Genomic DNA, 57,341 nt, shown 5'->3' with positions numbered 1-57,341 from the left:
GCGCGTGTGCTCGTGGCCGACGGCCGCAGCGTCGTCCTGGGCGCGGCCGACACCTTCCGCGCCGCCGCCGCCGACCAGCTTCAGACCTGGGGCGAGCGGGTCGGCGCGCACACCGTGCGCGGGCCCGAGGCCGGCGACCCCGCCTCCGTCGCGTTCGACGCGGTCAAGGAGGGCAAGGAGATCGGCGCCGACGTCGTCCTCATCGACACGGCGGGCCGTCTGCACACCAAGACCGGCCTCATGGACGAGCTGGGCAAGGTCAAGCGCGTCGTCGAGAAGCACGCCCCGCTGGACGAGGTGCTGCTCGTCCTCGACGCCACGACCGGGCAGAACGGCCTCATCCAGGCCCGTGTCTTCGCCGAGGTCGTCGACATCACCGGCATCGTCCTCACCAAGCTCGACGGCACGGCCAAGGGCGGCATCGTGATCGCGGTCCAGCGTGAGCTGGGCGTGCCGGTGAAGCTGGTCGGCCTCGGCGAGGGCGCCGACGACCTGGCCCCCTTCGAGCCGGAAGCGTTCGTGGATGCGCTTATCGGCGACTGACGACACCCCTGGCGTACGTACGGCGTACGCGACGAAGGGCCCCGCACCGCTCGGTGCAGGGGCCCTTCGCTTGTGCGGCGCGGTTACGCGCGTGAGCGGTGGGCGACGTACGCCAGCGTGCCGATCAGCAGGCGTGCCGCCGGGGGTCTCGCCGCCGAGTCGGGGGCGGGGGCGCGCAGCCAGCGGACCGGGCCGCGGCCCGCGCGGTCGGACGGCGGGGCCGTGAGATAGCAGCCCGGCCCGAGGGCGTGCAGATCGAGGCGGGTGTCGTCCCAGGCCATCCGGTACAGCAGGTCAGGCAGCTCGGCGGCGGAGCCCGGGGCGACGAAGAACTGCGCACGGCCCTGCGGAGTGACCGTCACCGGACCGAGGGGCAGCCCCAGGCGTTCCAGCCGGACCAGGGCCTGCCGCCCGGCCTCCTCGGCGACCTCGATCACGTCGAACGCACGGCCGACCGGCAGCATCACCGCCGCACCCGGGACCTTGGCCCAGGCCCCGGTCGCCTCCTCGAGCGTGGCGCCCGCGTGCACGACGGGCGTGGAGTCCAGCGGATGCGCTCCGGGCGCCGCGCAGTTCGTCGCGCCGCATGAGCACGCGCCCGCGTACGCCCTCGCGCCGGGGACCACGTCCCAGCCCCACAGACCGCTGTACTCGGCCACGGCGATGCCCTCCGCCGCGCGGCCCCGGCGCCGCGTACTCTGCCGGATCTCGCGGATCCCCCGTGTGCCGCCGATGGTGAAACCCATGCCCCCTCCAACGGGCCCGCCGCGCGCGGGTTACGTAACGGAAGCGCGACGTGGCCCTGTGGTCCCGTCCCGTGAAGGCCGCCGCGCTGTGCGCGCGGGCGCCTGTGGCAATTCCCGGTGGTGCGTGCGGTGACGCGCGCTGACGAATGCACCGCCCCATCCACTTTGGTTGTCGTGTGTCAAGTGAATCGTGCTGAGGTCACTGTGGGTTCATTCGAAGGGGTGGCGAATGGTGGCGTTTCTGGAATCCCCATGGCTCAGCGCGTGATCTTAGGATTACGGTGAGTGCACGAGTCCTGGGGACGCGTGCATTCGTGGGTATGCCGGAGGCATGTCGGGGTCCCGTTCGACGGGTGAGAAGGGCCGGATCCGGGCCGTACTCACCGGCATGCTGGTAGGGCTTGGCGCACACGGCGCACAAGCGGTTTCAGGGATGGGGGCGTTCCAGTGAGCGGCAACGGCGGAAGCGGGACGAATGCTGACAGGCGCCCCAATGAGCTGCTCGGCTCGTGGTTCGTGCGCAGCGGCTGGTCCAAGGGCGAGCTGGCGCGCCAAGTGAACCGCAGGGCGCGGCAGTTAGGCGCCAGTCATATCTCCACGGACACCTCGCGGGTGCGTCGTTGGTTGGACGGCGAGAGCCCGCGCGAGCCGATCCCGAGGATCCTCTCGGAGCTGTTCTCGGAGCGATTCGGCTGTGTGGTCGCCATCGAGGACCTCGGCCTGCGCACGGCCCATCAGTCACCCTCCGTGTCCGGAGTCGACCTCCCCTGGACGGGCCCCCAGACGGTCGCGCTGCTCAGTGAGTACTCCCGCAGCGATCTGATGCTGGCGCGCCGCGGCTTCCTCGGGGCCTCGCTGGCCCTGTCCGCGGGCCCGTCCCTCATCGAGCCCATGCAGCGCTGGCTCGTGCCCGGCCCCACCGCTCAGCGCAAGGAGGCCGAGTCCTCGTCCGCCTCGCGCCGCCCCGGCCGGCTCTCCAGGCCCGAGATGGATCTCCTGGAGACCACCATCGTGATGTTCCGGCAGTGGGACGCGCAGTGCGGCGGCGGTCTGCGCCGCAAGGCGGTCGTCGGCCAGCTCCACGAGGTGACCGACCTGCTCCAGGAGCCCCAGCCCGAGGACACCACCAGGCGCCTGTTCAAGGTCGCCGCCGAACTGGCCGCGCTGGCCGGGTGGATGAGCTACGACGTCGGACTGCAGCCCACCGCGCAGAAGTACTTCGTCCTCGCCCTCCATGCCGCCAAGGAAGCGGGCGACAAGCCGCTCGGCTCGTACATCCTCTCCAGCATGAGCCGCCAGATGATCCACCTCGGCCGCCCCGACGACGCCCTGGAACTCATCCATCTCGCCCAGTACGGCAGCCGGGACTGCGCGAGCCCGCGCACCCAGTCGATGCTGTACTCGCTGGAGGCGCGCGCGTTCGCGAACATGGGCCAGCCCAGCCGGTGCAAGCGCGCCGTACGCATGGCCGAGGACACGTTCGCCGACGCCCTCGAGTTCGACGAGCCCGAGCCCGACTGGATCCGCTTCTTCTCCGAGGCCGAGCTGTACGCGGAGAACTCCCACTCCTTCCGCGACCTCGCCTATGTCGCGGGCCGCAGCCCCGCCTACGCCTCCCTCGCCGAGCCCCTGATGCGCAGGGCCGTCGACCTCTTCGCGAAGGACGGGGTGCACCAGCGGTCGTACGCGCTCAATCTCATCGGCATGTCCACCGTGCATCTGCTGCAACGCGAGCCGGAACAGAGCGTGGAGCCTGCCAAGAAGGCCATGGAGATCGCCAAGAAGGTGCGGTCCGAACGGGTGAACACACGGATTCGAAAGACCGTCGACACAGCGGTGCGCGATTTCGGTGATCTCACCGAGGTCGCCGAACTGACCGACCATCTCGCCACACATCTCCCCGAGACCGCCGAGGCGGTCTGACCCGCTCGGGCCCCGGAATCCAGGGCCCCCTGAACTCCGGCCGCGGCTGCCATCCCGAACTGTCCGACTCGGCTCCCCCACGCCAGGTCATCGGATGGCCGCCGCGGCCGGACCCCGTTCGGCGGACACGTCTGTCCGGCGGATACAGCGGATACATCCGGCCCCGCGGATACAGCGGATGCATCCGGCAATTCATCCCCGCGTAACACGTCCGGCGTCTTCGTCACCGCGGCGAAACACCGAGGGGCGTCCACCGAAACCGGGCTGCGTCACTCTCGTGGCACATGACCGGCCCGCAGCAGCTCGGCCGGACCTCCATCGACGAGGAGACGCCGATGGCACCAGCCGTCACGCTCGCGGCGGACACCGCCAAGCTGTCGTCCGCCAACACGGGCTTCATGCTCATCTGCTCCGCCCTGGTGATGCTCATGACCCCGGGCCTGGCCTTCTTCTACGGAGGCATGGTCCGGGTCAAGAGCACCCTGAACATGCTGATGATGAGCTTCATCAGCCTCGGGATCGTCACGCTGCTGTGGGTGCTGTACGGCTTCTCCCTGGCCTTCGGCGGCGACAAGGGCTCGCTCATCGGCTGGAGCACGGACTTCGTCGGCTTCCAGGGCATCGGCAAGACGGACCTGTGGCCCGGCTACACCGTCCCGGTCCTCGTCTTCGCCGTCTTCCAGCTGATGTTCGCGATCATCACACCGGCCCTGATCAGCGGCGCGCTGGCGGACCGCGTGAAGTTCGGCGCCTGGTCGCTCTTCATCGTGCTGTGGGCCACGATCGTGTACTTCCCGGTCGCCCACTGGGTCTGGGGCACCGGCGGCTGGGCCTACGACCTGGGCGTGATCGACTTCGCCGGTGGCACGGCGGTCCACATCAACGCGGGCGCCGCGGCGCTCGGCGTGATCCTCGTCATCGGCAGGCGCGTCGGCTTCCGGCGGGACCCGATGCGTCCGCACAGCCTTCCGCTGGTCATGCTCGGCGCCGGGCTGCTGTGGTTCGGCTGGTTCGGCTTCAACGCCGGATCCTGGCTCGGCAACGACGACGGCGTGGGCCCGCTGATGTTCGTCAACACACAGGTCGCCACCGCCGCCGCCATGCTGGCCTGGCTCGCCTACGAGAAGATCCGCCATGGCGCGTTCACCACGCTCGGCGCCGCCTCGGGCGCCGTCGCCGGGCTGGTCGCCATCACCCCGTCGGGCGGCGCGGTCTCCCCGCTCGGCGCGCTCGCGGTCGGGGCCATCGCCGGGGTGCTGTGTGCCATGGCGGTCGGTCTGAAGTACCGCCTCGGCTACGACGACTCCCTCGACGTCGTCGGCGTCCATATGGTCGGCGGAGTCGTCGGATCCCTGCTCGTCGGCCTGTTCGCCAGCGGCACCGGCCAGTCCGATGTCAGGGGCCTCTTCTACGGCGGCGGCCTCGACCAGTTCTGGAAGCAGTGCGCCGGTGTCCTCGGGGTCCTCGCCTACTCTGTCGTCGTCTCCGCGCTCCTCGCCCTCCTCCTCGACAGGACGGTCGGTCTGCGGGTCGGCGAGGACGAGGAGATCTCCGGCATCGACCGGGCGGAACACGCCGAGACCGCGTACGACTTCAGCGGCGCGGGCGGCGGCGTCGTCACGACCGCCGCGTCGGCCCCCGCCACGGCGCGGCAGCACAAGAAGGTGGACGCATGAAGCTCATCACCGCGGTCGTGAAGCCGCACCGGCTCGACGAGGTCAAGGAGGCGCTCCAGTCCTTCGGGGTGCACGGTCTGACGGTCACCGAGGCGAGCGGCTACGGGCGACAGCGGGGCCACACCGAGGTCTACCGCGGCGCCGAGTACACGGTCGACCTCGTACCCAAGATCCGTATCGAGGTGCTGACCGAGGACGACGACGCGGAACAGCTCATCGACGTCATCGTCAGGGCGGCCCGCACCGGCAAGATCGGGGACGGCAAGGTCTGGTCCCTCCCGGTCGAGACGGCCGTCCGGGTCCGCACCGGCGAGCGCGGCCCCGACGCGCTGTGAGGAGGGCCGCCGGGTGACGAGCACGGACGCGCGGACAGCGGACGGCACGCCGGGAACCGGCGGCTACGCGGCGGCCCGCTCGCGGCTCCTCACCCAGGGCGCGCCGCCGGGGCCGCCGCGCCGCGCGGCCCTCGCCGCACTGACGGACCAGTGGCTGGCCGAGCTGTTCGCCGCGGGCACCGCGGGCACCGCGGGCACCACGGACGCTGGGGGAGCGCACGGCGTCAGCCTCGTCGCGGTCGGCGGCTACGGCGACGGCGCACTGTCCCCGCACAGCGACCTCGACCTGCTCCTGCTGCACGACGGCCACGACAGCACGGCGGTCGCCGCCCTCGCCGACCGCCTCTGGTACCCCGTCTGGGACCTCGGCCTCGCCCTCGACCACTCCGTCCGTACGCCCGCGCAGGCCCGCAGGACCGCCGGGGAGGACCTCAAGGCGCAGCTCGGTCTGCTGCACGCCCGGCACCTCAGCGGTGATCCCGGACTGACCTCCGCTCTGCGAGCGGCCGTCCTCGCCGACTGGCGCGAGCAGGCCCCCGCGCGCCTGCCGGAACTCCAGGAACTGTGCGCCGCGCGGGCCGAGCGCCACGGCGAGCTGCGGTACCTGCTGGAGCCGGACCTCAAGGAGGCCCGCGGCGGTCTGCGGGACATCACGGCCCTGCGCGCGGTCGCCGCCTCCTGGCTCGCCGACGCCCCGCGCGAGGGGCTCGCGGACGCCCGGCGCACGCTCCTGGACGTACGCGACGCGCTGCATCTGGCCACCGGGCGCGCCGGTGACCGGCTCACCCTTCAGGAGCAGGACCAGGTCGCCGCCGACCTCGGCCTGCCGGACGCCGACACCCTGCTGCGCCAGGTGTACGGCGCGGCACGCGTGATCTCGTACGCGGGCGAGGTGACCTGGCGCGAAGTGGGGCGCGTGCTGCGATCGCGCGCCGTGCGGCCACGGCTGCGCGCCCTGGCGAGGGGCGCGTTCGGCAGGACGACGGCGGGCGCGCCGGTCGCCGAGCGGTCGCCGCTGGCGGAGGGGGTGGTGGAGCAGGACGGCGAGGTGGGGCTCTCCCGCACCGCGCGCCCGGAACGCGACCCCGTGCTGGTGCTGCGTGCCGCCGCCGCTGCCGCCCAGGCCGGTCTCCCGCTGTCCCCGCACGCGGCCCGGCGCCTGGCCGCATCCGTACGCCCCCTGCCCACGCCCTGGCCCGCCGAGGCGCGCGATCGGCTCGTGAGCCTGCTGGGCGCCGGTCGCCCGAGCGTCCAGGTCTGGGAGGCGCTCGACGCCGAAGGGCTGATCACGCGCCTGCTGCCCGACTGGGAGCGCGTGCGCTGCCGCCCGCAGCGCACCGCCGTCCACCGCTGGACCGTCGACCGCCATCTGATCGAGACGGCCGTACGCGCCGCCGGGATGACCCGCCGGGTCGACCGCCCCGACCTCCTCCTGGTCGCCGCGCTCCTGCACGACATCGGCAAGGGCGAGCCAGGCGACCACGGCGTCGCGGGCGAGCGCATCGCCCGCGACATGGCCGGCCGCATCGGCTTCGACCGTGCCGACACCACCGTCCTAGCCACCCTCGTACGCCACCATCTGCTGCTCGTCGACACGGCGACCCGGCGCGACCTGGCGGACCCGGCGACCGTGCGCGTGGTCGCCGAGACGGTCGGCGCGCAGAGCACGCTGGACCTGCTGCACGCGCTGACCGAGGCGGACGCGCTGGCCACCGGGCCCGCCGCCTGGTCCGCCTGGCGCGGTGCGCTGGTGGGCGACCTGGTCGAGCGGGTGTCGGCCCTGCTCGCGGGCGACGAACCCGCCGCGCCCCGCGCCCCCGTACCCACCGCCGAGCAGGAGCGGCTCGCCGTCGAGGCCTTCCGCACGGGCGGCCCCGTCCTCGCCCTGCGTGCCCGGACCGAGCCGCCGGCCGAGGAACCGTCCGGCGAACCCCTCGGCGCCGAGCTGACCCTCGCCCTGCCGGACCGGCCCGGCGTCCTCCCCGCGACGGCGGGCGTCCTGGCCCTGCACCGCCTCACCGTCCGCACCGCGGAGCTACGGACCCTGGACCTCCCGGACGCCGTCCACGACGCCCCGGTCCTGCTGCTCGCCTGGCGGATCGCGGCGGAGTACGGCTCCCTGCCGGACGGGACGAGGCTGCGCGCCGACCTCGTACGCGCCCTGGACGGCTCCCTCGACATCGCGGCGCGCCTCGCGGAACGGGACGCGGCCTACCCCCGCCGCCGGGGCGGGACGGCACCCCCGCCACGGGTCACGGTCGCCCCGGCGGCCTCCCGGCACGCCACCGTCATCGAGGTACGCGCGCAGGACGCACCGGGGCTGCTCTTCCGCATCGGGCGGGCGCTGGAGCGGGCGGGCGTACGCGTGCGCAGCGCGCATGTCGGCACGCTGGGCGCGAACGCGGTGGACGCCTTCTATGTGACGACGAGCGGGGGCGCGCCGCTGCCCGCGCGGGAGGCGGCGTCGCTCGCGCGGGCGCTGGAACAGGCGCTGTGACATCGACCTCGTCTCGCGCGTGCTGTCACGCGAGGCGGCCCCGTCCGCCGGACCGAGCAGGCGGGGACGAATCGCTTGCGCGGCCGGATACCCTTGGAGGCAACCCAAACCGACCCCGACTCCGAGGACCGACGCCGCCGTGTTCGACACCCTCTCCGACCGCCTCAGCGCGACTTTCAAAAACCTCCGCGGGAAAGGCCGGCTGAGCGAAGCGGACATCGACGCCACGGCGCGTGAGATCCGCATCGCGCTGCTCGAAGCCGACGTCGCCCTCCCTGTCGTCCGTACGTTCATCAAGAGCGTCAAGGAACGCGCCCTCGGTGCCGAGGTCTCCAAGGCGCTGAACCCCGCCCAGCAGGTCCTCAAGATCGTCAACGAGGAACTGGTCACGATCCTCGGCGGCGAGACCCGCCGTCTGCGCTTCGCCAAGCAGCCGCCGACCGTGATCATGCTGGCCGGTCTCCAGGGTGCCGGTAAGACCACCCTCGCGGGCAAGCTCGCCAAGTGGCTCAAGGAGCAGGGCCACTCGCCGCTGCTGGTCGCCGCCGACCTCCAGCGCCCGAACGCGGTCAACCAGCTCAGCGTCGTCGCCGACCGCGCGGGTGTGGCCGTCTACGCGCCGGAGCCGGGCAACGGCGTGGGCGACCCGGTCAAGGTCGCCAAGGACTCCATCGAGCACGCGCGGACCAAGGTCCACGACATCGTGATCGTGGACACCGCCGGCCGCCTCGGCATCGACCAGGAGATGATGCAGCAGGCCGCGGACATCCGGGACGCGGTCAGCCCCGACGAGATCCTGTTCGTCGTCGACGCGATGATCGGTCAGGACGCCGTCAACACCGCGGAGGCCTTCCGCGACGGCGTCGGCTTCGACGGCGTGGTGCTCTCCAAGCTCGACGGTGACGCCCGCGGTGGTGCGGCGCTGTCCATCGCCTCGATGACCGGCAAGCCGATCATGTTCGCGTCGAACGGCGAGAAGCTGGACGACTTCGACGCCTTCCACCCGGACCGGATGGCCTCCCGCATCCTCGACATGGGTGACCTGCTCACCCTGATCGAGCAGGCGGAGAAGACCTTCAGCCAGGCCGAGGCCGAGAAGATGGCCTCCAAGCTGGCGTCCAAGAAGGGCCAGGACTTCACGCTCGACGACTTCCTGTCCCAGATGGAGCAGGTCAGGAAGATGGGCAGCATCAGCAAGCTGCTCGGCATGCTCCCGGGCATGGGCCAGATGAAGGAGCAGCTCAACAACTTCGACGAGCGGGACGTCGACCGCATGGCCGCGATCATCAAGTCGATGACCCCGGCCGAGCGCCAGGACCCGGCGATCATCAACGGCTCGCGCCGCGCCCGTGTCGCCAAGGGTTCCGGTGTCGAGGTCAGCGCGGTGAAGAACCTGGTCGAGCGGTTCTTCGAGGCGCGCAAGATGATGGCCCGCATGGCCCAGGGCGGCGGTATGCCGGGCATGCCGGGTATCCCGGGCATGGGCGGCGGCCCCGGCCGGACGAAGAAGCAGCCGAAGAAGGCCAAGGGCAAGCAGCGCTCCGGCAACCCGATGAAGCGCAAGCAGCAGGAGCTGGAGGAGGCGCAGCGCCGCGAGGCGGCGGCCCAGGGCTCCGGCGCCTTCAACCTGCCGCAGCAGGGCGGCCAGGACTTCGAGCTGCCGGACGAGTTCAAGAAGTTCATGGGCTGAGGCCTCATGGGCCGACGCTCGGCATACGAGTGTTCGGTCCCGTACGACGCTGGGGGCGCCCTTGTCCACAAGGGCGCCCCCAGCGCGTGCCGGGCCCTGCCGGGTGCCGTACCGTCCACGTATGAGCAACCCCGCTCCGTCGCGCCAGAACCCCGAGCAGCCGTGGCGCACCGAGGGCACCCCCGAGGACGGGGCCCGGCGGCCCGGCGGCGGCCGGAAGATGCGCCGGAGCTGGTGGGCTCTGATCGCTGCCGCTGTGCTCGTCTTCGTCCTCGCCAACCTCGCCCTGTCCCACTTCACCGAGGGCAACGAGCCGACGATCTCGTACACGGAGTTCAGTCGGCAGGTCAACGACGGCAACGTCACCAAGATCTACTCCAAGGGCGACGCGATCCAGGGCCAGCTCCGCAACGCGCAGCCCAAGCCGGGCGGGGGGACGTACACCAAGTTCCAGACGCAGCGCCCGTCCTTCGCCGAGGACCAGCTCTGGCAGAACCTGAGCAGACACCACGTCACGGTGACGGCGAAGCCGGTGGTGCAGGAGCGCAGCCTGCTGTCCAATCTGCTGCTCTCGCTGCTGCCCATGCTGATCCTGGTCGGACTGTGGCTCTTCATCGCGCGGCGGGTGAGCTCCGGGCTGCACGGCGGGGGCATGCTCGGCCGCAAGGCGCCGCCCAGGCCGGTCGAACTGCAGCCGGGCACCCGGCGCACCACCTTCCAGGACGTGGCCGGGATCGACGAGGTCAAGGGCGAACTGGACGATGTCGTCGACTTCCTGAAGCATCCGGACGCGTACCGCAGGATGGGCGCGAAGATGCCCCGGGGTGTGCTGCTCAGCGGCCCGCCGGGGACGGGCAAGACGCTGCTCGCGCGGGCGGTCGCGGGCGAGGCGGGCGTGCCGTTCTTCTCCGCCTCCGCCTCCGAGTTCATCGAGATGATCGTCGGTGTCGGCGCCTCGCGCGTGCGCGAGCTGTTCGCCGAGGCCCGCAAGGTGGCCCCGTCGATCATCTTCATCGACGAGATCGACACGATCGGGCGGGCCCGCGGCGGCGGTGCCTCCATGGGCGGCCACGACGAGCGCGAACAGACCCTGAACCAGATCCTCACCGAGATGGACGGCTTCTCCGGCGCGGAGGGCGTGGTCGTCATCGCGGCGACGAACCGCGCCGACATCCTGGACCCCGCGCTGACCCGGCCGGGCCGCTTCGACCGGGTCGTCCAGGTCGCGCCGCCCGACCGCGACGGCCGTGAGGCGATCCTGCGGATCCACACGCGGGAGATCCCGCTCGCCCCGGACGTGGACCTGGCGCAGGTGGCCCGTACGACACCGGGCATGACCGGCGCGGACCTCGCCAACCTCGCCAACGAGGCGGCGCTGCTCGCGGTCCGACGCCGACAGGACCGCGTGACCCGGACCGATCTGTCCGAGGCGCTGGAGAAGGTCCAGTTGGGGGCCGAGCGTCCGCTGGTGATGCCGGAGGAGGAGCGCCGGCGCACCGCGTACCACGAGAGCGGTCACGCGCTCCTTGGCATGCTGCAGCCGGGCGCCGACCCGGTCCGCAAGGTCACGATCGTGCCGCGCGGCCGGGCCCTCGGCGTGACCCTGTCCACCCCCGAGGCCGACCGGTACGCCTACACGGAGGAGTACTTGCGCGGTCGCATCATCGGCGCCCTCGGCGGCATGGCCGCGGAACACGTCGTCTACGACGTCATCACCACGGGCTCGGAGAGCGACCTCGAACAAGTCACCAACCTCGCCCGCGGCATGGTCGCCCGCTGGGGCATGAGCGAACGCGTGGGCCGGCTGTCGGCCCTGCCCAACGACACCCAGCAGACGTACGGTCTGGCGGCGGCCCCGCAGACCCTCGACGTGATCGAGGACGAGATGCGCCGCATCGTGGACGACTGCTACGAGGAGGCCTGCCGCAAACTCCGCGAGCACAGAGACCAGTTGGACGCGCTCGCCGAGGCGCTCCTGGTCAACGAGACGCTGGAGGAGGCGGAGGCGTACCGGATCGCCGGGGTGCTGCGCATACGCAAGGACGACTGAAGAGGCGGGGCGTGTGCGGACGGTGTGCCCCGACGCACCCGGAGTGGCAAATGAGGCGCGGCACGCGGACGTGTCCCCGTACGATCGCGCCATGGCAAAGGCACCCGTTCTCACCCCCCGTGCGGATGACTTCCCGCGCTGGTACCAGGACCTGATCAACAAGGCCGAACTGGCCGACAACGGGCCGGTGCGCGGCACCATGGTCATCCGACCGTACGGGTACGGACTGTGGGAGCGGATGCAGGCGGAGATGGACGCCCGCATCAAGGAGACGGGCACCCAGAACGCGTACTTCCCGCTGCTGATCCCGCAGTCGTACCTCACGCGGGAGGCCGACCACGTCGAGGGCTTCGCACCGGAGCTCGCCGTGGTCACCCATGGCGGCGGCAAGGAGTTGGAGGAGGTCGCGGTCGTCCGCCCCACCTCCGAGACCATCATCAACGAGTACTTCTCGAAGTGGGTGCAGAGCTACCGCGACCTGCCCCTGCTGATCAATCAGTGGGCCAACGTGGTCCGTTGGGAACTCCGGCCGCGGCTCTTCCTGCGCACCTCCGAGTTCCTGTGGCAGGAGGGCCACACCGCGCACGCCACGTACGAGGAGGCCCGCGACTTCGCCGCCCACATCCAGCGCCATGTCTACGGGGACTTCCTGGAGAACGTCCTCGCGGTGGACTTCGTCTCCGGCCGCAAGACGGCCAAGGAACGCTTCGCGGGCGCCATCAACACCCTCACGCTCGAAAGCATGATGGGCGACGGCAAGGCCCTCCAGATGGTCACCAGCCATGAACTGGGCCAGAACTTCGCGAAGGTCTTCGACACCCGGTATCTGTCGAAGGAGGGCGTCCAGGAGCATGTCTGGCAGACCTCCTGGGGCTCCACCACCCGCATGATCGGCGCCCTGGTGATGATGCACGGAGACGACAACGGCCTGCGCGTCCCGCCGCGGCTGGCGCACATCCAGGCCGTCGTGCTCGCGGTCAAGGACGACGAGGCGGTTCTGGCCAAGGTCCGCGAACTCGGCGATCAACTCAAGGCGGCCGGTCTCCGCGTCCATGTCGACGACCGCACCGACACCCCCTTCGGCCGCCGCGCCGTCGACTGGGAGCTGAAGGGCGTGCCGGTGCGCATCGAGATCGGCCCCCGTGACCTGGCGGGCGACACGGCGATGCTGGCCCGCCGGATCCCGGGCGGCAAGGAGCCGGTCGCGATCGACTCGCTCGTCCAGGTGCTCCCCGGGATCCTGGAGGAGGACCAGGCGCTCCTGCTGAAGCAGTCGCGCGAGCGCCGCGTCTCCCGTACGACGGACGTGTCGACGATCGAGGAGGCCGTCGAGGCGACGTCCGCGGGCGGCTGGGCGCGCATCCCGTGGGCCGTTCTCGGCACGGACGGCGAGGCCAGGCTGGCCCAGCACGCGATGACCGTACGGTGTCTGCTCGCCGAGGACGGGTCGGTTCCCGACGCCGACGACGCACCCGGTACGGTCGCTGTGGTCGCGCGCGCCTACTGAGACAACCCTTGGGGGCGGGGCCCGCGGCAAGGCGGCCGAAACGCCTCTTGCGCATCGGTGGACGGCTGAGGTCCCGGTGTGCTGATCTGAGAGCCTTCCGCTGACGGAGCGGGCCGGAGACGGGTGGCGTACGCCTCCGTACGCACCACATTGGGCGGAGCTGCGAGCCTTCTCCGCAGATCAGCGCACCCGCCCTCGTCAGGACGCATCAGCGGCAACTGACGGGTACGTGCAAAATTATTTGGGATGCCCCGGAATAGGAACACCGGGGCACTCCGGCTCGTTGTCATTACGTGAGCACGACACCACCTGTTCTCGCCGCAGAGCTGGCACAGGCGTGGGCCGACATTCAACGGCACCACTCCGAGCTGCCGGATCTAGCCGCGCCCGAGTCCCTGATCGGAGAGTCCTCGTCCGCCTGTGGGCACGAACTCTCCTTCGAGCGACTGCTCCATGAGGCAGTCCATGGCATCGCCGCCGCCCGGGGGGTCCGCGACACCTCCCGCGCCGGCCGCTATCACAACCGCAGATTCCTCGCGATCGCCGAGGAGTTGGGCCTGGACCACCCCGAGGAACCGCACCCCAGCAGCGGCTTCTCCCTGGTCACGCTCAACCCCGAGGCGAAGCGGCGCTACCGCCCGACGATCGAGCGGCTCCAGCGCGCCCTGAAGGCCCACTCCGTGGCCACGGCCGAGGACACGGCCCGCAGCTTCCGGGGCCCGGCCGCGCGCCACGGCTCCTCCGGCGGCGGTGTCCGCGTCAAGGCGGTCTGCGACTGCGGACGCAACGTCCGCGTGGTCCCGTCGGTGCTGGCCCAGGCCCCGATCATGTGCGGCGGCTGCGGCAAGCCGTTCCGTATCCCGGAGGCGGTGGGTGCGGCGGCGAGCTGAGCTACGGCTGTTCGTGGCAGCCGTACCTCTTCTCGTCGTCTCCCCGTCGTCGTCGAGACGGCGCCCTGTGTGCGCCGGGTGAGTGATCCCGCTTCGGGAGTGCCCGGCGCCGGGCGTCGCTCAGGTGTGCCCGGAGGTACCCTCCCGGTCTTCGGCCCAGGCCGTGTATGGCACAATGGCTAGCTGTACTCGACAGCCGCACAGGACCCCTCTCTCCTCCGGCTGACGCGTCCATCGGGCCCTCGGGCACCGCAACCCCACGCGGCCGACCCGCCGTGCCCACCCACGTCAGATCCAGGAGAACCCACTCCCGTGGCAGTCAAGATCAAGCTGAAGCGTCTGGGCAAGATCCGTTCGCCTCACTACCGCATCGTCGTCGCCGACTCCCGCACCCGCCGTGACGGCCGTGCGATCGAGGAGATCGGCAAGTACCACCCGACGTACAACCCGTCGGTCATCGAGGTCGACGCCGACCGCGTGGCGTACTGGCTCTCCGTCGGCGCTCAGCCGACCGAGCCCGTGCTCGCCATCCTGAAGAAGACCGGCGACTGGCAGAAGTTCAAGGGCGAGCCCGCCCCGGCGCCGCTGCTGGTGGCCGAGCCCAAGGCCGCGCGTCCGTCCTTCGAGGCGCTCGCCGGTGAGGACGAGGGCAAGGGCGAGGCGATCACCCAGAAGAAGAAGGCGGAGAAGAAGGACGAGGCCGCCGCCGAGTCCGCCGCTGAGTCGACCGAGGCCTGATCATGCTCGAGGAGGCGCTCGAGCACCTCGTGAAGGGCATCGTCGACAACCCCGACGATGTGCAGGTGGCCTCGCGCGACCTGCGCCGCGGGCGTGTACTGGAGGTCCGGGTCCACCCCGACGACCTCGGCAAGGTGATCGGCCGCAACGGCCGCACCGCACGCGCTCTGCGCACCGTCGTGGGCGCCATCGGCGGCCGTGGTGTCCGTGTCGACCTCGTCGACGTCGACCACATCCGCTGAACGCATCGCAGCACCGGCGCGGGCCGGGGAGGGCCACTGGGCCGTCCCCGGCCCGTAGTCGTACGACAGGAGATCTTCACAAGTGCAGCTTGTAGTCGCACGGATCGGCCGTGCCCATGGCATCAAGGGCGAGGTCACCGTCGAGGTACGGACCGACGAACCGGAACTCAGACTCGCCCCCGGCGCCGTACTGACCACCGATCCCGCAGCCACCGGTCCGCTCACCATCGAGACCGGCCGGGTGCACAGTGGGCGTCTGCTCCTGCGCTTCGAAGGCGTGCGGGACCGCACCGCCGCCGAGGCCCTGCGCAACACCCTCCTGATCGCCGAGGTCGACCCGGAGGAACTCCCCGAGGGCGAGGACGAGTACTACGACCATCAGTTGATGGACCTCGACGTCGTGACCCAGGACGGCACGGAGGTCGGCCGGATCACCGAGATCTCGCACCTGCCCTCCCAGGACCTGTTCGTGGTGGAGCGCCCGGACGGGACCGAGGTCATGATCCCGTTCGTCCAGGAGATCGTCACCGAGATCGACCTGGAGGAGCAGCGGGCGGTCATCGACCCGCCGCCGGGCCTGATCGACGACCGAGTAGCCCGCGACGAAGTCGCTGATGGGCACAGCGCTTCCTCCCGGGACGAGGCGTAATGCGCCTCGACGTCGTCACGATCTTCCCCGAGTACCTGGAACCGCTGAACGTCTCGCTGGTCGGCAAGGCCCGCGCGCGCGGTCAACTCGACGTCCACATCCACGATCTGCGGTCCTGGACGCACGACCGCCACCACACCGTGGACGACACCCCGTACGGCGGCGGCCCCGGCATGGTCATGAAGACCGAGCCCTGGGGCGAGGCCCTGGACGACCTGCTGGCCCACGGGTACGAGAACGGCGCCGGCGCGCCCGCCCTGATCGTCCCCACCCCCAGCGGACGCCCCTTCACCCAGCAGCTCGCCGTCGAACTCTCCGAGCGCCCGTGGCTGATCTTCACCCCGGCCCGCTACGAGGGCATCGACCGCCGGGTCATCGACGAGTACGCGACCCGGATGCCCGTGTACGAGGTGTCCATCGGCGACTACGTCCTGGCCGGGGGCGAGGCCGCCGTCCTCGTCGTCACGGAGGCCGTGGCCCGGCTGCTGCCGGGCGTCCTCGGCAACGCCGAGTCCCACCAGGACGACTCCTTCGCGCCCGGCGCGATGGCGAACCTCCTCGAAGGGCCCGTCTACACCAAGCCGCCCGCGTGGCGCGACCGGGAGGTCCCCGAGGTGCTGCTCAGCGGCCACCACGGCAGGATCGCCCGCTGGCGCCGGGACGAGGCGCTGCGGCGTACGACGGCCAACCGGCCGGACCTCATCGAGCGCTGCGAGCCCTCCGCCTTCGACAAGAAGGACCGAGAGATGCTCTCCATCCTCGGCTGGGCACCGGATCCCGACGGCGAGCCGTACGGCCGATTTTGGCGCAGGCCAGAGGGCATGGAAGAATAGCGAGCTGTTGTCCGCCGTCCGGCGTGCGCCCCTGCCACAGGGGGACACGACGCCCGCACCGACGCGGCCAGCGACTCCTACCGAGAACTATCTCCCGTCGATGACCTGTGGCATCGGCGAAGAAAGCAGACGAAATGTCTCACCTGCTCGACTCCGTCGACGCCGCGTCGCTGCGCAGCGACATCCCGTCCTTCCGTCCGGGCGACACCGTCAACGTGCACGTCCGCGTCATCGAGGGCAACCGCTCCCGTGTCCAGCAGTTCAAGGGCGTGGTGATCCGTCGCCAGGGCGCCGGCGTGCGCGAGACCTTCACGGTCCGCAAGGTCTCCTTCTCCGTCGGCGTCGAGCGCACCTTCCCGGTGCACACCCCGATCGTCGAGAAGATCGAGCTGGTCACCAAGGGTGACGTGCGTCGCGCCAAGCTGTACTACCTGCGCGAGCTGCGCGGCAAGGCCGCGAAGATCAAGGAGAAGCGCGAGAACTGAGTTCTCGTCCGGGCGGACCGCCCGGCGCACGGTGCGCCTCTCGGGGCCGGATAGCATCTGGCCCCGATGGACACCGCAGCAGAGCACACGGAGCGCGACCGCTCTTCCGTACCCGACGACCCCGAGGACCCCTCGGAGTCGGCAGGGTCGGAGGAACGGTCGCGTTTCGCGTTGCTGTCCCGCCTCGTCGAGTGGCTCCCCGGCGGACGGTTCACCCTGACCGCGCTGGTCGGCCTGCTGTTCGTCCTGCTGCTCGGCACGTTCGTGATGCAGCCCTTCGGTATCCCCAGCGGCTCGATGGAACGCGGACTGCGGGTCGGGGACCGGGTCCTCGTCAACAAGGTGGCGTACCGTTTCGGGTCGAAGCCGCAGCGGGGAGACGTCGTCGTCTTTGACGGCACCGGCTATTTCGGGAACGGCGACTACATCAAGCGCGTGGTCGGTGTGGGCGGAGACCATGTGGTCTGCTGCGACGCGAAGGGGAGGCTCGACGTGAACGGCCGACCGGTCGACGAGTCGTCGATCCTGTATCCCGGGGACAGCCCCTCCGACGTCCCCTTCGACGTGGTCGTGCCCGACGACACCCTCTTCGTCCTCGGTGACCACCGCCGTCGCTCCAGCGACTCCCGCGACCACCTGGGCTCGCCGGGCGGCGGCATGATCCCCGTCGACGCCGTGATCGGCCGGGCCGACTGGATCGCCTGGCCCCTCGCGCACGGCAAGCACCTCACCCGCCCGGATGCCTACGCGCGCGTGCCCGCCGCGGACGGCGCCCATGGGTAACCGCGGCAAGCCGCGCGGGGAGCGGCCGACCACGAGCGGCGCTCGCACCGGGCGCGGCCGGGCGGGGGAGCGGCCGACCACGGGCAGCGCTCGCACCGGGCGCGGCCGGGCCGAGCGGCGCAAGCTCCAGCGCAAGGTCAAGCGGAAGAGAAGGCGGTCCGCGGTCAAGGAGATACCGCTCCTGGCCGGTGTCGCCGTCCTCATCGCCCTGGTCCTGAAGACCTTCCTGGTGCAGGCCTTCGTGATCCCGTCGGGCTCCATGGAGAACACGATCCGGATCGGCGACCGTGTCCTGGTCGACAAGCTGAGCCCCTGGTTCGGCTCCACGCCGCAGCGCGGTGACGTCGTCGTCTTCAAGGACCCCGGGCACTGGCTCGAGGGCGAGCAGACGCCCGCGAAGGACGATCCCGTCGTCGTCAAGCAGCTCAAGGAGGGGCTCACCTGGATCGGCCTGCTGCCCTCCGCCGACGACCGGGATCTCATCAAGCGGGTCGTGGGGGTCGGCGGTGACAAGGTCGCGTGCTGTGACGCCCAGGAACGCGTCACCGTCAACGGTGTGCCCCTGAACGAGCCCTATCTTCACCCCGGGAACAAACCTTCCGGGACCCGGTTCTCGGTGAAGGTGCCGCCCGGCCGGCTGTGGGTGATGGGCGACCACCGCGACGATTCGGCCGACTCTCGCTATCACCGCACCGAGGCGTTCGGCGGTACCGTCTCGGAAGACTCGGTGGTGGGCCGCGCCATGGTCATCGCCTGGCCCGTCGGGCACTGGTCGCGCCTGGCCGAGCCGGACACGTATGCGTCGGTACCGAGCGGGTCGACCGCCGCGCTCGGACCGTCGCATAGGGTGGCCTCCGCGGATCGATACGGATTGATCCCCCTCCCGAGCCCTGCGGAACTCCCGCTCGTTATGGGAGTGGTGGGCCTGCGCCGAGTATGCGGCAGGCGGTGGCACGGAGTGAGGAGTTGGCGTGGGGGATGTGGCGGTTGGCGTACAGTCCGGAAACGACGGCGAGGAGGACCACGAGCGCCCTACGGAAGCCAGTGCCCCCGCCGCGGACGGCGCTGTGAGCCCCGGGGACAAGCCCGGCGCGGGCCGTATGTCCGCGGGTGGACAGCGGGCCGAGGACGACGGGCCGCAGAAGCCGCGCTCCTTCTGGAAGGAGCTGCCCATCCTGGTCGGTATCGCGCTGGTGCTGGCGCTGCTGATCAAGACGTTCCTGGTGCAGGCGTTCTCCATCCCGTCCGACTCGATGCAGAACACCCTCCAGCGGGGTGACCGCGTCCTGGTGGACAAGCTCACCCCGTGGTTCGGCTCCAAGCCCGAGCGCGGCGAGGTGGTGGTCTTCCACGACCCCGGTACGTGGCTGATCGGCGAGCCGACGCCCGAACCGAACGCCATGCGCAAGGTCCTGAGCTGGATCGGCCTGATGCCGTCGGCGGAGGAGAAGGACCTGATCAAGCGCGTGATCGGGGTCGGCGGCGACACGGTCGAGTGCAAGGGCACCGGCCCGCTGCGGGTCAACGGCAAGGCGCTGGACGAGCCGTATGTGTACCCGGGCAACACGCCGTGCAGCAACGACGACCAGGGCGGCCAGTTCAAGGTCAAGGTGCCCGAGGGCTACATCTGGGTCATGGGCGACCACCGCCAGAACTCGCGCGACTCGCGCTACAACCAGACCGACATGTACCACGGCATGGTTCCGGTGGACAACGTCGTCGGGCGCGCCATCGTGAAGGCCTGGCCGATCAACCGCTGGGGCACCCTGCCGGTTCCGGACACCTTCGACCAGAACGGGCTCGACGACCAGACGTCCGCCGCCGCGGTCCTGCCCTACGCGCCGCAGACGATTGCTTTCGCAAGCGTCGTACCGGTGGTGATCTGGCGCCGCCGCAAGCTCGCCGGCACGCGGGCGGCCGAGGCGGCCACCGACTCCCGCGGCACGTCCTGACCGGACACGCGAGGCCCGCTGGGGCGGTCTCCCAGGGATCGAGAATCCCGGGGAGACCGCCCCTTCGTTTCGGGCGCGATAGGGTGCCCTGCGCGAACCGCGGGATCGGGAGGGGACGTGGGAACTGCTGGGCGTGGCAAGGGGAACTCGGGCGGCGACCTGGGCGGAAGGCTGTCGGGGCTGGCCGTCGCGGTGGGCCTCGTGCTGTTCCTCGGAGGCTTCGTATGGGGAGCGGTGGTCTACCGGCCGTACACCGTGCCCACCAACTCGATGGCCCCGACGATCGACGCGGGCGACCGGGTACTGGCACAGCGCGTCGACGGCGATGACGTCCGCCGTGGCGATGTCATCGTCTTCCGCGACAAGAGCTGGGTCACCAACGCGAACGTGGTCAAGCGTGTGGTCGCGGTCGGCGGCGACACGGTGGCCTGCTGCACGAACGGCAAGCTGACGGTCAACGGCAAGCAGATCGACGAGCCGTACCTCCCCGAGGGCGACCCGGCCGAGAGCAAGGACATCCCCACGATCAAGGTCCCCGAGGGACGGCTCTTCCTCCTGGGCGACGAACGCCATGGCTCGCTGGACTCCACCGCCCATCTCACGGACGCGGCCAAGGGCACCGTCGCGCGCGACGCGGTGAGCGCGCGGGTGGACGCCGTCGTCTGGCCCGCCGACGGCATGCTGAAGCGCCCCACCGGCTTCGAGACCCTCGGCGCCCTCTCCCAGCCCGGCCCACTGCGCACGATCGGCATCCTGATCGTCGTCGGCGCCGTCCTCGTCCTCGGCGGCGGGGCGTACGGGCCGCTCGCCAAGCTGGTGGGCCGCGCCCGCGCCCGTACCCGGACGGAGCCCGCCCATGCCGACTGAGCCCGCGAACGACGCGCGCGCGTACGCGGCCGACTCGCCCGCGCGAGGTGCGCAGGAGGACTCGTACCAGGGCGGGCTGCGCAGGGTCGCGCGGGTGGTGCTGCTCGACCCGCGCGACCGCATCCTGCTGCTGCACGGCCATGAGCCGGACGACCCGGCGGACGACTGGTGGTTCACCCCCGGCGGCGGCCTGGAGGGTGCCGAGACGCACGAGCAGGCCGCGCTGCGCGAGCTGGCCGAGGAGACCGGCATCACGGACGTCGACCTGGGCCCGGCGCTGTGGCGGCGCAGATGCTCCTTCCCGTTCGCGGGCCGCCGCTGGGACCAGGACGAGTGGTACTACCTGGCCCGTACGACGGAGACGGCCACGGCCGCGCGGAGCCTGACGGAGCTGGAACGGCGCAGCGTCGTCGGAGCGCGGTGGTGGACGTGCCGGGAACTGGCCGAGGCGCATGAGACGGTGTATCCGACGAGACTCGCCGAGCTGCTGCGGAGGCTGCTCGACGAAGGTCCCCCGGTCAGGCCAGAGGTCCTTGACACGGAAATCGTCTAGGGGCGCGCGGGACTGGCGCACAATGGTGGGATCGCACGGCTGAAGGGGAACATGCCATGAGCGCCGAGGACCTCGAGAAGTACGAGACCGAGATGGAGCTGAAGCTCTACCGGGAGTACCGCGATGTCGTCGGTCTGTTCAAATACGTGATCGAGACCGAGCGGCGCTTCTACCTCACCAACGACTACGAGATGCAGGTGCACTCCGTCCAGGGCGAGGTGTTCTTCGAGGTGTCCATGGCGGACGCCTGGGTCTGGGACATGTACCGGCCCGCCCGCTTCGTGAAGCAGGTACGGGTACTGACCTTCAAGGACGTGAACATCGAAGAGCTGAACAAGAGCGATCTGGAGCTGCCGAGCGGGTGAGCGGTGGCGGTCGGCTCTGAAGGCTTCACTCGTGTGGGTTGCGGAGTTGTCCACAATCGCCGCGTCGTCCACCAAGATCCACTTCATGGAGCCGGATGCGTGACTGTTGGCGCCGGAGGTGGTGCCGACATGAACACACAGCGGGCACGCAGCGCGCTCGGCAGGTACGGCGAGGAACTGGCCGCCCGGCGGCTGACCGGGTCCGGGATGACGGTCTTGGAGCGCAACTGGCGCTGCGGCAGGAGCGGCGAGATCGACATCGTGGCCAGGGACGGCGACGTCCTGGTGGTCTGCGAGGTGAAGACCCGCAGCCGCGGCCGGTTCGAGCATCCGATGGCCGCCGTGACACCCGTGAAGGCCGAGCGCCTGCGCGCGCTCGCCGAGCGCTGGATCCAGGCCCACGGCGGGGCGCCACCGGGCGGCGTCCGGGTCGACGTGGTCGGCGTCGTCCTACCCGAGCGGGGCGCCCCGCTGGTCGAGCATGCGCGGGGGGTGGCGTGATGGGCTTCGCGCGTACGTGCTCCGTGGCCCTGCTCGGCGTCGAGGGCGTCGTGGTCGAGGTCCAGGCCGACCTCGAACCGGGCGTGGCCGCCTTCACGCTGGTCGGGCTGCCCGACAAGAGCCTGACGGAGAGCCGCGACCGGGTGCGCGCGGCGGTGGTGAACTCGGGCGGCGAGTGGCCCCAGAAGAAGCTCACGGTCGGGCTGAGCCCCGCCTCCGTGCCCAAGGCCGGCAGCGGATTCGATCTCGCCGTCGCCTGTGCCGTGCTCGGCGCCGCGGAGCGGATCGATCCGCGGGTGCTCTCCGACCTCGTGATGATCGGCGAGCTGGGCCTGGACGGACGGGTGCGCCCCGTCCGCGGCATCCTGCCGGCGGTACTGGCCGCGGCGGGCGCGGGCTATGAGCAGGTGGTCGTGCCGGAGTGCGCCGCCGCCGAGGCGTCGCTGGTGCCCGGTGTGTCCGTGCTCGGCGTGCGCAGTCTGCGCCAGTTGATCGCCGTCCTCGCGGACGAGCCCGTGCCCGACGAGGAGCCCGACGACCAGAGCCGCCCCAACCCGCTCCTCGCCGGGCTGCGCGTGCCCGGCGCGGACAGCGTGGGCCTGTCCCACCACGACCAGGGGCATGACCTGGCCGATGTCGTGGGCCAGACCTCGGCGCGTACGGCGGTGGAGGTGGCCGCGGCGGGCGGACACCACCTCTTCCTCGAAGGACCACCGGGAGCAGGCAAGACGATGCTCGCGGAGCGGCTGCCCGCCCTCCTGCCGCGGCTCAGCCAGGAGGAGTCGCTGGAGGTCACCGCGGTGCACTCGGTCGCGGGCCTGCTGCCCCCGGGCAAGCCCCTGATCGACGTGGCCCCGTACTGGGCGCCGCACCACTCGGCCACGATGCAGGCGCTGGTCGGCGGCGGCCCCGGTATCGCCCGGCCCGGCGCCGTCTCGCTCTCCCACCGCGGGATCCTCTTCCTCGACGAAGCCGCGGAGTTCCGCAGCCAGGCGCTCGACGCGCTGCGCCAGCCCCTGGAGTCCGGGCATGTCGTGATCGCGCGCAGCGCCGGGGTCGTGCGGTTCCCCGCGCGGTTCCTGATGGTGCTCGCGGCCAACCCCTGCCCCTGTGGCCGCTTCTCGCAGGGCGACAGCATGTGCGAATGCCCGCCCTCGGTCATCCGCCGCTATCAGGCCAGGCTCTCCGGCCCGCTCCTGGACCGGGTGGACCTGCGCGTCGGGGTCGACCGCGTCGACCGTGCCGCCCTCACCGGGCGCGGCGCTCGGGGCGAGTCCACCGCGACGGTCGCCGACCGCGTGCGCGAGGCCAGACAGCGGACGGCGGCCCGCCTGGTGGGCACCCCGTGGCGGACCAACAGCGAGGTGCCGGGACGGGAACTGCGCGGCCACTGGTATGCCGCGAGCGGCGCCATGGACGAGGCCGAGCGCAGTCTGGAGCGGGGCGTGCTGACGGCCCGGGGACTGGACCGGGTGCTGCGCGTGGCCTGGACCGTGGCGGACCTCGCCGGCCATGACCGGCCGCAGGCCTCCGACGTCGCGCTGGCGCTGCAACTGCGTACGGGGGTGCCGAGGGGCCTGCCGATGGTCGTCGGGGCGGCGACGTGAGCGCGGGGGCCGTCCCGGACGGCGAGGACGGCGACTGCGGCGCCCGGATGTTCCTCACGCGGGTGGTCGAGCCGGGGGACGAGGTGGCGGGCCGCTGGCTGCGCGAACACGGCGCCGAGCACGTGGCCCGGCGGCTGCGCGAGGGCGGGAGGCGGCTGCCCGGGGTGACGGACAAGCGGTGGGCCGGGCTGCGGGCGCGGGCCGTGCGGGCCGAGCCGGAACGGGACCGGGCCGTGGCCGAGGAGGCGGGGGTGCGCTTCGTGTGCCCAGGTATGCCCGAGTGGCCGACACAACTCGACGACCTCGGGGACGGTCGGCCCGTCGGGCTCTGGGTGCGCGGGCGGCCCAGCCTGCGGATGTGGGCGCTGCGGTCCGTCGCGGTCGTGGGCGCGCGGGCGTGCAGCCAGTACGGGGCGCATGTGGCGGCCGACCTCGGCGCGGGGCTCGCGGAGCGCGGCTGGGTGGTGATCTCCGGCGGCGCCTACGGCGTGGACGGTGCCGTTCACCGGGGCGCCCTCGCGGCCGGGGGCGCCACTGTCGCCGTACTGGCCTGCGGGGTCGACCGGCCCTATCCGCGCGGACACACCCAGTTGATCGGCAGGATCGCGCATCAGGGTCTGGTCGTCGGGGAGTTGCCGCCCGGCGATCACCCGACGCCGAGCCGGTTCATCCTCAGGAACCGCGTGATCGCGGCGCTCACCCGCGGCACCGTGGTCGTGGAGGCGGCCTACCGCAGCGGCGCACTGGTCACGGCACGCGCGGCGCAGCGGCTCGGCCGGCACACGATGGGCGTGCCCGGACCCGTCACCAGCGCGCTCTCGGCCGGGGTGCACGAACTGCTGCGCGGCGACGCCGTGCTGGTATCCGACGCGGCGGACGTGGTCGAACTGGTCGGCGAGATAGGCGAGCTGGCCCCGGACCGGCGTGGGCCCGTCCTGCCGCGCGACCTCCTCGACCCCGTCACCGCCCAGGTGCTCGCGGCGCTTCCGGCCGGTGGCACGGCCGCGGCGGACGCGATCGCCCGAGGGGCGGGCACGACGGCCGACGACGCGGTCGGGAGACTGTACGAACTCCGATCACTTGGATTCGTCGAACGACACGGCGACGGCTGGAAGTTGACACGCCAGGCGATGATCCCGGTCCGGCGGGATTGCGGCTCGTGCTGACCGAGCGTGATCGGCCGTCCGGGCGACCCCCGACAGCCTTGGCAGTTCCCGTAGTTGACCGCCCGGACCATCACGCACGGCGATGTCCGCGAGCCCGGCGGAAGCCCCGGCGCGCCCCTTCGCGCACGGGTGATCCCTTGTCCTTCGCACACTGCGACACCGCAGTCACGCTACGCTCACGAGGTTCCTGTTCAGGCAGGCACCTCCCCATCGGATCGACAGCTCATCAGGTATCCCCAGTTCACGGCAGAACGGCACAAGGCGACGAATGCCCCAGCACACCTCCGGGTCAGACCGGGCGGCGCTTCCCCCAGCCGCCCGTGACGGCGGCAGCGTGCGCCCGCCCGCTCCCTCGTCGCTCGACGAGCTGTGGCGGTCGTACAAGGCGACGGGGGACGAGCGGTTGCGGGAGCAACTGATCCTGCACTACTCGCCGCTGGTGAAGTACGTGGCGGGGCGGGTGAGCGTGGGGCTGCCGGCCAATGTGGAGCAGGCGGACTTCGTGTCCTCGGGGGTGTTCGGGCTGATCGACGCGATCGAGAAGTTCGACATCGACCGGGAGATCAAGTTCGAGACGTACGCGATCACCCGGATCCGCGGCGCGATGATCGACGAACTGCGGGCGCTGGACTGGATCCCGCGGTCGGTGCGGCAGAAGGCGCGCAGCGTGGAGCGGGCGTACGCGACGCTGGAGGCGCGGCTGCGGCGGACACCGTCGGAGGGCGAGGTGGCGACGGAGATGGGGATCGGTGTGGAGGACCTCCATGCCGTCTTCAGTCAGCTCTCGCTCGCGAACGTCGTCGCGCTGGAGGAACTGCTGCACGTGGGGGGCGAGGGCGGCAACCGGCTGAGCCTCATGGACACCCTGGAGGACACCGCCGCGGACGATCCGGTCGAGGTCGCCGAGGACCGGGAGCTGCGGCGCTTCCTGGCGCGGGCGATCAACACCCTGCCCGAGCGGGAGAAGACCGTCGTCACGCTGTACTACTACGAGGGCCTCACCCTCGCCGAGATCGGCAATGTGCTCGGGGTGACCGAGAGCCGGGTCAGCCAGATCCACACCAAGTCCGTCCTGCAACTGCGGGCGAAGCTGGCCGCGTTCGGGCGCTGACCCGGGGCGAGGGGCGGCGCTCTGGAGCGCGGGGCGGGCGCGGGTGACTCCCGCCCGCGCGGGGCGGTCCGTAAAGTGGTGGGGTGCCTAGGATTCGAGCGGCCTCTGTGGCCGAGCACCGGTCGATGCAGCGAGCCGCCCTGCTGGACGCGGCCCGGTCCCTCCTGTCCGAGGGTGGTACGGAGGCGTTGACATTCCCCGCCCTCGCCGAGCGGACGGGTCTCGCGCGCTCCTCCGTCTACGAGTACTTCCGCTCCCGTGCGGCTGTCGTCGAGGAGCTGTGCGCGGTCGACTTCCCCGTCTGGGCGGCCGAGGTCGAGGCGGCGATGGCCGCGGCGGACGGTCCCGAGGCGAAGGTCGAGGCGTATGTGCGCCGCCAGCTCGCGCTCGTGGGGGACCGGCGGCACCGGGCCGTGGTCGCCATCTCCGCGAGCGAGCTGGACGCCGGGGCCCGCGAGAAGATCCGCGCGGCGCACGGCGGGCTCGTCGCGATGATCGTCGAGGCCCTCGACGCGATGGGGCACCAGGAGCCCCGGCTGGCGGCGATGCTGCTCCAGGGCGTGGTCGACGCGGCGGTACGGCGCATCGAACTGGGCGCCGCGGAGGATCCGACGACCATCACGGACGCGGCCGTCGCGATGGCCCTGCGGGGAGTGTGGGGCTGACCCCCGAGCCCGCCCGGCACTGACCCCGTACGGGGCCGGGTGCAGGCCCTCCCGAGTGAGCCCCGAGCTGACCTCACGCCGAGCCCGTACGGGCCTCCGAGCTGTGACCCCGCGCTGAGTAACGGGCCGACCAGGCCGGGCGCGCGCCCCCAGCGCGTCATATCCCCGGCGTCGGCGTAGGCACCCCCTCCACCGGGAGCAGGCGGGAGTGCGTCCCGTGCAGTAGCCACGGCGGTAGCAGGGACAGCGGGTTCAGGTAGGTCTCTTCTCTGCGCAGGCCCCAGTGGAGGCACGGAGACGCGCAGTGGGGGGTGGGGGGTTCCAGTGTGCCGAGGGGCTCGCCCGCGGCCACCTCGGTGCCCTGGGGCAGGGTCGCGTGGACGGGCTCGTAGGTCGTTCGCAGGGGTGGGGCGCCCGTACCTGTCAGGTCCACGGAGATCACGCCCCGGCCCGCCACTCTGCCCGCGAAGGCCACCCGGCCGGCGGCGACCGTTCGGACCGGATCGCCCGGGGCCGCCGCCAGGTCCACGCCGCGGTGGCCCGGCCCGTACGCGCGCGACGGAGGCTCCCAGCCCCGTACGACCGCGGGGCGGGTGCCCACCGGCCAGTTCCGGGCCAGCGCCGGCACATCGGGCCCCGGCGCGGACCGCACCACGTCCGGCTTCGGGGCGTCCCACGTGCCCGCCCAGGCCACCGTGCTCAGCGCGCTGACCACCATCAGCAGCAGCACGGCACTTCGTTTCGCTCGCATGCGAGAACCGTGCCGCACACCGGCCGATCACGGCCCTGGGCTGTGGACAACCAGCGGCTTGTGGACAGTGGCGTCACCCGCCGCCCCGTCGGTCCCGTACACTTCTTGTGCGATCCGGGTCACCGGGTCGACTTCGCACGCCCCGACACCAGGCCGTCACCAGGTTGGTGTCAGCGCCCCTCGGTCCTTCGTGGCACGGCGCATCGCGGGCGTCAGGCGCGAGTGCCATCCGGCACCCGCGGCACAACCGAGACAACTCAAGGAGAACGGCCATGGCCGTCGTCACGATGCGGGAGCTGCTGGAGAGCGGCGTCCACTTCGGTCACCAGACCCGTCGCTGGAACCCGAAGATGAAGCGCTTCATCTTCACCGAGCGCAACGGCATCTACATCATCGACCTGCTCCAGTCGCTGTCGTACATCGACCGCGCCTACGAGTTCGTCAAGGAGACCGTCGCCCACGGCGGCACCGTCATGTTCGTCGGCACGAAGAAGCAGGCGCAGGAGGCCATCGCCGAGCAGGCCACCCGCGTCGGCATGCCCTACGTCAACCAGCGCTGGCTGGGCGGCATGCTCACCAACTTCTCGACCGTCTACAAGCGCCTCCAGCGCCTCAAGGAGCTCGAGCAGATCGACTTCGAGGACGTCGCGGCCTCGGGTCTGACCAAGAAGGAGCTCCTGGTCCTCTCCCGCGAGAAGGCCAAGCTGGAGAAGACCCTCGGCGGTATCCGCGAGATGCAGAAGGTGCCGAGCGCCGTCTGGATCGTGGACACCAAGAAGGAGCACATCGCGGTCGGCGAGGCCCGCAAGCTCAACATCCCGGTCGTCGCCATCCTCGACACCAACTGCGACCCCGACGAGGTCGACTACAAGATCCCGGGTAACGACGACGCCATCCGCTCCGTCACCCTGCTCACCCGCGTGATCGCCGACGCCGTCGCCGAGGGCCTCATCGCCCGTTCCGGTGTCGCCACCGAGGGCAAGGGCGAGAAGGCCGCGGGCGAGCCGCTCGCCGAGTGGGAGCGCGACCTGCTCGAGGGCGAGAAGAAGGCTGACGCCGAGAAGGCCGCTCCGGCTGCCGAGGCCCCGGCTGCCGAGGCCCCCGCCGCCGAGGCTCCGGCCGCCGAGGGCGAGCAGGCCTGATCTTCAGGGCCGTTCGGCTGATGTGAGGGCGGGTGGCGCCGACCGCGCCGCCCGCCGTTCACCCGCAGCCCTGAGATCTTCGTAGCCCGTAGATCTCTGGCGGCCGTCCGCGCAACGCGGCGGCGGTCGCCGACTTCGAGACTTCGAACTCCGAGAAGAGATTCACAGATCATGGCGAACTACACCGCCGCCGACGTCAAGAAGCTCCGTGAGCTCACGGGCGCCGGCATGATGGACTGCAAGAAGGCGCTGGACGAGGCCGAGGGCAACGTCGAGAAGGCCGTCGAGGCGCTCCGGATCAAGGGCCAGAAGGGCGTCGCCAAGCGCGAGGGCCGCTCCGCCGAGAACGGCGCCGTGGTCTCCATCCTCGCCGACGACAACTCCTCCGGTGTCCTCGTCGAGCTGAAGTGCGAGACGGACTTCGTCGCCAAGGGCGAGAAGTTCCAGGCCGTGGCCAAGGCCATCGCCGAGCACGTCGTCAAGTCCTCCCCGGCCGACATCGAGGCGCTGCTCGCCTCCGAGATCGAGCCCGGCAAGACCGTCCAGGCGTTCGTCGACGAGGCCAACGCCAACCTGGGCGAGAAGATCGTCCTGGACCGCTTCGCGCAGTACGCCGACGGTTTCGTGACGGCCTACATGCACCGCACCATGCCCGACCTGCCGCCGCAGATCGGTGTCCTGGTCGAGTTCGACAAGCCGAACAACGACGTCGCCCGTGGTGTCGCCCAGCACATCGCAGCCTTCGCGCCGAAGTACCTCTCCAAGGAGGACGTCCCGGCCGAGGTCGTCGAGTCCGAGCGCCGCATCGCCGAGGAGACCACCCGCGCCGAGGGCAAGCCCGAGGCCGCCCTCCCGAAGATCGTCGAGGGTCGTCTCAACGGCTTCTTCAAGGACGCGACGCTGCTCGGTCAGCCGTACGCGCTCGACAACAAGAAGTCCGTCCAGAAGGTTCTGGACGAGGCGGGTGTCACCCTGAAGCGCTTCACGCGTATCAAGGTCGGCATCTGAGTCCGTACCGCGCTCGACGTGCGACCCCGGTAGGGTCGACAGCAGTCGTCCGGGTACGCCGCCCCGCACCCGTGCGAGGCGGACGACAACAGATTTGACGAGGAGGCCATTGCCGCGCATGGGATGTGAATCACCCACCGGCAATGGCCTTCTTCGTATGTGCACCACGAGGAGAACTCCATGACCACCAAGGCCGAGAAGAGCGACGACGGCAAAGTACGCGGCCGGTTTCTGCTGAAGCTGTCCGGAGAGGCGTTCTCCGGGGGAACCGGACTCGGCGTCGACCCGGACGTGGTGCACGCCATCGCCCGTGAGATCGCGGCCGTGGTCCGCGACGGCTCCGAGATCGCGGTCGTCATCGGCGGCGGCAACTTCTTCCGCGGCGCCGAACTCCAGCAGCGCGGCATGGACCGGGCCCGCTCCGACTACATGGGCATGCTCGGCACGGTCATGAACTGCCTGGCCCTCCAGGACTTCCTGGAGAAGGAGGGCATCGACTCGCGCGTCCAGACGGCCATCACCATGGGCCAGGTCGCCGAGCCGTACATCCCGCTGCGCGCCGTGCGCCACCTGGAGAAGGGCCGCGTGGTCATCTTCGGCGCCGGTATGGGCATGCCGTACTTCTCCACCGACACGACCGCCGCCCAGCGCGCCCTGGAGATCGACGCCGAGGCCCTGCTCATGGGCAAGAACGGCGTGGACGGGGTCTACGACTCCGACCCGAAGACCAACCCCGAGGCCGTCAAGTTCGACTCGCTCGGCTACGGCGAGGTCATCACCCGCGACCTCAAGGTCGCCGACATGACCGCCATCACGCTGTGCCGGGACAACAGCCTGCCCATCCTGGTCTTCGAGCTCCTGGCCGAGGGCAATATCGCACGGGCGGTCAAGGGTGAGAAGATCGGCACACTCGTGGGTGACCAGGGCAGCCGGGACTGACCGGAGACCCACTCGTCGGGGTGCGAACCCCGTTCGGGTGACGGCTTCCGACCGGAGGGATGGACAATGTCCTACCGGTCGGGAACCGTGCAGCAAGAAGACGCGACGCAGCCGGCCGCGGACCGACGAGTGCCAGCCGCCGGGCCTACTCAAGACACGCAGGAGCAAGTGGTGATCGAAGAGACCCTCCTCGAGGCCGAGGAGAAGATGGAGAAGGCCGTCGTAGTCGCCAAGGAGGACTTCGCCGCGATCCGCACCGGGCGTGCGCACCCGGCGATGTTCAACAAGATCGTCGCCGACTACTACGGCGCAGCGACGCCGATCAACCAGTTGGCCTCGTTCTCGGTGCCGGAGCCGCGCATGGCCGTGGTGACCCCGTTCGACAAGAGCGCGCTGCGCAACATCGAGCAGGCGATCCGCGACTCCGACCTGGGCGTCAACCCGAGCAACGACGGCAACATCATCCGCGTGGTGTTCCCCGAGCTGACCGAGGAGCGCCGCCGCGACTACATCAAGGTCGCCAAGGGCAAGGCCGAGGACGCCAAGGTCTCGATCCGTTCCGTGCGCCGCAAGGCCAAGGACGCCATCGACAAGCTGGTCAAGGACGGCGAGGTCGGCGAGGACGAGGGCCGTCGTGCGGAGAAGGAGCTCGACGACACCACGGCGAAGTACGTCGCACAGGTGGACGAGCTGCTCAAGCACAAGGAAGCCGAGCTGCTCGAGGTCTGATGAACGACTCTCCCTGGGGAGCGCCGCCACAGGCCGCCGGGTACCGGGGGCCCGCCGAGCGCGGGCCCGGCCAGGCCCCCGGCCCGGCGGGGCCCGCGTACGATGCGCGGGACGCTCGGCAGCGGACGCGCCCCATGCCCACCGTGCCCGACGTGTCCGCCTTCGGCGGAGACCAGGGTGACGACCGCGGGGCCGCCCGGCCGGGTGGCCCCTTGTTCCGCGACGACACGCCGTCGGCCACGCCCTATGGGGCGGCGCCGCAGAATCCGGAGCCCATGCCCGACGCCCCGCAGCCGGCGCCCGCACGGCAGAAGAAGAGCGCGGGCCGCGACCTGGGCGCGGCCATAGGAGTCGGCGTCGGGCTGGGCGTCGTGATCATCGCGTCGTTGTTCGTCGTCAAGGCCGTGTTCGTCGGCGTGATTGCGGTCGCCGTCGTGGTGGGCCTGTGGGAGCTGACGAACCGGCTGGAGGAGCGCAAGGGCATCAAGGCGCCCCTCGTCCCGCTGGCCGTCGGCGGCGCGGCGATGGTCGTCGCCGGGTACGTACGCGGCGCCGAGGGCGCCTGGGTGGCGATGGCGCTCACCGCGCTCGCGGTCCTGGTCTGGCGGATGACCGAGCCGCCGGACGGCTATCTGAGGGACGTCACGGCGGGCCTCTTCGCGGCCTTCTACGTGCCGTTCCTCGCCACGTTCGTCTCGATGATGCTGACCGCGTCGGACGGTCCGCAGCGTGTGCTGACGTTCCTGCTGCTGACGGTCGTCAGCGACACGGGCGCGTACGCGGTCGGCTGGCGCTTCGGCAAGAACAAGCTCGCGCCGCGCATCAGCCCCGGCAAGACCCGTGAGGGCCTGGTCGGCGCGGTCGCCTTCGCGATGGCGGCGGGCGCGCTGTGCATGCACTTCCTGGTCGACGGCGGTGCGTGGTGGCAGGGGCTCCTGCTGGGCCTCGCGGCGGCGGTCAGCGCCACGCTCGGCGACCTCGGCGAGTCGATGATCAAGCGAGACCTCGGCATCAAGGACATGGGCACCCTGCTGCCGGGCCACGGCGGCATCATGGACCGCCTGGACTCGCTGCTGCCGACGGCCCCGGTGGTCTGGCTGCTGCTGGTCGTCTTCGTCGGCGCGGGCTGAGGACAGGACATACGGAAGAGGCCCGTCGCCATGGCGCGACGGGCCTCTTCCGTATACGAAGAGCCCGGTCGCGGCCTTCCGCTGTGGCAAGGGCGACAGCCCCGCACCGGGAAGAACCCGTACGAGGGTCTGCGACACTGGTAGGACCATGCCCAAGCCCGGAGAACTCACTTTCGTCGCGCCGCGCGGAGCCAAGCAGCCGCCGCGGCATCTTGCCGATCTCACGCCCGCCGAGCGCAAGGAGGCGGTCGCGGCCATCGGCGAGAAGCCGTTCCGCGCCAAGCAGCTCTCGCAGCACTACTTCGCGCGGTACACGCAGGACCCCGAGCAGTGGACCGACATCCCGGCCGGTTCCCGCGCCGGGCTCCAGGAGGCGCTGCTTCCGGAGTTGATGACGGTCGTCCGGCATCTGTCGACCGATCAGGACACGACGCGCAAGACGCTGTGGCGGCTGTTCGACGGCACGCTCGTCGAGTCCGTGCTCATGCGCTATCCGGACCGGGTCACCATGTGCATCAGCTCCCAGGCGGGCTGCGGCATGAACTGCCCGTTCTGCGCGACCGGGCAGGCCGGTCTCGACCGCAACCTCTCCACCGGCGAGATCGTGCACCAGATCGTGGACGGCATGAGGGCGCTGCGCGACGGTGAGATCCCCGGTGGTCCCGCGCGCCTGTCCAACATCGTCTTCATGGGCATGGGCGAGCCGCTCGCCAACTACAAGCGCGTGATCGGCGCCATCCGGGCGCTCACCGATCCCACGCCGGACGGCCTCGGCCTCTCGCAGCGCGGCATCACCGTCTCGACCGTCGGACTGGTGCCCGCCATCCACCGCTTCGCGGACGAGGGCTTCAAGTGCCGCCTCGCCATCTCCCTGCACGCACCGGACGACGAACTGCGCGACACCCTCGTCCCCGTCAACACCCGCTGGAAGGTCGGCGAGGTACTGGACGCCGGCTTCGAGTACGCCGCCAAGTCCGGGCGGCGGCTGTCCATCGAGTACGCGCTGATCCGGGACATCAACGACCAGGCGTGGCGCGGCGATCGGCTCGGCCGCCTCCTCAAGGGCAAGCCGGTGCACGTCAATCTGATCCCGCTGAACCCGACGCCCGGCTCGAAGTGGACCGCGTCACGGCCCGAGGACGAGAAGGCGTTCGTCGAGGCGATCGCGGCCCATGGGGTGCCGGTGACCATCCGGGACACCCGCGGCCAGGAGATCGACGGAGCGTGTGGACAACTGGCGGCGAGCGAGCGGTAGTCTGAACTCCGTACGTACATCTTCATATTCCGACAGGGGAGCGCCACAGCGCTGAGAGTGCGGTAACGACCGCAGACCCTCTGAACCTCGCCCAGGTCATTCTGGGTAGGAAGTTCGGTCTTCACTCAAGCTGCTGCGCCCTGCCCCGGCCCGTGCGGGTCATCGGGGCAGGGCCGCGTCTCTTCCTGGTCACTCCAGGAGGAATTCAGTGCACATCACCGGCAGGACGCTCGCGGCCATGGCCGTCGGGCTCGGCATGGTCACGCTGTCCGCGTGCGGGTCGTCCACCTCCACGAACGGGAGCGGCGGCGACTCCAAGACCGTGACCCTCGTGAGCCATGACTCGTGGGCCGCCTCGAAGAGCGTCATAGCGGCGTTCGAGAAGGAGTCCGGGTACAAGGTCAAGGTCCTCAAGGACGGTGACGCGGGCCAGGCCGTCAACAAGGCGATCCTGACCAAGGACAACCCGCAGGGCGACGTCTTCTTCGGCGTCGACAACACCCTGCTCTCGCGGGCCCTCGACAACGGGCTGTTCCAGTCGTACGAGCCGAAGGGCTACGACAAGGTCGTGAAGAGGTATCGGGCCGACGAGGACCGGCACCGGGTCACTCCGATCGACTCCGGCGACATCTGCGTCAACTACGACAAGAAGTACTTCGCCGACCACAAGCTGACCCCGCCCGCCACGTTCGACGACCTCGTCAAGCCCGCGTACAAGAACCTCCTGGTCACCGAGGACGCGTCCACGTCCTCGCCCGGCCTCGGCTTCCTGCTCGGGACCGCCGCGAAGTACGGGGACGACGGCTGGCAGGGGTACTGGAAGAAGCTGAAGGCCAACGGCGTGAAGGTGGCCGAGGGCTGGGAGCAGGCGTACAACGAGGAGTTCTCCGGCTCCGCCGGGGGCAAGAAGGCCGGGGGCGATCGACCGCTCGTCGTGTCGTACGCCTCCTCGCCGCCCGTCGAGGTCGTCTACGCCGAGCCGCGGCCCGAGACCGCGCCGACCGGGGTGGCCCAGGGCACCTGCTTCCAGCAGGTCGAGTACGCCGGGCTGCTCAGCAACGCCAAGAACAGCAAGGGGGGCAAGGCGCTGCTCGACTTCATGATCAGCGAGAGGTTCCAGCAGGACATGCCGCTGAACATGTTCGTCTACCCGGTGCGGGAGACCGCCCAGTTGCCGGCGGAGTTCGTCAAGTGGGGCCCGCAGGCGAAGAACCCCGAGACCATGGCCCCCGCCAAGGTCGCCGCCAACCGTGACCAGTGGGTCAAGTCGTGGACATCGCTCGTACTGAAGTAGCCCCGCGGCCGAGGGGGAACGCGGCGCGGCTCGGGCTCATGGCCCTGCCCGTCGCGTTCTTCGCGGTCTTCTTCGCCTACCCGGTCGCCGCGATCGTCGCGCGCGGCCTCCGTATCGACGGCGCCTGGCACCTCGGGCGGATCACGGAGGTGCTCGCGGAGCCCGGCGTCGGGCAGGTGCTGTGGTTCACGACATGGCAGGCGCTCGCCTCGACCGCGCTCACGCTGCTGGTCGCGCTGCCGGGCGCCTATGTGTTCGCGCGCCTGGACTTCCCCGGCAAGCGGATGCTGCGGGCGGTCGTCACCGTTCCGTTCGTCCTGCCGACGGTCGTCGTCGGTACGGCCTTCCTGGCGCTCGTCGGCCGCGGCGGACTCCTCGACGACCTGTGGGGGGTGCGGCTCGACGGGACCGTGTGGGCCGTGCTGCTCGCCCATGTCTTCTTCAACTACGCCGTCGTCGTCCGCACGGTCGGCGGTCTGTGGGCCCAGCTCGACCCGCGCCAGGAGGAAGCGGCCCGGATGCTCGGCGCCTCCCGGCTCACGGCTTGGCGCACGGTGACACTGCCCGCCCTCGGCCCGGCCGTGGCCGCCGCCGCGCTGATGGTGTTCCTGTTCACCTTCACCTCCTTCGGTGTGGTGCAGATCCTGGGCGGCCCGGGGTTCTCCACGATCGAGGTCGAGATCTACCGGCAGACCTCGCAGATCTTCGACCTGTCCACCGCGGCCGTGCTGACGCTCGTCCAGTTCGCCGCGGTGGGCGCGATCCTCGGGGTGCACGCCTGGACGGTCCGCCGCGGCGAGAGCACTCTGCGCCTGGTCGACGCGGCGCGCACGGCGCGCACACCGCGCGGGGCGGGGCAGCGGGCGCTGCTGGGCGCGGTCCTCGCCACGATCGCGGTGCTGCTCGTCCTGCCGCTCGCCGTCCTCGTCGCGCGCTCGTTCGACGCGCCCGGGTTCGGGTACTACACGGCGCTGACGCGCACCGACGGTGGCACCTTCCTCGTGGCGCCGATCGAGGCGGTCGGCAACTCGCTGCGCTACGCCGTCGCCGCCACGCTCATCGCCGTACTGATCGGCTCCCTCGCCGCCGCGGCCCTCGCCCGCAAGGGGGCCGGCCGTCTCGTACGCGGCTTCGACGCGCTGCTGATGCTGCCGCTCGGGGTGTCCGCGGTGACCGTCGGCTTCGGCTTCCTGATCACCCTCGACGAGCCGCCCCTGGATCTGCGGGCTTCCTGGATCCTGGTGCCGCTCGCGCAGGCCCTGGTGGGCGCCCCGTTCGTGGTGCGCACCATGCTGCCCGTACTGCGGGCCGTGGACGAACGGCTGCGCGAGGCGGCGGCCGTGCTCGGAGCGTCGCCCTGGCGGGTGTGGCGGGAGGTCGACCTGCCGATCGTCCGGCGGGCGCTGCTGATCGCGGCCGGGTTCGCGTTCGCTGTGTCGCTCGGCGAGTTCGGCGCGACGGTGTTCATCGCACGGCCCGACAACCCGACGCTGCCGGTCGCGGTGGCACGGCTCCTCGGACGACCCGGCGATCTCAACTACGGCCAGGCCATGGCCCTTTCGACGATCCTGATGGTGGTGTGCGCGGTGGCGCTGCTGGTGCTCGAACGACTGCGTACGGAGCCTACGGAGCGGGGGGTGGTGTGACGATGCTCAGGCTGGACGGGGCGAGCGTGCGCTTCGCCGGACACACGGCGCTCGACGGCGTCGAACTGGACGTCGCCGAGCGCGAGATCGTCTGCGTGCTCGGACCCAGCGGCGGCGGCAAGTCGACGCTGCTGCGCACCGTGGCCGGGCTGCAACCGCTCGACTCCGGCCGGGTGTTCCTCGACGGCCGGGACCTCGGCGGCGTGCCCGCGCACCGCCGGGGCGTCGGGCTGATGTTCCAGGACCATCAGCTCTTCCCGCAGCGGGACGTGGGCGGCAACGTCGCCTTCGGGCTCCGTATGCACGGCGCGTCGCGTCAGGAACAGGAGCGCCGCGTACGGGAGTTGCTCGATCTCGTCGGTCTGCCCGGGGCGGAGCGCCGGGCGGTCGCCTCGCTCTCCGGCGGGGAGCAGCAGCGGGTCGCGCTCGCCCGTGCCCTCGCGCCCCGGCCGCGGCTGCTGATGCTGGACGAGCCGCTCGGTCAGCTCGACCGCTCGCTGCGCGAACGCCTGGTCGTCGAACTGCGCGGAGTCTTCCGGACGTTGGGGACGACCGTGCTCGCCGTCACCCATGACCAGGGCGAGGCCTTCGCGCTCGCGGACCGGGTCGTCGTCATGCGTGAGGGGCGGATCGCCCAGTCCGGTACGCCACTTGAGGTGTGGCAGCGCCCCGCGGACGAGTTCGTGGCGCGCTTCCTCGGCTTCGACAACGTGGTGGAGACGACTGTCACCGGTCAGTCCGCGGACACCCCCTGGGGCAAGCTCCCGGTGCCGGAGGACTCCCCGCAGGGGCCGGGCACGCTGCTCGTACGGCCCGCGGGCGTACGGCTGGTGGACGCCGCCGAGGGCCTGCGCTGCACCGTGGCCGCACGCACCTTCCGCGGCACCCATGTCGCGGTGCGCCTGCAGCCCGAGGGGGCGCCCGGCCTGGAGGCGGCGTGCGCACTGCGCGAGGCGCCGGAGCCCGGGGGCACGGTCGGGGTCGTCTTCGACGCCGCCGACGTCGTGGTGCTCGGCGGCGCCTCCCGCACGTAGCACCCGTAACACCCGTACGAGCCCTTCCGTACCACGTCCTTCCGTATACGGACACGGCCCGATACGGACACGGCCCGCCCCCGAAACGGGGCGGGCCGTGTGGTCGTGCGGGCCGGGGCTCAGCCCTGGATCGCCGCCGGGTCCATCCACATGACCTCCCAGGTGTGGCCGTCCAGGTCGTCGAAGGCGCGGCCGTACATGTGGCCGTAGTCCATGGGCTCCCGCGCGGCCGTGGCCCCCGCGGCCAGCGCCCGGTCCACCAACTCGTCGACCTTCGCCCGGCTCTCGGCGCTCAGGCAGAGCAGCACCTCGCTGGTCTTCGTGGCGTCGACGATCTCCTTCGAGGTGAACTCGGCGTAGCGCTGCTTGCCCAGCAGCATTGCGACGATCGTGTCGCTGATGGCGACACAGGCACAGTCGTCCGTCGAGAACTGCGGATTGAGCGAGTAGCCCAGCTCCGTGAAGAACTTCTTCGACGCCTCGACGTCGGCGACGGGCAGGTTCACGAAGATCATCTGCTGGTACATGAAGCACAATCTCCCGGTCTTCGATGATGTGTACGCAGAGACAGACCGGGGCCCGCCGCGAAACTCATCGATGGCCCGCGAAGAGATTTCCCGCAGTCGGTGACCCCCGCCTCAGCCCCGCAGCGGCAGCGCCGCCAGTTCCGCGACGGCCCAGGTCAGCGGCACGAACACCACGATCAGGACGGCCGCGCGCAGCAGCACCGCGTTGCGCAGCAGCGTGGCGGGCGCGCCCAGCCGTACCAGCCCGGCGACCGTGGCGGCCCGTGCCTGCCTCGCCTCGATCGCGGCCACCGCCAGCGTCGCGAGCGTGCAGCCCGCCACCAGCAGTGCGCCCAGCGCGGTGAGCGGCCCGAACGAGCGAGCGGCGTCGGCGGACAGCGCGGCCGTCGCGTACGCCCCGGACGCCACCGCGCTCACCACCCCGAGCGGTCGCCCGATCCGCCCCGCCTCCTCCTGGAGACCGCGCCCGGCGAGCAGCCGTACGGCACCGGGGCGCACGGCCTGGAGCAGTCGGCCGCACAGGTACGTGAGCGCGGGCCCGGCCAGCGTCAGCCCGAGCGCGGTCAGCGCCCAGCCCATCGGTACCGCGAGGGGCCCGCGCGCCGGATCACCGGGCAGCCAGGGGCCGGAAGCGGGGTGCGTACGGCCCGCGTACGTCTCTACGGCCAGGCCCGCGGCGAGCGCGGCCACGCCCCAGGGGAGGCCGCCCGGCGCGGGCCGGGGAGCGGCGGGCCGGTCCGGGTCCACGACCGCACCGGGAACCTCGGCGGCGGGCTCGGCCTCGGGCTCGGCCTCGGCGTTCCGCCGTCCGGCGCGCCGCCGCCGTTCCTCGCGTGGGCGCAGTACCAGTGCGCTCGCCAGGGACGCGGTCACCGGGACCAGCGCGAGCAGGGTGAGCGCCGCGGGCAGGGGCAGCGGCTGGTCCGTGGCGAGGAACTCCGCGGCCCGCCCACCGAGCGCGCCGCCCGGCAGGTCACCCCGTACATGCAGGAAGGCCAGCAGCGCGAGGAGGGAGCCGAACACGGTCGACAGCGCGGTGGTCATGGCCGACAGCGCCATCAGGCGGCCCGGACCGAGGCCGATCGCCGCCAGGCCGGACCGGGGGCGGGTGCCGGGGTCGGTCCGCGCGACGGCGACGGCGAAGTACACGGTGGCGGCCATCGGCGCGAGGCACCAGGCCAGCCGCAGCGCCGAACCGGTCGACGCCTGCGGGTGCGCCAGCGCGTACCCGAGCGTGCACAGCAGCAGGAAGCCCGTGCCCGCCGAGGCCGCGGCGACCAGCAGTCGGCGGAGCTGGACCAGCGGGTGGGCCGCGCGGGCTAGGCGGAGAGCGAGCACGCCGTGCGGCCCTCCGTCTCGGTGAGCGGGGGCAGTTGGAGGGTGTGCACGCGGCGGCCGTCCAGCAGTGAGACGGTGCGGTCGGCGAGGGCGGCGGTGTCCGGGTCCTGGGTGGCCAGGACGACCGTGATGCCGTGCGAGCGGGCCGCCGAGGCGAGGGTGCGCAGCACCTGGACACGGTCGGCGCGGAAGAGCGGGGCGGTGGGCTCGTCGGCGAACAGGACGGTCGGTGCCGCCGCGATCGCCCGTGCGATGGCGACCCGTTGGCGCTCGGACTGGACCAGTTCGTACGGGCGCTTGCGGGCGCAGCCGCCGATGTCGAGACGCTCCAGCCACTCCAGGGCCGCGGCCTTGGCGCGGCGGCGGCTCGTGCCGCGCAGCAGCAGTGACAGGGCGGCGTTCTCCCAGGCGTTCAGTTCCGGGACGAGCAGGGGCACCGGGTCGATCCAGCCGAAGCGGTCGCGGCGCAGCCGTTCGCGGGTGAGCGGCCCCATGGTGTGCACCGGGGTGCTGTTGAACCAGACCTCGCCCTGCTGCGCCGGGAGCAGCCCGGCCAGGCACTGGAGCAGAGTCGTTTTGCCACTGCCGCGCCGGCCGGTGACGGCCAGGATCTCGCCCTCGCGCACACCGAGCGAGACGCCGTTGAGCGCGGGCGAGCCGTTGTGCTGGAAGTGCAGGGCGCGTGCCCAGAGTACGTCGTTGTCCGGCGGGGCCACCATCGCGTACACCTCGGTTCGGATCCGTTGTCCCCCTGTGGGTCCCCCTCCGGGGGACCAGTTCGGGGGACGAAGGCAGGGCCGATCGGTCACAGTGCACCGTGCACGCTAGGCAGCGGGCGGCGGGAGCCAGGACAGCAGACGGCCCCGGACCGCCGTTTTTCACTGGAACGGGCGGTGCGGGGCCGTTGACGGGGTCACCGTCAGGAGGGAGACCCAGCACCCCAACAGGCAACATTCGCCCTGTCGCGACGCCCGGCACGCACTCTCGCCGCACCGGTCGAAAGCCCACGTACATCCAGTACGCGGGCTTCCGTCCGGCACGCCGAGAGCACGCACCGAACGCCGCTCCTTGACGGGCGAACGTCACCTGTCGGCGCGCTGGCTCAGAAGGCTCAGAGCTTGGTCCAGGCCTCCGTCAGGGTCGCGCGCAGGATCTGCTCGATCTCGTCGAAGGTCTCCTGGTTGGAGATCAGCGGCGGGGCGAGCTGGATGACCGGGTCGCCACGGTCGTCGGCGCGGCAGTACAGGCCGTTGTCGAACAGGGCCTTGGAGAGGAAGCCGTACAGGACGCGCTCGGTCTCCTCCTCGTTGAAGGACTCCTTGGTCGTCTTGTCCTTGACCAGCTCGATGCCGTAGAAGAAGCCGTTGCCGCGGACGTCGCCGACGATCGGCAGGTCGTGCAGCTTCTGCAGCGTCGAGAGGAACGCGCCCTCGTTGTCGAGCACGTGCTGGTTGAGGCCCTCGCGCTCGAACAGGTCGAGGTTGGCGAGGCCGACCGCGGCCGAGACCGGGTGGCCACCGAAGGTGTAGCCGTGCAGGAAGGTGTTGTCGCCCTTGTAGAACGGCTCGGCCAGGCGGTCGGAGACGATGCACGCGCCGATCGGGGAGTAGCCCGAGGTCATGCCCTTGGCGCAGGTGATCATGTCCGGGACGTAGCCGAACTTGTCGCAGGCGAACATCGTGCCGAGGCGGCCGAAGGCGCAGATGACCTCGTCCGACACGAGTAGCACGTCGTACTGGTCGCAGATCTCGCGCACGCGCTGGAAGTATCCGGGCGGCGGCGGGAAGCAGCCGCCGGCGTTCTGCACCGGCTCCAGGAAGACCGCGGCGACGGTGTCCGGGCCCTCGAAGAGGATCTGCTGCTCGATCTGGTCGGCGGCCCAGCGGCCGAAGGCCTCCGGGTCGTCACCGAAGATCGGGGCGCGGTAGATGTTGGTGTTCGGCACCTTGTGCGCGCCGGGGACCAGCGGCTCGAAGGGGGCCTTCAGGCCCGGCAGGCCGGTGATGGACAGGGCGCCCTGCGGGGTGCCGTGGTAGGCGACCGCACGCGAGATGACCTTGTGCTTGGTGGGCTTGCCGACCAGCTTGAAGTACTGCTTGGCGAGCTTCCAGGCGGTCTCGACGGCCTCGCCGCCGCCCGTGGTGAAGAAGACCTTGTTCAGGTCGCCCGGGGCGTGGTGCGCGAGGCGCTCGGCCAGCTCGACGGCCTTCGGGTGGGCGTAGGACCACACCGGGAAGAAGGCCAGCTCCTGGGCCTGCTTGAACGCGGTCTCGGCCAGCTCGGTACGGCCGTGGCCCGCCTGGACCACGAACAGACCGGCGAGACCGTCGAGGTAGCGCTTGCCCTTGTCGTCGTAGATGTAGGTGCCCTCACCCCGGACGATCGTGGGAACGGGCGCGTTCTCGTACGAGGACATGCGGGTGAAGTGCATCCACAGGTGGTCGTACGCGGTCTTGCTGAGGTCCTTGGTACTCACGGCTATCGGGTTCCCCACATGTAGGTCTGCTTCTTGAGCTTGAGGTAGACGAAGCTCTCGGTGGAGCGCACTCCGGGGATGGCCCGGATGCGTTTGCTGATGACGTTCAGCAGGTGGTCGTCGTCCTCGCAGACGATCTCCACCATCAGGTCGAACGAGCCGGCGGTCATCACCACGTACTCGCATTCGGACATGGCGGCCAGCGCGTCGGCGACCGACTCCACATCGCCCTCGACGTTGATCCCGACCATCGCCTGTCGGCGGAAGCCCACGGTGAGCGGGTCCGTGACGGCGACGATCTGCATCACGCCTTGGTCGAGCAGCTTCTGGACGCGCTGGCGCACGGCCGCTTCGGAGAGGCCGACGGCCTTGCCGATCGCGGCGTACGGTCGGCGGCCGTCCTCCTGGAGCTGTTCGATGATCGCGAGGGAGACGGCATCCAGTTGGGGGGTGCCGTTCCTGGACTCGCGGGAGTCCCTCGGTTGTGCGCTTCGACTGGCCACAAGCTCACTCTGCACGACGTCTCGACAGTTTTGCAAGGTTCGAGCGATGAAATCCGTTGTCTACGTGTTTTGAGTCTGCGGATTTCGCAGCCATGGCGTGATCAGGACTGTTGGAAACGTGGCGCCACCACTAGGGTGGGAATCTCAGCGAATGGACACCCGAACTTGGAGGGGCCGGCAGTGAGCACCGAGCTGCGTCGTCTGCGCAACTACATCGACGGCGAATTCCGCGACGCCGCCGACGGGCGGACCACCGAGGTGGTCAACCCCGCGACCGGCGAGGCGTATGCGACCGCCCCGCTGTCCGGGCAGGCGGACGTCGATGCCGCGATGGCCGCCGCCGCCGCGGCCTTCCCCGGCTGGCGCGACACCACGCCCGCGGAGCGTCAGAAGGCTCTCCTGAAGATCGCGGACGCGTTCGAGGAGCGCGCCGAGGACCTGATCGCGGCCGAGGTCGAGAACACCGGCAAGCCGATCGGGCTGACCCGGTCGGAGGAGATCCCGCCGATGGTCGACCAGATCCGCTTCTTCGCGGGCGCCGCCCGCATGCTGGAAGGCCGTTCGGCCGGCGAGTACATGGACGGGATGACCTCCATCATCCGCCGTGAGCCGGTCGGCGTCTGCGCGCAGGTCGCGCCGTGGAACTACCCGATGATGATGGCCGTGTGGAAGTTCGCCCCGGCGATCGCCGCGGGCAACACGGTCGTCCTCAAGCCGTCGGACACCACCCCGGCGTCCACGGCCCTGATGGCCGACATCATCGGCTCGATCCTGCCCAAGGGCGTCTTCAACGTCGTCTGCGGCGACCGCGACACGGGCCGCCTGATGGTCGAGCACCCGACCCCGGCGATGGCCTCCATCACCGGCTCCGTGCGCGCGGGCATGTCCGTCGCCGAGTCCGCCTCCAAGGACCTCAAGCGGGTCCACCTGGAGCTGGGCGGCAAGGCCCCGGTCGTCGTCTTCGAGGACACCGACATCGCCAAGGCCGTCGAGGACATCTCGGTGGCGGGCTTCTTCAACGCCGGTCAGGACTGCACGGCCGCCACCCGCGTCCTAGTCCAGGAGTCCATCCACGACGAGTTCGTGGCCGCGCTCGCGAAGGCCGCCGCCGAGACGAAGACCGGCCAGCCGGACGACGAGGACGTGCTCTACGGCCCGCTGAACAACCCGAACCAGCTCAAGCAGGTCTCCGGCTTCATCGAGCGGCTGCCCGCGCACGCCAAGGTCGAGGCCGGTGGCCAGCGCGTCGGCGACAAGGGCTACTTCTACGCGCCGACCGTCGTCTCGGGCCTCAAGCAGGACGACGAGATCATCCAGAACGAGGTCTTCGGCCCGGTCATCACCGTCCAGTCCTTCACGGACGAGGAGCAGGCCGTCGAGTACGCGAACGGCGTCGACTACGCCCTCGCCTCCTCGGTGTGGACCAAGGACCACGCGCGCGCGATGCGCATGTCCAAGGTCCTCGACTTCGGCTGCGTCTGGATCAACACGCACATCCCGCTGGTCGCGGAGATGCCGCACGGCGGCTTCAAGAAGTCCGGCTACGGCAAGGACCTGTCGGCGTACGGCTTCGACGACTACACGCGCATCAAGCACGTGATGACGTCGCTGGACGCGTAAGCGTCGAGCAACCGAGCGGCCCTGGACGGGAAGTGTCCCCGTCCGGGGCCGCCGGCGTACGTGCCGCAGGTCGACAAGGTGTCGGTTCCGGGTGGGGCCGCTCGACGCAGCGTCCATTGAACGCTCGCGGAGGGACGGCCATGCTGCCGGGATGTCCCTGACTCCCAAGACGTCGCCCCCGAGGACGTCGACCCCCTCCCGCCGTTCCCTGTTGCGCGCCCTCGGCGGCGGCGCGGCGCTCGGCGCGCTCGCCGGCTGTGGTGTGCCCGCGGCGTACGTGGCCCCCGGTGACCGGGCCGCCGCCGACCTGTCCACCCGGGACAAGCGGCTGATGTTCGCCAACTGGCCGCTGTACATCGACACGGACGACAAGAACCCGAACCGGCGGCCGACCCTGGAGGCGTTCGAGAAGCGCTCCGGCATCACGGTCGACTACGTGGAGGAGATCAACGACAACGACGAGTTCTTCGGCAAGATCAGCCCGTCGCTGATGAACCATCAGCAGCCGGGCCGGGACCTCATCGTCCACAGCGACTGGATGTGCGCCCGCTATGTACGCCTCGGCTGGGTGCAGGAGATGGACCGGGCCGCCCAGCCGAACGTGGCGCGCTACCTCGACCCGCTGCTGCGCTCGCCCGCCTTCGACCCGGGACGCAAGTACAGCGTGCCGTGGCAGTCCGGCATCACCGGCATCGCGTACAACCGCCGCAAGGCCGGCCGGGAGATCCGCAGCGTCTCGGACCTGTGGGCGCGCGACCTCAAGGGCAAGGTCACCCTGCTGTCCGGTCTGGACGAGGCGTTCGCGCTGCTGATGCAGGGCAACGGCGTGGACATCACCCGGTGGAAGGCGGCCGACTTCGACACGATCTGCGACCAGGTCGAGCGGCATGTCCGCAGCGGCCAGATCCGCCGCTTCACCGGCAACGACTACACCAAGGACCTCGTCAGCGGCGATGTGGTGGCCTGCCAGGCGTACTCGGGCGATGTGATCCAACTGCAGGCCGACAACCCCGACATCCGCTTCGTCGTCCCCGAGGAGGGCGCGGAGCTGTGGGCGGACACCCTGATGATCCCCGACCGGGCGCGCCACAAGGCCAACGCGGAGCAGTTGATCGACTACTACTACCGGCCCGAGGTCGCCGCGGAACTCGCGGCCTGGGTGAACTACGTCTGCCCCGTCCCGGCGGCCCAGGACGTTCTCGCCGCGTCCAAGGACAAGGAGAGCGCGGCCCTGGCCGAGAACCCCCTGATCTTCCCGGACGCGACGATGCGCAAGCGCCTCGCGGTCGCACGGGACATCACGCCCAAGGAGCGGGCCGAGTTCACGAAGCGGTGGAACGGCATCGTCGGGCTGTAGGCCCCGACTGCCGCGTATGGAGCGGCGATCGAGCGGCTGGAGGAGCCGATGGGGACCGGCTCCTTCGCTCTCGGGTGTCAGCGGTTGAACGCCGGGAAGCCGAAGCGTTCGGCGATGGGGAGGCCGTCGCCCTTCGCGTCCGTCGCGTTCACCGAGTAGACCAGGGTGCGGGACAGGTCGGGGGCGGCGGCGATCGCCGTGGCGTAACCGGGGCGTGAGCCCGTCTTGCCCCAGATCACCTTGCCGTTCAGTTCGAGCTTCTCCAGGCCCGCGGCGTACCGCGCCCCGGGCACGTGCGGGAGGGTGAACATCTCCTTGAGCTGCGGCTTGGGGACGACCTTGCCGCGGAACAGTGCCACCAGCAGTCGTTCGAGGTCGGCGGTGGTCGAGATCAGGTCGCCGGCCGCCCAGCGGTCGGACATGTTCCAGTCGGTGACATCGGTCAACTCGCCACTGAACTTGTCGTATCCGCGGTTGTGCGGGCCGTGGATCAGCGGGTCGGGGCCCTGCGGGAACGAGGTGTCGCGCATGCCGAGCGGCTGGAAGATCCGTACGGACGCCTGGTGCGCGTACGAGTCGCCGGTGACCTTCTCGATCAGCATGCCGAGGACGGTGTAGTGGATGTTGGAGTACTCCTGCCGGGTGCCGGGGTCCCACTGCGGGCCCTTGGCGACCGCAGTCGCGACGACCTGACGGGGCGTCAGGGTCTCGAAGCGGTGCGGGTATCCGTCCTCGACCGAGTCGCCGAGGGAGGCGCCGGCGTCCAGGCCGCTGGTGTAGTTCAGCAACTGCCGTACGGTGATGGGCTTGAAGTCCTTGGTCAGCAGCCCCGGAAGGTAGTGCTGCACGGTGCCGTCGAGGCGGACGCGCCCCTCCGCGGCGAGTTGCAGGACGAGGGACGCGGTGACGACCTTCGTGACGGAACCCGCGCGGAAGCGCGCGTTCTCCAGGGCCGGTGCCCCCGTCGTGATGTCCCGCACCCCGGCCACCCCGTGCCAACTCCCCTTGCCGCCCACGCGGATGATCGCCGCCGTGGCGTCCTGGTCGGGCAGTCCGGCGAGCGCCGCGCACAGGGCCTCGGCATCGGGGCCGCGGGACGTGGACGGTGAACTCGTCTGCGCGGAACAGGACTTCGACGGCGCCGAGTGGGCGGCGGCAACTCCCGCCAGGGGAAGGGTGGTCAGACCCACGGCGAGGGCGGTGGCGAGTGCCACGGCGGACGGACGTAGCTGCATCGGCTGCTCCAGATTCCGGTGGGATGCGTGGTGTTCATCCTGTGCGGCGGTACTGGAGCGGGGGATCGTCGCCGAGGAGGGCACGGCCCCGAGGACCGGCCCCGGGGTCGCCCCTAGGGGCTCAGCGGCTCAGCCCTCGCGTGCCGCGCGCAACGTCTCGATGCGGTTCGTCGTGATCGAGTCCACGCCCAGGTCGAGGAGGCGCCGCATGGAGCGGCGGGTGTCCGGCGTCCAGACGGACAGCAGACAGCCGTCCCGATGCACCCGCTCCGCCAACTCCCGGTCGACCAGGCCGAATCGGTAGTTGAGCCAGCGCGGGCGCACGGCCTCCAGCACGGCCGGGCGCGGGCGCGCGAGCGACGTCCAGGTCAGTGCGATCTCCGCGGCGGCGTCGGCGGCCCGGACCGCCAGCATGGTCCGCGCGCCCGCGCAGTAGTACACGCGCTCCGCGGCCCCGCACTGCCGGACGGTGTCCACGATCCGGCGTACGGCGCGGGCCGACGGGCCGCCGGGCAGGTCGATCATGACCCGGCTTCCGTCGGTCGCGGCCAGCGCGTCCGCCAGCGTCGGCACGCGACCCCCCGTCAGCCCCCGCACCTCGTCGGAGGTGAGCGAGGTGAGCGGCCGGTCGTGGCCCCACAGCCGCTTCAGCGTCTCGTCGTGCAGCAGGACGGCAACGCCGTCCCGAGTGAGCCGTACGTCGATCTCCACCGCGTCCGCGCCGCGTCCGAGCGCGGAACGCAGGGAGTCGAGGGTGTTCTCGCGGTGAAGGTAGGGGTCGCCGCGATGGGCCACGGCAGTCACGGTACGCATGCGCCCATTGTGCCGCCGGGGTGCGACGAGGCGACCCGGAGGACTCAGGGCGCGAGCCACGCCGAGGTGTAGGAGTCGATCTCGGCCGTGAGCCGTGCCTTGCCCGCCGGGTCGAGGAAGGAGCCCTCGACGGCGTTCTTGGCGAGATCGGCCAGCCCTCGCTCGTCAAGGTCCAACAGCCGTGCGGCGACCTCGTATTCGTTGTTGAGGTCGGTGCCGAACATCGGCGGGTCGTCGGAGTTGATGGTGACCATGACGCCGGCCTGGACGAACGTCGTGAGGGGGTGCTCGTCCAGGGTGCGGACCGCGCGGGTCGCGATGTTGGAGGTGGGGCAGACCTCCAACGGGATGCGGTGCTCGGCGAGATGGGCGAGCAGCTTCGCGTCCTGGGCGGAGCTGGTCCCGTGTCCGATGCGCTCGGCCCGCAGGTCGGTCAGGGCGTCCCAGACCGTCTCGGGCCCGGTCGTCTCGCCCGCGTGGGGCACGGAGCGCAGCCCGGCGGCTATGGCGCGGTCGAAGTAGGGCTTGAACTGCGGCCGGGGCACGCCGATCTCAGGGCCGCCGAGCCCGAACGAGACCAGCCCCTCGGGGCGCAGCCGGTCGTCGGTGGCGAGCCGTACCGTCTCCTCGGCGGATTCGAGGCCCGCCTCGCCGGGGATGTCGAAGCACCAGCGCAGCACGGTCCCGAAGTCGGCCTCCGCCGCCTTGCGGGCGTCCTCGATCGCGTCCATGAACGCCCGCTCGTCCATGCCGCGACGGGTGGAGGAGTACGGGGTGAGGGTCAGCTCCGCGTAGCGGACCTGCTGCCGGGACATGTCGCGCGCGATCTCGTACGTCAGCAGCCGTACGTCCTCGGGGGTGCGGACGAGGTCGACCACGGACAGGTACACGTCGATGAAGTGGGCGAAGTCCGTGAACGTGAAGTACTCGGCGAGCGCCTCGGGATCGGCGGGCACCCGGGAGTCACGATGGCGGGCGGCCAGCTCCGAGACGATACGGGGGGAGGCGGAGCCGACGTGGTGCACATGCAGTTCGGCCTTGGGCAGCCCGGCGATGAAGGTGCGCAGCTCACGCACGGCAGGGGTGTCACGGTGGTCGGTCAAGGGGTCCTCCCCGGAAACGGCGCCCTGACGCCGGGCGAGGGCGACGGACGCGGGTGATCGGCTGATCGGTGGTGCGGGGACGATCCTAAGGGCTGTCCCGTAATCCCTGACGGGCGCGCGACGACGGCTACGGCACCTCGCCGCGTTGTCGGAACGCCCGAATACGTCCAGTATTCGGGCGTCCCTCCGCCTTGCGATGCACCGCATCCGACGCCGCGCGCTGATCCGCCAGGGATTACGGGACAGCCCTTAGGCGTACGGGTGGGGGACCGGGCAGGACAGTCTGCGGAGTCGCCGCGGACCGGGCGGCCGGGGTGGGCGAAGTGGTGGTTGTGCGCGGTCGTAGCATGGCGGGTCGGAGATCAAGGGGGCTGGGCCGTGGGTGAGGAAGCACATTCGGGGCAGGACGCGCGTGATCCGTGGGCGCCGCCCGAGCACAAGGTGCCTCTGGACAAGCCGCAGGCCGGGCCGCCGCCGTCACCGTTTCCGTACCACGGTCGATCGGCGCCCCCTCCGCCCGGCGGTGGCGACCAGGGCTTCCCCGTGCCCCCGCCGCCGATCGCGCCCACCGGTCCCGGAGCGGTTCCGTACGACGCCTCCGGGTACTACGCGGGCTACGGCTGGCCCGGTATGCCGATGCAGCCGCGGAACGGGCTCGGGATCGCGGCCCTGGTGCTCGGCATCCTCTCGGTCTGTCTCTTCTGTCTGTACGGGGTGGTCTCGCTGGTCCTCGGGATCCTCGCGGTGGTCTTCGGGGTCAAGGGGCGCAAGCGCGCCGACCAGGGGGAGGCCGACAACTACGGGCAGGCCCAGGCGGGGTTCGTCCTCGGCATCATCGGGCTCGCCCTAGGCGTCGCCGTGATCACGCTGATGATCATCGGGATCTTCTTCGCGGTCACCCACATCCCCGCGGACCCCGACTCGCCCTATGCCGGTGACGCGCTCCGTACCTCGGTCACGATGCTGTTCCGCCGCTGACGTCTCGCGCCCTCGCCGCTCCCGGCGGTCCCGGCGATCCCAAAGACCGGTGCACTCAGCGCAGTTGGGCCATTACGATGCCTTGACTGTCAACGAGGGGAGATCGTTTCATGTCCGACACCAATCCCGGGCCCGGTGGGTTCGGGCCGCCGTCCCAGCCGCCGTCCCCGGGATACGCGCCGCAGTCGGAACCTGTGTACGGCTACCCGCAGGCGGCCCCGCAGACGCCGTCCTACCCGGCCGCGCCGCCCGCCGGTGCCGGATACCCGCAGGCTCCCGCCGGTTACCCGCAGGCCCCCGTCGGCTACCCGCAGGCGCCTGCCTATGTCATGGCCATGCCGCCGAGCAACGGCATGGGTACCACGGGACTGGTGCTGGGCATCATCGGCCTGGTGTGCACCCTGACCGGATTCCTGGTGGTCTTCGGGATCATCCTGGGCATCCTCGCGATCATCTTCGGCGCGATCGGCAGGGGGAAGGCGAACCGCGGCGAGGCCACCAACAAGGGCGCGGCGACCTCCGGTCTCGTCTGCGGGATCACGGCCACCGTGATCCTGCCGCTGCTGGGATTCCTGTTCTTCGCGAGCCTGCTCGGCGGTCTGAGCATGTTCTGAGCGGCTGCCCCGCCGCCGGAGAGGGCCGGCCGGGGAGGGTCGGCGCCGCCGCCACAGGGGTCGGCCCACAACCGGCCGGCCCCTTCCCTCCTGCTCCCCCTCCTACTCCGCCCCTGACCGCAGCCGCTCCCGCGCCTCCATCAGCGCGAACCCGAGCAGATTCAGCCCCCGCCAGCGCTCCGGATCCGCCGTCCGCTCGTCGTCCGCCGCGAGCCCGATGCCCCACACCCGGTCCACGGGGCTCGCCTCCACCAGCACCCGGTCCCCGGTGGTCAGCAGGAACTCCCGCAGCGCCGGATGCGCCGCGAACTTGTGGACGCTGCCCTCGACCACGATCGCGAACCGCTCGCGCTCCCACACGGCGTCGTCGAAGCCCCGTACCAGCCGCCCCGCCTTCTTCGCGAGCGCCGGATTCGGCGCCCGGACGGCCGCGCGCTCCGCCTCCGCGTCGGCGAAGAGCCGCGCCTTCGACGCCATCATCCAGTGCTCCGCGGTCGCGTACTCCACGCCGTCCACGGTGAACGGCGACGGCCACCACTGGCTCAGGCAGCTCTTCCCGATCCGGCCGTCCGCGGGCGGGCGATGGCCCCAGAAGTACAGGTACTTCAGGGCGGCACCCGCCTGTATCTCCCTGACCAGGGATTCCCTGGAATCGATCATGCATGGCAGTCTGGCACGCACCACGGACACTCCGTCCTTCCTTTCCGATCGGAACTCGACACCTGGTCCGACAGATTCCGTCGCGTAACCAAAAGGCAACAACGGAATCACTTGTTGAGCTGTTGCGGCTCTGTCAGGATCGGCACTCAATTCGAGCTGGAGCTACGCCAGCCCCGCGGTGGACCGCGGCCGGCGGCGGAGGAGAGCGACATGCACAACCCGGGACATGACGGCGAGGCCGACACCCGCTTCCAGACGCAGAACGACGTACAGGAACGTTTCGCGGACGGCGCCCAGTACATCGCGGGCAGGCTGACCAAGGGCACATCGGGCCGTACACACGCGGTGATCGATCCCTCGACCGGTGCCGAGGTCCACCGGTACGAGTTGGCCGGCGCCGACGACGTCGACCGTGCCGTGGCCGCCGCCCGCGCCGCCTTCCCGGCCTGGTCCACCGCCACCCCGGGCGAGCGCTCGGACGCGCTGCACCGCTTCGCCGCCGTCCTTGCCGACCGCGCCGAGCAGTTCGCCCGGATCGAGTCCCTCCAGTGCGGCAAGCCGCTCAAGCTGACCCGGGAGTTCGACGTCCCGGGCACCATCGACAACACCGCCTTCTTCGCCGGGGCCGCCCGGCATCTCCAGGGGCAGTCCGCCGGTGAGTACTCCGGCGACCACACCTCGTACGTGCGCCGCGAGCCCATCGGCGTGGTCGGCTCCATCGCGCCCTGGAACTACCCCCTCCAGATGGCCGCCTGGAAGGTCCTCCCGGCGATCGCCGCGGGCAACACGATCGTCCTGAAGCCCGCCGAACTCACCCCGCTGACCTCGCTCTTGTTCGCCCAGGCCGCCACCGAGGCGGGCATCCCGGACGGCGTGATCAACATCGTCACCGGCACGGGCAAGGAGGCGGGCGAGCACCTCGTGGGCCACCCGGACGTGGCCATGACCTCCTTCACCGGCTCCACCGCCGTCGGCAAGCGCGTCGCCGAGATCGCCACCACCACCGTCAAGCGGATCCACCTGGAACTCGGCGGCAAGGCACCCTTCGTCGTCTTCGACGACGCCGACCTGGAGGCCGCCGTCAACGGCGCGGTCGCGGGCGCGCTCATCAACACCGGCCAGGACTGCACGGCCGCCACCCGCGCGTACGTACAGCGCCCCCTCTACGACGAGTTCGTGGCCCGGACCGCCGCCCTCATGGAGACCGTCCGGCTCGGCGACCCCTTCGCCCCCGGCACCGACCTCGGCCCGCTGATCTCCCACGTCCAGCGCGACCGCGTCGCCGGATTCGTCGACCGGGCCCGCGCCTACGCGCGCGTGGTCACCGGCGGCGAGGCACCCGGGGGCGACCTCGCCGAGGGCGCCTACTACCGGCCCACCCTCGTCGCCGACGCCGCCCAGGACAGCGAGATCGTCCAGTCCGAGCTGTTCGGACCGGTCCTGGTCGTGCTCCCCTTCGACTCCGACGACGACGGCATCCGGCTCGCCAACGACACCCCGTACGGCCTGGCCGCCTCCGCCTGGAGCCGAGACGTGTACCGCACCGGCCGCGCCACCCGCGAGATCCAGGCGGGCTGTGTGTGGGTCAACGACCACATCCCGATCATCAGCGAGATGCCGCACGGCGGATACCGGGCGTCCGGCTTCGGCAAGGACATGTCCGCGTACTCGTTCGAGGAATACACCCAGATCAAGCACGTAATGTTCGACAACACCGCGGTGGTCAGGAAGGACTGGCACCGCACGATCTTCGGGGACCGATAGCCACGTCGGCCGCCGTCCGCGGCCGACCTCCCGAAAGGGCACCACGCGCATGGAGCAGTACGAGGCCGACCGCCTGTTCCCGGCCCTGAAACGCAGCCAGTCCGGCGGCAGGGCCTCCCTCGGCCGCCGCTCGCTGCTGCGAGCCGCCACGGGCGGCGCATTCGCGCTGGGGGGACTCGGGGCGCTGAGCGCCTGCGGGATCCCCGCGGCGGGCAAGTCACAGGGAGGCGTCTCCGCCTCGGACCACTCGGCGAAGGAGAAGGTCGTCAACTTCTCCAACTGGCCGGAGTACATCGACATCGACAAGAGCGGGAAGAGGCACCCCACCCTCGACGCGTTCGCCGCACGGACCGGCATCGACGTCAAGTACACCGAGGACATCAACGACAACAACGAGTTCTTCGGCAAGGTCAAGCCGCAGCTCGCCGCGGGCCAGGACACCGGTCGCGACCTCATCAACGTCACCGACTGGCTCGCGGCCCGGCTGATCCGCCTCGGCTGGGTCCAGAAGCTGGACCCGGCCAACCTCCCGAACGCCTTCGCCCACCTGTCCGCCCAGTTCCGCGACCCGGACTGGGACCCCGGGCGCGCCTACTCCTACCCCTGGCAGGGCATCTCGACCGTCATCGCCTTCAACAAGAAGGCGCTCGACGGCATCGAGGTGAAGTCGGTCTCCGACCTGCTCGACAACCCGGGGCTCAAGGGGCGCGTCGGCTTCCTGCAGGAGATGCGCGACAGCGTGGGCATGACGCTGCTCGACATGGGCAAGGACCCCGCCAGGTTCACCAGCGACGACTACGACGCGGCGCTCGCCCGTATCCAGAAGGCCGTCGACAAGGGTCAGATCCGCCGCTTCACCGGCAACGACTACACGTCCGACCTCACCAAGGGCGACCTGGCCGCCTGTATCGCCTGGGGCGGCGACGTCGTCCAGCTCAAGGCCGATAACCCGGACGTCGACTACATCATCCCGGACGCCGGACTCATCACGAGCACCGACAACCTGCTGATCCCCAACAAGGCGCGCCACAAGACCAACGCCGAGCGGCTCATCGACTTCTACTTCGAGCCGAAGCCGGCCGCCCAGCTCTCCGCCTACATCAACTTCGTCTGTCCCGTCGACGGTGGACGCGAGGAGCTGGCAAAGATCGACAAGGCGGCGGCGGACAACCCGCTGATCGTTCCCACCAAGGCCGTTGCCGCGAAATCCCACTCCTTCCGTTCGCTGAGCGACAAGGAAGAGGCGGCCTACGAAGGCAAGTTCGCAAAGCTCACAGGGGCGTGACGAAGATGACGACAGACAACAGCGGCGACGTCCGCCTCGCCGGAATCAGCAAGACCTACGGCTCCTTCAGCGCCGTGCACCCGCTCGACCTGACCGTGCCGCAGGGCTCCTTCTTCGCCCTGCTCGGCGCCTCGGGCTGCGGCAAGACCACCACCCTGCGCATGATCGCGGGTCTGGAGGAGCCCTCGACCGGCACCGTCCACCTCGGCGAGCAGGACGTGACCCATCTGCCGCCGTACAAGCGGCCGGTGAACACGGTCTTCCAGTCCTACGCCCTCTTCCCGCACCTCGACATCTTCGAGAACGTCGCCTTCGGGCTGCGCAGGCGCGGCATCAAGTCGGTGAAGAAGCAGGTCGAGGAGATGCTCGACCTGGTGCAACTCGGCGAGCAGGCGCGGAAGAAGCCGCACCAGCTCTCCGGTGGCCAGCAGCAGCGCGTCGCCGTGGCCCGCGCGCTGATCAACCACCCCAAGGTGCTGCTGCTCGACGAGCCGCTCGGCGCCCTCGACCTGAAGCTGCGCCGCCAGATGCAGTTGGAGCTCAAGCGCATCCAGACCGAGGTCGGCATCACCTTCGTCCATGTCACGCACGACCAGGAGGAGGCCATGACCATGGCCGACACGGTCGCCGTGATGAACGGCGGACGCGTCGAGCAACTCGGCGCGCCCACCGACCTGTACGAGAACCCGCAGACCACGTTCGTCGCCAACTTCCTCGGCACCTCCAACCTGATCAAGGCCGAGGTCGACTCCGGAAGCGGTGACGAGATCGTCCTGAAGGCCGGTGACGGCAAGCTCACGCTGCCCAAGGCGCGATGTTCCGCGCCGACGACGGCCGGTGGCACGGTGCTCGTCGGCATCCGCCCCGAGAAGATATCCCTCACCCACGCCGACGACGCGGGCGAGATACCCGCGGGCCGCAACCGCGTCAGCGGCACGATCGCCGAGGCCAGCTTCATCGGCGTCTCCACGCAGTACGTCGTCGACAGCGCCGTCTGCCCCGCGCTCGCCGTCTACGTCCAGAACGTCGACCGCGACCCGCGCCTGGTGCCCGGTGCCGACGTGGTGCTGCACTGGAGCCCGGCCCACACCTTCGGTCTGGACGCGGCGCAGGACATCGACGCGGGCATCGAGACCGTCGAGGAGGAGGCCGCCTGATGGCCGTTGTCACCGAGGCGCCCCCGCCCCTCACTTCCACCAGCCCCGACAAGCCCCCGCGCAGACGGGGCCGCTGGACGCCGTACTGGCTGCTGCTGCCCGGCATCCTGTGGCTGGTCGTCTTCTTCGCGCTGCCGATGATCTACCAGGCCTCCACCTCCGTGCAGACGGGGTCCCTGGAGGAGGGCTACAAGGTCACCTGGCACTTCGCGACCTACTGGGACGCGCTGTCCGAGTACTGGCCGCAGTTCCTGCGCTCGGTGCTCTACGCCGCCGCCGCGACCGTCCTGTGCCTGCTGCTCGGCTACCCGCTCGCGTATCTCATCGCGTTCCGCGCCGGCCGCTGGCGCAACCTCATCATGATCCTGGTGATCGCGCCGTTCTTCACCAGCTTCCTGATCCGTACGCTCGCCTGGAAGACGATCCTCGCGGACGGCGGCCCCGTCGTCGCCACCCTGAACGCGCTGCATGTCCTGGACGTCACGAGCTGGCTCGGCTGGACCTCGGGCGACCGCGTCCTCGCCACCCCGCTCGCGGTGGTGTGCGGACTGACGTACAACTTCCTGCCGTTCATGATCCTTCCGCTGTACACCTCGCTGGAGCGCATCGACGGACGCCTCCACGAGGCCGCGGGCGACCTGTACGCCAGGCCCTTCACCACCTTCCGCAAGGTCACCTTCCCGCTGTCGACGCCGGGCGTCGTCTCCGGCACGCTGCTGACCTTCATCCCGGCCGCGGGCGACTACGTCAACGCCGATCTGCTCGGCTCCACCGACACCCGCATGGTCGGCAACGTCATCCAGACACAGTTCCTGCGGGTGCTCGACTACCCGACGGCCGCGGCCCTCTCCTTCATCCTCATGGCCGCGATCCTCTTCATGGTCACGTTCTACATCCGCAGGTCCGGGACGGAGGATCTGGTCTAAATGGCCTTCGTACGCTGGTTTCGGCGCCATCTCGTCGTCATCGCCGGGCTGTTGACGCTCGGCTACCTGCTGCTGCCCAACGTCATCGTCACGGTGTTCTCCTTCAACAAGCCGAAGGGGCGCTTCAACTACCAGTGGCAGCGGTTCTCCGTGGACGCCTGGAAGGACCCGTGCGGGGTCGCCGACATGTGCGGCTCGCTCTCGCTCAGCCTCCAGATCGCCGTGTGGGCGACGCTCGGCGCGACCCTGCTCGGCACGATGATCGCCTTCGCGCTGGTCCGTTACCGCTTCCGCGCACGCGGCGCCGTCAGCTCGCTCATCTTCCTGCCGATGGCGATGCCCGAGGTCGTCATGGCGGCCTCGCTGCTCACCCTCTTCCTCAACATGGGTGCGCCGCTCGGGTTCTGGACGATCCTGATCGCGCACATCATGTTCTGCCTCAGCTTCGTCGTCACCGCGGTCAAGGCGCGTGTGATGTCGATGGACCCGCGTCTGGAGCAGGCGGCCCAGGACCTCTACGCCGGACCGGTGCAGACGTTCCTGCGGGTCACCCTGCCCCTCGCGGCCCCCGGAATCGCCGCGGGCGCGCTGCTCGCCTTCGCGCTCTCCTTCGACGATTTCATCATCACCAATTTCAACGCGGGTTCGACCGTGACGTTCCCCATGTTCGTCTGGGGCTCGGCACAGCGCGGCACCCCCGTGCAGATCAATGTCATCGGTACGGCCATGTTCTGCCTCGCCGTGCTGCTGGTCCTGGTCTCCATGGCCATCGGCACCCGCCGAAACCGCCGTAAGGCGTAACGCCTCACGGCACCATCATCCGTTGGGAGTTGAAATCATGGCCCCAAGCGCCATGACCCGTTGGACCACATCTCTTTCCGAAGCCCGGCCGGTGCCGTACTGGCTGGACGACCCTGGTAAGCCCCACCCCGAGCCCGCGCTCACCGGCGCCGAGACCTGCGATCTGCTGGTCGTCGGCGGTGGTTACAGCGGACTGTGGACCGCGCTCGTCGCCAAGGAGCGCGACCCCGGCCGGGACGTGGTGCTGGTGGAGGGCCGCGAGGTGGGCTGGGCCGCCTCGGGCCGCAACGGCGGCTTCTGCGCTGCCTCCCTCACGCACGGGCTGGCCAACGGCCTCGCCCGCTGGCCCAAGGAGATCCACACGCTGGAGGAGTTGGGCGCCCGCAACCTCGACGAGATCGAGAAGGCCGTCCAACGCTACTCCCTGGACTGCGAGTTCGAGCGCACCGGCGAGATCGACGTCGCGACCGAGGCGTACCAGGCCTGCGAACTGCGCGACTGGTACACGGAGTTGCAGGACGAGGGTCTCGCCGAAGGCCTTGAGTTCCTCGACGCGGACGCGCTGCGCGGACAGGTCGACTCCCCGACCTTCCGGGCCGGTCTGTACGACCGCCGGGGCGTGGCCATGCTCCACCCGGCCAAGCTCGCCTGGGGCCTCAAGCGGGCCTGCCTCCAACTGGGCGTCCGCGTCTACGAACACACGCCCGCGCTCGGTCTGAAGCCGTACGGCGCCGGGATGGCCGTACGCACCCCCTACGGCCGTATCCGCGCCCGCCGGGTGGCACTCGGCACCAACGTCTTCCCGAACCTCATCAAGCGCGTCCGCTCCTACACCGTCCCGGTCTACGACTACGCGCTGATGACCGAGCCGCTGACCGCGGA

Annotated in this window: 54 protein-coding genes and 1 pseudogene (2 of these 55 only partly in view); 44 read left to right on the top strand and 11 right to left on the bottom strand. The window is 70.7% G+C overall.

Annotated features, from left to right (window positions below):
- A protein-coding gene (gene ftsY / locus NGF19_RS18760) for a signal recognition particle-docking protein FtsY (protein ID WP_252426122.1) crosses the window boundary here: on the top strand, positions 1-543 show its end. 657 nt of this gene lie to the left of the window's left edge; the window shows 543 of its 1,200 coding nt (coding positions 658-1,200); its start codon lies beyond the left edge, outside the window; the stop codon is at positions 541-543.
- A gap of 83 nt (positions 544-626) precedes the next feature.
- Here ftsY and NGF19_RS18755 read toward each other — a convergent pair whose 3' ends face one another.
- Entirely contained in the window at positions 627-1,289 is a 663-nt protein-coding gene (locus NGF19_RS18755) for a bifunctional DNA primase/polymerase (protein WP_252426121.1), read from the bottom strand.
- 447 nt (positions 1,290-1,736) lie between these two features.
- Here NGF19_RS18755 and nsdA point away from each other — a divergent pair, with 447 nt between their 5' ends.
- The 24 genes and pseudogenes from nsdA (at position 1,737) to NGF19_RS18635 (ending at position 26,374) form a co-directional block, all read left to right on the top strand.
- Positions 1,737-3,212, top strand: a complete 1,476-nt coding sequence (nsdA, locus tag NGF19_RS18750) for a transcriptional repressor NsdA (protein ID WP_252426120.1) — start codon at positions 1,737-1,739, stop codon at positions 3,210-3,212.
- Positions 3,213-3,547: 335 nt separating this feature from the next.
- Positions 3,548-4,888 carry an ammonium transporter gene (locus NGF19_RS18745; RefSeq protein WP_252426174.1) on the top strand — a complete coding sequence of 447 codons (1,341 nt, stop codon included), beginning with the start codon at positions 3,548-3,550 and terminating at the stop codon, positions 4,886-4,888.
- Positions 4,885-5,223, top strand: coding sequence for a P-II family nitrogen regulator (locus NGF19_RS18740; RefSeq protein ID WP_252426119.1), 339 nt, complete (start codon positions 4,885-4,887; stop codon positions 5,221-5,223). Before NGF19_RS18745 ends, NGF19_RS18740 begins: the two co-directional genes overlap by 4 nt.
- 13 nt (positions 5,224-5,236) lie before the next feature.
- Positions 5,237-7,720 carry a [protein-PII] uridylyltransferase gene (locus NGF19_RS18735; RefSeq protein WP_252426118.1) on the top strand — a complete coding sequence of 828 codons (2,484 nt, stop codon included), beginning with the start codon at positions 5,237-5,239 and terminating at the stop codon, positions 7,718-7,720.
- Positions 7,721-7,859: 139 nt separating this feature from the next.
- A complete protein-coding gene (gene ffh / locus NGF19_RS18730; protein ID WP_252426117.1) occupies positions 7,860-9,410 on the top strand; it encodes a signal recognition particle protein in 1,551 nt (516 codons plus the stop codon).
- A gap of 121 nt (positions 9,411-9,531) precedes the next feature.
- Positions 9,532-11,460, top strand: coding sequence for an ATP-dependent zinc metalloprotease FtsH (gene ftsH / locus NGF19_RS18725; RefSeq protein WP_252426116.1), 1,929 nt, complete (start codon positions 9,532-9,534; stop codon positions 11,458-11,460).
- Positions 11,461-11,551: 91 nt separating this feature from the next.
- Positions 11,552-12,967, top strand: coding sequence for a proline--tRNA ligase (gene proS / locus NGF19_RS18720; RefSeq protein WP_252426115.1), 1,416 nt, complete (start codon positions 11,552-11,554; stop codon positions 12,965-12,967).
- A 293-nt stretch (positions 12,968-13,260) separates the two neighbouring features.
- Complete coding sequence (locus NGF19_RS18715; protein ID WP_252426114.1) at positions 13,261-13,857, top strand: hypothetical protein; 597 nt, start codon at positions 13,261-13,263, stop codon at positions 13,855-13,857.
- A 312-nt stretch (positions 13,858-14,169) separates the two neighbouring features.
- On the top strand, positions 14,170-14,595 hold the full coding sequence (gene rpsP / locus NGF19_RS18710) for a 30S ribosomal protein S16 (RefSeq protein ID WP_252426113.1): 426 nt from the start codon (positions 14,170-14,172) through the stop codon (positions 14,593-14,595).
- Between the two features lie 2 nt (positions 14,596-14,597).
- Positions 14,598-14,837 carry an RNA-binding protein gene (locus tag NGF19_RS18705; protein WP_252426112.1) on the top strand — a complete coding sequence of 80 codons (240 nt, stop codon included), beginning with the start codon at positions 14,598-14,600 and terminating at the stop codon, positions 14,835-14,837.
- A gap of 82 nt (positions 14,838-14,919) precedes the next feature.
- The gene (rimM, locus tag NGF19_RS18700; protein WP_252426111.1) at positions 14,920-15,486 is read left to right on the top strand and encodes a ribosome maturation factor RimM; all 567 of its coding nucleotides are present in this window, start codon (positions 14,920-14,922) and stop codon (positions 15,484-15,486) included.
- Complete coding sequence (trmD, locus tag NGF19_RS18695; RefSeq protein ID WP_252426110.1) at positions 15,486-16,319, top strand: tRNA (guanosine(37)-N1)-methyltransferase TrmD; 834 nt, start codon at positions 15,486-15,488, stop codon at positions 16,317-16,319. Before rimM ends, trmD begins: the two co-directional genes overlap by 1 nt.
- 134 nt (positions 16,320-16,453) lie before the next feature.
- Positions 16,454-16,804 (top strand): 50S ribosomal protein L19, encoded by a 351-nt coding sequence (rplS, locus tag NGF19_RS18690; RefSeq protein ID WP_252426109.1) that lies wholly within the window; start codon positions 16,454-16,456, stop codon positions 16,802-16,804.
- Between the two features lie 66 nt (positions 16,805-16,870).
- The gene (lepB, locus tag NGF19_RS18685; RefSeq protein WP_252426108.1) at positions 16,871-17,587 is read left to right on the top strand and encodes a signal peptidase I; all 717 of its coding nucleotides are present in this window, start codon (positions 16,871-16,873) and stop codon (positions 17,585-17,587) included.
- Positions 17,580-18,665: pseudogene (gene lepB, locus NGF19_RS18680) on the top strand (signal peptidase I); the annotation flags it as partial. The gene lepB (NGF19_RS18685) and the pseudogene lepB (NGF19_RS18680), both read left to right, overlap by 8 nt.
- Positions 18,559-19,539, top strand: a complete 981-nt coding sequence (lepB, locus tag NGF19_RS18675; protein ID WP_252426107.1) for a signal peptidase I — start codon at positions 18,559-18,561, stop codon at positions 19,537-19,539. The pseudogene lepB (NGF19_RS18680) and the gene lepB (NGF19_RS18675), both read left to right, overlap by 107 nt.
- A 117-nt stretch (positions 19,540-19,656) precedes the next feature.
- Positions 19,657-20,406, top strand: a complete 750-nt coding sequence (lepB, locus tag NGF19_RS18670) for a signal peptidase I (protein WP_252426106.1) — start codon at positions 19,657-19,659, stop codon at positions 20,404-20,406.
- The gene (locus NGF19_RS18665) at positions 20,396-20,959 is read left to right on the top strand and encodes an NUDIX hydrolase (protein WP_252426105.1); all 564 of its coding nucleotides are present in this window, start codon (positions 20,396-20,398) and stop codon (positions 20,957-20,959) included. The genes lepB (NGF19_RS18670) and NGF19_RS18665 overlap by 11 nt, the downstream gene beginning before the upstream one ends.
- A 56-nt stretch (positions 20,960-21,015) precedes the next feature.
- A complete protein-coding gene (locus tag NGF19_RS18660) occupies positions 21,016-21,324 on the top strand; it encodes a DUF2469 domain-containing protein (RefSeq protein WP_003993268.1) in 309 nt (102 codons plus the stop codon).
- A gap of 99 nt (positions 21,325-21,423) precedes the next feature.
- Positions 21,424-21,825: a YraN family protein gene (locus NGF19_RS18655; protein WP_252426104.1), complete on the top strand. Its 402-nt coding sequence runs from the start codon at positions 21,424-21,426 to the stop codon at positions 21,823-21,825.
- A complete protein-coding gene (locus NGF19_RS18650) occupies positions 21,825-23,432 on the top strand; it encodes a YifB family Mg chelatase-like AAA ATPase (protein ID WP_252426103.1) in 1,608 nt (535 codons plus the stop codon). The genes NGF19_RS18655 and NGF19_RS18650 overlap by 1 nt, the downstream gene beginning before the upstream one ends.
- Before the next feature lie 47 nt (positions 23,433-23,479).
- Entirely contained in the window at positions 23,480-24,598 is a 1,119-nt protein-coding gene (gene dprA, locus NGF19_RS18645) for a DNA-processing protein DprA (protein WP_252426173.1), read from the top strand.
- Between the two features lie 268 nt (positions 24,599-24,866).
- Positions 24,867-25,709 (top strand): RNA polymerase sigma factor WhiG, encoded by an 843-nt coding sequence (whiG, locus tag NGF19_RS18640; protein WP_252426102.1) that lies wholly within the window; start codon positions 24,867-24,869, stop codon positions 25,707-25,709.
- Positions 25,710-25,816: 107 nt separating this feature from the next.
- A complete protein-coding gene (locus NGF19_RS18635) occupies positions 25,817-26,374 on the top strand; it encodes a TetR/AcrR family transcriptional regulator (RefSeq protein ID WP_252426101.1) in 558 nt (185 codons plus the stop codon).
- A 157-nt stretch (positions 26,375-26,531) separates the two neighbouring features.
- Here the strand turns inward: NGF19_RS18635 and NGF19_RS18630 are convergent, their stop codons facing one another.
- The gene (locus NGF19_RS18630; protein WP_252426100.1) at positions 26,532-27,125 is read right to left on the bottom strand and encodes a M23 family metallopeptidase; all 594 of its coding nucleotides are present in this window, start codon (positions 27,123-27,125) and stop codon (positions 26,532-26,534) included.
- A gap of 272 nt (positions 27,126-27,397) precedes the next feature.
- Here NGF19_RS18630 and rpsB point away from each other — a divergent pair, with 272 nt between their 5' ends.
- The 9 genes from rpsB (at position 27,398) to NGF19_RS18585 (ending at position 37,302) form a co-directional block, all read left to right on the top strand.
- On the top strand, positions 27,398-28,267 hold the full coding sequence (gene rpsB / locus NGF19_RS18625) for a 30S ribosomal protein S2 (protein WP_252426099.1): 870 nt from the start codon (positions 27,398-27,400) through the stop codon (positions 28,265-28,267).
- 171 nt (positions 28,268-28,438) lie between these two features.
- Entirely contained in the window at positions 28,439-29,275 is an 837-nt protein-coding gene (gene tsf / locus NGF19_RS18620) for a translation elongation factor Ts (RefSeq protein ID WP_252426098.1), read from the top strand.
- Between the two features lie 180 nt (positions 29,276-29,455).
- A complete protein-coding gene (gene pyrH, locus NGF19_RS18615) occupies positions 29,456-30,214 on the top strand; it encodes a UMP kinase (RefSeq protein ID WP_252426097.1) in 759 nt (252 codons plus the stop codon).
- Between the two features lie 171 nt (positions 30,215-30,385).
- Positions 30,386-30,943, top strand: a complete 558-nt coding sequence (frr, locus tag NGF19_RS18610; protein ID WP_252426096.1) for a ribosome recycling factor — start codon at positions 30,386-30,388, stop codon at positions 30,941-30,943.
- Positions 30,943-32,073 carry a phosphatidate cytidylyltransferase gene (locus tag NGF19_RS18605; protein WP_252426095.1) on the top strand — a complete coding sequence of 377 codons (1,131 nt, stop codon included), beginning with the start codon at positions 30,943-30,945 and terminating at the stop codon, positions 32,071-32,073. The genes frr and NGF19_RS18605 overlap by 1 nt, the downstream gene beginning before the upstream one ends.
- A gap of 148 nt (positions 32,074-32,221) precedes the next feature.
- Positions 32,222-33,328: a dual-specificity RNA methyltransferase RlmN gene (rlmN, locus tag NGF19_RS18600; RefSeq protein ID WP_252426094.1), complete on the top strand. Its 1,107-nt coding sequence runs from the start codon at positions 32,222-32,224 to the stop codon at positions 33,326-33,328.
- Positions 33,329-33,566: 238 nt separating this feature from the next.
- Complete coding sequence (locus NGF19_RS18595) at positions 33,567-34,622, top strand: thiamine ABC transporter substrate-binding protein (protein WP_289735624.1); 1,056 nt, start codon at positions 33,567-33,569, stop codon at positions 34,620-34,622.
- A complete protein-coding gene (locus NGF19_RS18590) occupies positions 34,598-36,268 on the top strand; it encodes an ABC transporter permease (protein WP_252426092.1) in 1,671 nt (556 codons plus the stop codon). Before NGF19_RS18595 ends, NGF19_RS18590 begins: the two co-directional genes overlap by 25 nt.
- Before the next feature lie 2 nt (positions 36,269-36,270).
- Positions 36,271-37,302: an ABC transporter ATP-binding protein gene (locus NGF19_RS18585; protein WP_252426172.1), complete on the top strand. Its 1,032-nt coding sequence runs from the start codon at positions 36,271-36,273 to the stop codon at positions 37,300-37,302.
- Positions 37,303-37,421: 119 nt separating this feature from the next.
- Here NGF19_RS18585 and NGF19_RS18580 read toward each other — a convergent pair whose 3' ends face one another.
- The 5 genes from NGF19_RS18580 to NGF19_RS18560 form a co-directional block, all read right to left on the bottom strand.
- Positions 37,422-37,829 (bottom strand): VOC family protein, encoded by a 408-nt coding sequence (locus NGF19_RS18580; RefSeq protein ID WP_252426091.1) that lies wholly within the window; start codon positions 37,827-37,829, stop codon positions 37,422-37,424.
- A 111-nt stretch (positions 37,830-37,940) separates the two neighbouring features.
- Entirely contained in the window at positions 37,941-39,167 is a 1,227-nt protein-coding gene (locus NGF19_RS18575) for a hypothetical protein (protein WP_252426090.1), read from the bottom strand.
- Positions 39,149-39,886 (bottom strand): ABC transporter ATP-binding protein, encoded by a 738-nt coding sequence (locus NGF19_RS18570; RefSeq protein ID WP_252426089.1) that lies wholly within the window; start codon positions 39,884-39,886, stop codon positions 39,149-39,151. Before NGF19_RS18570 ends, NGF19_RS18575 begins: the two co-directional genes overlap by 19 nt.
- 392 nt (positions 39,887-40,278) lie before the next feature.
- Complete coding sequence (locus NGF19_RS18565; RefSeq protein ID WP_372505687.1) at positions 40,279-41,661, bottom strand: aspartate aminotransferase family protein; 1,383 nt, start codon at positions 41,659-41,661, stop codon at positions 40,279-40,281.
- Positions 41,646-42,161: an Lrp/AsnC family transcriptional regulator gene (locus NGF19_RS18560; RefSeq protein WP_252426087.1), complete on the bottom strand. Its 516-nt coding sequence runs from the start codon at positions 42,159-42,161 to the stop codon at positions 41,646-41,648. The genes NGF19_RS18565 and NGF19_RS18560 overlap by 16 nt, the downstream gene beginning before the upstream one ends.
- A gap of 165 nt (positions 42,162-42,326) precedes the next feature.
- Here NGF19_RS18560 and NGF19_RS18555 point away from each other — a divergent pair, with 165 nt between their 5' ends.
- Together NGF19_RS18555 and NGF19_RS18550 are read left to right on the top strand one after the other, a co-directional pair.
- Complete coding sequence (locus NGF19_RS18555; RefSeq protein ID WP_252426086.1) at positions 42,327-43,766, top strand: gamma-aminobutyraldehyde dehydrogenase; 1,440 nt, start codon at positions 42,327-42,329, stop codon at positions 43,764-43,766.
- Between the two features lie 151 nt (positions 43,767-43,917).
- A complete protein-coding gene (locus NGF19_RS18550) occupies positions 43,918-45,123 on the top strand; it encodes a polyamine ABC transporter substrate-binding protein (protein WP_252426085.1) in 1,206 nt (401 codons plus the stop codon).
- A 77-nt stretch (positions 45,124-45,200) separates the two neighbouring features.
- On the opposite strand, the gene NGF19_RS18545 is transcribed toward NGF19_RS18550, so the two are convergent.
- From NGF19_RS18545 to NGF19_RS18535, 3 genes are all read right to left on the bottom strand, one after another.
- Complete coding sequence (locus NGF19_RS18545) at positions 45,201-46,358, bottom strand: serine hydrolase domain-containing protein (protein WP_252426084.1); 1,158 nt, start codon at positions 46,356-46,358, stop codon at positions 45,201-45,203.
- Positions 46,359-46,487: 129 nt separating this feature from the next.
- Positions 46,488-47,171 (bottom strand): glycerophosphodiester phosphodiesterase, encoded by a 684-nt coding sequence (locus NGF19_RS18540; RefSeq protein ID WP_252426083.1) that lies wholly within the window; start codon positions 47,169-47,171, stop codon positions 46,488-46,490.
- A 44-nt stretch (positions 47,172-47,215) separates the two neighbouring features.
- Positions 47,216-48,274 (bottom strand): adenosine deaminase, encoded by a 1,059-nt coding sequence (locus tag NGF19_RS18535; protein ID WP_252426082.1) that lies wholly within the window; start codon positions 48,272-48,274, stop codon positions 47,216-47,218.
- A 543-nt stretch (positions 48,275-48,817) separates the two neighbouring features.
- Between NGF19_RS18535 and NGF19_RS18530 the strand changes: the two genes are divergently transcribed.
- Both NGF19_RS18530 and NGF19_RS18525 read left to right on the top strand, forming a co-directional pair.
- Complete coding sequence (locus NGF19_RS18530) at positions 48,818-49,252, top strand: DUF4190 domain-containing protein (protein WP_372505686.1); 435 nt, start codon at positions 48,818-48,820, stop codon at positions 49,250-49,252.
- 110 nt (positions 49,253-49,362) lie between these two features.
- Positions 49,363-49,866 carry a DUF4190 domain-containing protein gene (locus tag NGF19_RS18525; RefSeq protein ID WP_252426080.1) on the top strand — a complete coding sequence of 168 codons (504 nt, stop codon included), beginning with the start codon at positions 49,363-49,365 and terminating at the stop codon, positions 49,864-49,866.
- Between the two features lie 102 nt (positions 49,867-49,968).
- On the opposite strand, the gene ybiA is transcribed toward NGF19_RS18525, so the two are convergent.
- Positions 49,969-50,526, bottom strand: coding sequence for a riboflavin biosynthesis intermediates N-glycosidase (gene ybiA / locus NGF19_RS18520; protein WP_252426079.1), 558 nt, complete (start codon positions 50,524-50,526; stop codon positions 49,969-49,971).
- Positions 50,527-50,736: 210 nt separating this feature from the next.
- On the opposite strand from ybiA, the gene NGF19_RS18515 reads away from it, so the two are divergent.
- The 6 genes in view from NGF19_RS18515 to NGF19_RS18490 are tightly spaced (at most 49 nt apart) and all read left to right on the top strand, a layout consistent with a single transcriptional unit that may run on beyond the window.
- On the top strand, positions 50,737-52,290 hold the full coding sequence (locus NGF19_RS18515; RefSeq protein ID WP_252426078.1) for a gamma-aminobutyraldehyde dehydrogenase: 1,554 nt from the start codon (positions 50,737-50,739) through the stop codon (positions 52,288-52,290).
- A 49-nt stretch (positions 52,291-52,339) separates the two neighbouring features.
- On the top strand, positions 52,340-53,575 hold the full coding sequence (locus tag NGF19_RS18510) for a polyamine ABC transporter substrate-binding protein (RefSeq protein WP_252426077.1): 1,236 nt from the start codon (positions 52,340-52,342) through the stop codon (positions 53,573-53,575).
- Between the two features lie 5 nt (positions 53,576-53,580).
- Positions 53,581-54,732 carry an ABC transporter ATP-binding protein gene (locus NGF19_RS18505; RefSeq protein WP_252426076.1) on the top strand — a complete coding sequence of 384 codons (1,152 nt, stop codon included), beginning with the start codon at positions 53,581-53,583 and terminating at the stop codon, positions 54,730-54,732.
- Entirely contained in the window at positions 54,732-55,658 is a 927-nt protein-coding gene (locus NGF19_RS18500; protein WP_252426075.1) for an ABC transporter permease, read from the top strand. The genes NGF19_RS18505 and NGF19_RS18500 overlap by 1 nt, the downstream gene beginning before the upstream one ends.
- A complete protein-coding gene (locus NGF19_RS18495) occupies positions 55,659-56,459 on the top strand; it encodes an ABC transporter permease (protein ID WP_252426074.1) in 801 nt (266 codons plus the stop codon).
- A 37-nt stretch (positions 56,460-56,496) separates the two neighbouring features.
- A protein-coding gene (locus NGF19_RS18490; RefSeq protein WP_252426073.1) for an NAD(P)/FAD-dependent oxidoreductase crosses the window boundary here: on the top strand, positions 56,497-57,341 show its 5' portion. Its footprint extends 574 nt past the window's final position; the window shows 845 of its 1,419 coding nt (coding positions 1-845); it begins with the start codon at positions 56,497-56,499; its stop codon lies off the right edge, out of view.

Source organism: Streptomyces macrolidinus (assembly GCF_023887685.1).
GTDB classification, from domain to species: Bacteria; Actinomycetota; Actinomycetes; order Streptomycetales; family Streptomycetaceae; genus Streptomyces; species Streptomyces macrolidinus.
The sequence above is the reverse complement of the archived record's forward strand: the minus strand, read 5'-3'. Positions and strand labels throughout refer to the sequence as shown.

Excerpts from the sequence above, each read along its gene's own strand:
- NGF19_RS18755 (WP_252426121.1), bottom strand. The coding sequence starts at position 1,289 with ATGGGTTTCACCATCGGCGGCACACGGGGGATCCGCGAGATCCGGCAG.
- NGF19_RS18745 (WP_252426174.1), top strand. The coding sequence starts at position 3,548 with ATGGCACCAGCCGTCACGCTCGCGGCGGACACCGCCAAGCTGTCGTCC.
- NGF19_RS18740 (WP_252426119.1), top strand. The coding sequence starts at position 4,885 with ATGAAGCTCATCACCGCGGTCGTGAAGCCGCACCGGCTCGACGAGGTC.
- ftsH (WP_252426116.1), top strand. The coding sequence starts at position 9,532 with ATGAGCAACCCCGCTCCGTCGCGCCAGAACCCCGAGCAGCCGTGGCGC.
- proS (WP_252426115.1), top strand. The coding sequence starts at position 11,552 with ATGGCAAAGGCACCCGTTCTCACCCCCCGTGCGGATGACTTCCCGCGC.
- NGF19_RS18705 (WP_252426112.1), top strand. The coding sequence starts at position 14,598 with ATGCTCGAGGAGGCGCTCGAGCACCTCGTGAAGGGCATCGTCGACAAC.
- trmD (WP_252426110.1), top strand. The coding sequence starts at position 15,486 with ATGCGCCTCGACGTCGTCACGATCTTCCCCGAGTACCTGGAACCGCTG.
- rplS (WP_252426109.1), top strand. The coding sequence starts at position 16,454 with ATGTCTCACCTGCTCGACTCCGTCGACGCCGCGTCGCTGCGCAGCGAC.
- lepB (WP_252426108.1), top strand. The coding sequence starts at position 16,871 with ATGGACACCGCAGCAGAGCACACGGAGCGCGACCGCTCTTCCGTACCC.
- NGF19_RS18665 (WP_252426105.1), top strand. The coding sequence starts at position 20,396 with ATGCCGACTGAGCCCGCGAACGACGCGCGCGCGTACGCGGCCGACTCG.
- NGF19_RS18660 (WP_003993268.1), top strand. The coding sequence starts at position 21,016 with ATGAGCGCCGAGGACCTCGAGAAGTACGAGACCGAGATGGAGCTGAAG.
- NGF19_RS18650 (WP_252426103.1), top strand. The coding sequence starts at position 21,825 with ATGGGCTTCGCGCGTACGTGCTCCGTGGCCCTGCTCGGCGTCGAGGGC.
- dprA (WP_252426173.1), top strand. The coding sequence starts at position 23,480 with ATGTTCCTCACGCGGGTGGTCGAGCCGGGGGACGAGGTGGCGGGCCGC.
- whiG (WP_252426102.1), top strand. The coding sequence starts at position 24,867 with ATGCCCCAGCACACCTCCGGGTCAGACCGGGCGGCGCTTCCCCCAGCC.
- NGF19_RS18630 (WP_252426100.1), bottom strand. The coding sequence starts at position 27,125 with ATGCGAGCGAAACGAAGTGCCGTGCTGCTGCTGATGGTGGTCAGCGCG.
- rpsB (WP_252426099.1), top strand. The coding sequence starts at position 27,398 with ATGGCCGTCGTCACGATGCGGGAGCTGCTGGAGAGCGGCGTCCACTTC.
- tsf (WP_252426098.1), top strand. The coding sequence starts at position 28,439 with ATGGCGAACTACACCGCCGCCGACGTCAAGAAGCTCCGTGAGCTCACG.
- pyrH (WP_252426097.1), top strand. The coding sequence starts at position 29,456 with ATGACCACCAAGGCCGAGAAGAGCGACGACGGCAAAGTACGCGGCCGG.
- NGF19_RS18605 (WP_252426095.1), top strand. The coding sequence starts at position 30,943 with ATGAACGACTCTCCCTGGGGAGCGCCGCCACAGGCCGCCGGGTACCGG.
- rlmN (WP_252426094.1), top strand. The coding sequence starts at position 32,222 with ATGCCCAAGCCCGGAGAACTCACTTTCGTCGCGCCGCGCGGAGCCAAG.
- NGF19_RS18595 (WP_289735624.1), top strand. The coding sequence starts at position 33,567 with ATGGCCGTCGGGCTCGGCATGGTCACGCTGTCCGCGTGCGGGTCGTCC.
- NGF19_RS18585 (WP_252426172.1), top strand. The coding sequence starts at position 36,271 with ATGCTCAGGCTGGACGGGGCGAGCGTGCGCTTCGCCGGACACACGGCG.
- NGF19_RS18580 (WP_252426091.1), bottom strand. The coding sequence starts at position 37,829 with ATGTACCAGCAGATGATCTTCGTGAACCTGCCCGTCGCCGACGTCGAG.
- NGF19_RS18570 (WP_252426089.1), bottom strand. The coding sequence starts at position 39,886 with ATGGTGGCCCCGCCGGACAACGACGTACTCTGGGCACGCGCCCTGCAC.
- NGF19_RS18550 (WP_252426085.1), top strand. The coding sequence starts at position 43,918 with ATGTCCCTGACTCCCAAGACGTCGCCCCCGAGGACGTCGACCCCCTCC.
- NGF19_RS18545 (WP_252426084.1), bottom strand. The coding sequence starts at position 46,358 with ATGCAGCTACGTCCGTCCGCCGTGGCACTCGCCACCGCCCTCGCCGTG.
- NGF19_RS18540 (WP_252426083.1), bottom strand. The coding sequence starts at position 47,171 with ATGCGTACCGTGACTGCCGTGGCCCATCGCGGCGACCCCTACCTTCAC.
- NGF19_RS18525 (WP_252426080.1), top strand. The coding sequence starts at position 49,363 with ATGTCCGACACCAATCCCGGGCCCGGTGGGTTCGGGCCGCCGTCCCAG.
- ybiA (WP_252426079.1), bottom strand. The coding sequence starts at position 50,526 with ATGATCGATTCCAGGGAATCCCTGGTCAGGGAGATACAGGCGGGTGCC.
- NGF19_RS18515 (WP_252426078.1), top strand. The coding sequence starts at position 50,737 with ATGCACAACCCGGGACATGACGGCGAGGCCGACACCCGCTTCCAGACG.
- NGF19_RS18510 (WP_252426077.1), top strand. The coding sequence starts at position 52,340 with ATGGAGCAGTACGAGGCCGACCGCCTGTTCCCGGCCCTGAAACGCAGC.
- NGF19_RS18505 (WP_252426076.1), top strand. The coding sequence starts at position 53,581 with ATGACGACAGACAACAGCGGCGACGTCCGCCTCGCCGGAATCAGCAAG.
- NGF19_RS18500 (WP_252426075.1), top strand. The coding sequence starts at position 54,732 with ATGGCCGTTGTCACCGAGGCGCCCCCGCCCCTCACTTCCACCAGCCCC.
- NGF19_RS18495 (WP_252426074.1), top strand. The coding sequence starts at position 55,659 with ATGGCCTTCGTACGCTGGTTTCGGCGCCATCTCGTCGTCATCGCCGGG.